The 57671-nt window shown below is 29.6% G+C and carries 46 protein-coding genes, 1 tRNA gene and 1 riboswitch (1 of these 48 running past the window's edge); of the genes, 29 read left to right on the forward strand and 18 right to left on the reverse strand.

The features are described 5' to 3' along the window. Nucleotides 1-2782 (reverse strand): hypothetical protein (locus tag I6E17_RS01140; RefSeq protein ID WP_235235022.1); only part of this gene is annotated, 2782 nt, incomplete at its 3' end. Nucleotides 2783-3335: 553 nt separating this feature from the next. Here I6E17_RS01140 and I6E17_RS01145 point away from each other — a divergent pair. Continuing rightward, nucleotides 3336-3803, forward strand: a complete 468-nt coding sequence (locus I6E17_RS01145) for a hypothetical protein (RefSeq protein WP_235235023.1) — start codon at nucleotides 3336-3338, stop codon at nucleotides 3801-3803. Nucleotides 3804-3955: 152 nt separating this feature from the next. Here I6E17_RS01145 and I6E17_RS01150 read toward each other — a convergent pair whose 3' ends face one another. Further along, nucleotides 3956-4834, reverse strand: a complete 879-nt coding sequence (locus I6E17_RS01150; protein ID WP_235235024.1) for a radical SAM protein — start codon at nucleotides 4832-4834, stop codon at nucleotides 3956-3958. Nucleotides 4835-5078: 244 nt separating this feature from the next. Here I6E17_RS01150 and I6E17_RS01155 point away from each other — a divergent pair, with 244 nt between their 5' ends. Further along, complete coding sequence (locus I6E17_RS01155) at nucleotides 5079-6584, forward strand: DUF1846 domain-containing protein (RefSeq protein WP_235235170.1); 1506 nt, start codon at nucleotides 5079-5081, stop codon at nucleotides 6582-6584. Nucleotides 6585-6630: 46 nt separating this feature from the next. On the opposite strand, the gene I6E17_RS01160 is transcribed toward I6E17_RS01155, so the two are convergent. Beyond that, a complete protein-coding gene (locus I6E17_RS01160) occupies nucleotides 6631-9006 on the reverse strand; it encodes a heavy metal translocating P-type ATPase (protein WP_235235025.1) in 2376 nt (791 codons plus the stop codon). Between the two features lie 169 nt (nucleotides 9007-9175). On the opposite strand from I6E17_RS01160, the gene hydE reads away from it, so the two are divergent. Next, the gene (hydE, locus tag I6E17_RS01165) at nucleotides 9176-10264 is read left to right on the forward strand and encodes a [FeFe] hydrogenase H-cluster radical SAM maturase HydE (RefSeq protein WP_176829116.1); all 1089 of its coding nucleotides are present in this window, start codon (nucleotides 9176-9178) and stop codon (nucleotides 10262-10264) included. Between the two features lie 233 nt (nucleotides 10265-10497). After that, a complete protein-coding gene (locus I6E17_RS01170) occupies nucleotides 10498-11997 on the forward strand; it encodes an alanine/glycine:cation symporter family protein (protein ID WP_176829117.1) in 1500 nt (499 codons plus the stop codon). Between the two features lie 142 nt (nucleotides 11998-12139). On the opposite strand, the gene I6E17_RS01175 is transcribed toward I6E17_RS01170, so the two are convergent. Together I6E17_RS01175 and ruvC are read right to left on the reverse strand one after the other, a co-directional pair. Next, nucleotides 12140-12439: an HU family DNA-binding protein gene (locus I6E17_RS01175; protein ID WP_176829118.1), complete on the reverse strand. Its 300-nt coding sequence runs from the start codon at nucleotides 12437-12439 to the stop codon at nucleotides 12140-12142. 444 nt (nucleotides 12440-12883) lie between these two features. Then, nucleotides 12884-13456, reverse strand: coding sequence for a crossover junction endodeoxyribonuclease RuvC (gene ruvC, locus I6E17_RS01180; protein WP_235235026.1), 573 nt, complete (start codon nucleotides 13454-13456; stop codon nucleotides 12884-12886). Between the two features lie 171 nt (nucleotides 13457-13627). On the opposite strand from ruvC, the gene uvrA reads away from it, so the two are divergent. The 3 genes from uvrA to I6E17_RS01195 all read left to right on the forward strand — a co-directional run bounded on the left by uvrA (nucleotide 13628) and on the right by I6E17_RS01195 (nucleotide 18465). Further along, a complete protein-coding gene (gene uvrA, locus I6E17_RS01185) occupies nucleotides 13628-16450 on the forward strand; it encodes an excinuclease ABC subunit UvrA (protein WP_235235027.1) in 2823 nt (940 codons plus the stop codon). A gap of 18 nt (nucleotides 16451-16468) precedes the next feature. Next, a complete protein-coding gene (ruvA, locus tag I6E17_RS01190; RefSeq protein ID WP_176829121.1) occupies nucleotides 16469-17068 on the forward strand; it encodes a Holliday junction branch migration protein RuvA in 600 nt (199 codons plus the stop codon). A gap of 92 nt (nucleotides 17069-17160) precedes the next feature. Further along, entirely contained in the window at nucleotides 17161-18465 is a 1305-nt protein-coding gene (locus tag I6E17_RS01195) for a PhoH family protein (RefSeq protein WP_176829122.1), read from the forward strand. A gap of 62 nt (nucleotides 18466-18527) precedes the next feature. On the opposite strand, the gene I6E17_RS01200 is transcribed toward I6E17_RS01195, so the two are convergent. Genes I6E17_RS01200 through ptsP form a run of 4 tightly spaced genes read right to left on the reverse strand, consistent with a single transcriptional unit; the run spans nucleotide 18528 to nucleotide 23007 of the window. Beyond that, nucleotides 18528-20126, reverse strand: coding sequence for a S1 RNA-binding domain-containing protein (locus I6E17_RS01200; protein ID WP_235235029.1), 1599 nt, complete (start codon nucleotides 20124-20126; stop codon nucleotides 18528-18530). Further along, nucleotides 20107-20991, reverse strand: a complete 885-nt coding sequence (ispH, locus tag I6E17_RS01205) for a 4-hydroxy-3-methylbut-2-enyl diphosphate reductase (RefSeq protein WP_176829124.1) — start codon at nucleotides 20989-20991, stop codon at nucleotides 20107-20109. The genes I6E17_RS01200 and ispH overlap by 20 nt, the downstream gene beginning before the upstream one ends. After that, entirely contained in the window at nucleotides 20992-21261 is a 270-nt protein-coding gene (locus tag I6E17_RS01210; RefSeq protein ID WP_176829125.1) for an HPr family phosphocarrier protein, read from the reverse strand. Nucleotides 21262-21276: 15 nt separating this feature from the next. Then, a complete protein-coding gene (gene ptsP, locus I6E17_RS01215; protein ID WP_235235031.1) occupies nucleotides 21277-23007 on the reverse strand; it encodes a phosphoenolpyruvate--protein phosphotransferase in 1731 nt (576 codons plus the stop codon). Between the two features lie 261 nt (nucleotides 23008-23268). On the opposite strand from ptsP, the gene I6E17_RS01220 reads away from it, so the two are divergent. Continuing rightward, entirely contained in the window at nucleotides 23269-25386 is a 2118-nt protein-coding gene (locus tag I6E17_RS01220; RefSeq protein WP_235235033.1) for a glutamine synthetase III, read from the forward strand. Between the two features lie 462 nt (nucleotides 25387-25848). Here the strand turns inward: I6E17_RS01220 and der are convergent, their stop codons facing one another. From der to I6E17_RS01235, 3 genes are all read right to left on the reverse strand, one after another. Further along, nucleotides 25849-27171 carry a ribosome biogenesis GTPase Der gene (gene der / locus I6E17_RS01225; RefSeq protein WP_176829128.1) on the reverse strand — a complete coding sequence of 441 codons (1323 nt, stop codon included), beginning with the start codon at nucleotides 27169-27171 and terminating at the stop codon, nucleotides 25849-25851. 45 nt (nucleotides 27172-27216) lie between these two features. After that, complete coding sequence (locus I6E17_RS01230) at nucleotides 27217-29016, reverse strand: YgiQ family radical SAM protein (protein ID WP_235235171.1); 1800 nt, start codon at nucleotides 29014-29016, stop codon at nucleotides 27217-27219. Between the two features lie 164 nt (nucleotides 29017-29180). Further along, nucleotides 29181-30794: a putative manganese-dependent inorganic diphosphatase gene (locus tag I6E17_RS01235; RefSeq protein WP_235235035.1), complete on the reverse strand. Its 1614-nt coding sequence runs from the start codon at nucleotides 30792-30794 to the stop codon at nucleotides 29181-29183. Between the two features lie 202 nt (nucleotides 30795-30996). Here I6E17_RS01235 and I6E17_RS01240 point away from each other — a divergent pair, with 202 nt between their 5' ends. The 9 genes from I6E17_RS01240 to I6E17_RS01275 all read left to right on the forward strand — a co-directional run bounded on the left by I6E17_RS01240 (nucleotide 30997) and on the right by I6E17_RS01275 (nucleotide 40181). After that, the gene (locus I6E17_RS01240; protein WP_176829130.1) at nucleotides 30997-31671 is read left to right on the forward strand and encodes a toxin-antitoxin system YwqK family antitoxin; all 675 of its coding nucleotides are present in this window, start codon (nucleotides 30997-30999) and stop codon (nucleotides 31669-31671) included. A gap of 93 nt (nucleotides 31672-31764) precedes the next feature. Beyond that, complete coding sequence (locus tag I6E17_RS09845) at nucleotides 31765-31887, forward strand: hypothetical protein (protein WP_268825898.1); 123 nt, start codon at nucleotides 31765-31767, stop codon at nucleotides 31885-31887. Between the two features lie 215 nt (nucleotides 31888-32102). Next, nucleotides 32103-32972: an RNase adapter RapZ gene (gene rapZ, locus I6E17_RS01245; RefSeq protein ID WP_235235037.1), complete on the forward strand. Its 870-nt coding sequence runs from the start codon at nucleotides 32103-32105 to the stop codon at nucleotides 32970-32972. Next, nucleotides 32963-34741 (forward strand): excinuclease ABC subunit UvrC, encoded by a 1779-nt coding sequence (uvrC, locus tag I6E17_RS01250; protein WP_235235172.1) that lies wholly within the window; start codon nucleotides 32963-32965, stop codon nucleotides 34739-34741. The genes rapZ and uvrC overlap by 10 nt, the downstream gene beginning before the upstream one ends. Next, on the forward strand, nucleotides 34741-35685 hold the full coding sequence (locus tag I6E17_RS01255) for a hypothetical protein (RefSeq protein ID WP_235235038.1): 945 nt from the start codon (nucleotides 34741-34743) through the stop codon (nucleotides 35683-35685). The genes uvrC and I6E17_RS01255 overlap by 1 nt, the downstream gene beginning before the upstream one ends. Nucleotides 35686-35708: 23 nt before the next feature. Then, a complete protein-coding gene (locus I6E17_RS01260; RefSeq protein ID WP_176829133.1) occupies nucleotides 35709-37220 on the forward strand; it encodes a PP2C family protein-serine/threonine phosphatase in 1512 nt (503 codons plus the stop codon). A gap of 16 nt (nucleotides 37221-37236) precedes the next feature. Continuing rightward, complete coding sequence (locus tag I6E17_RS01265) at nucleotides 37237-38151, forward strand: DUF1385 domain-containing protein (RefSeq protein ID WP_235235039.1); 915 nt, start codon at nucleotides 37237-37239, stop codon at nucleotides 38149-38151. Nucleotides 38152-38358: 207 nt separating this feature from the next. Beyond that, a complete protein-coding gene (gene sfsA, locus I6E17_RS01270; protein WP_235235040.1) occupies nucleotides 38359-39087 on the forward strand; it encodes a DNA/RNA nuclease SfsA in 729 nt (242 codons plus the stop codon). Nucleotides 39088-39146: 59 nt separating this feature from the next. Continuing rightward, on the forward strand, nucleotides 39147-40181 hold the full coding sequence (locus I6E17_RS01275; RefSeq protein WP_235235041.1) for a restriction endonuclease: 1035 nt from the start codon (nucleotides 39147-39149) through the stop codon (nucleotides 40179-40181). 58 nt (nucleotides 40182-40239) lie between these two features. Here the strand turns inward: I6E17_RS01275 and I6E17_RS01280 are convergent, their stop codons facing one another. Together I6E17_RS01280 and I6E17_RS01285 are read right to left on the reverse strand one after the other, a co-directional pair. After that, nucleotides 40240-41064 (reverse strand): Mrp/NBP35 family ATP-binding protein, encoded by an 825-nt coding sequence (locus tag I6E17_RS01280; RefSeq protein ID WP_235235042.1) that lies wholly within the window; start codon nucleotides 41062-41064, stop codon nucleotides 40240-40242. A 343-nt stretch (nucleotides 41065-41407) separates the two neighbouring features. Next, a complete protein-coding gene (locus tag I6E17_RS01285; protein ID WP_235235043.1) occupies nucleotides 41408-41821 on the reverse strand; it encodes a hypothetical protein in 414 nt (137 codons plus the stop codon). A gap of 203 nt (nucleotides 41822-42024) precedes the next feature. Between I6E17_RS01285 and trmFO the strand changes: the two genes are divergently transcribed. The 9 genes from trmFO (at nucleotide 42025) to I6E17_RS01330 (ending at nucleotide 50537) form a co-directional block, all read left to right on the forward strand. After that, on the forward strand, nucleotides 42025-43326 hold the full coding sequence (trmFO, locus tag I6E17_RS01290) for a methylenetetrahydrofolate--tRNA-(uracil(54)-C(5))-methyltransferase (FADH(2)-oxidizing) TrmFO (protein WP_235235045.1): 1302 nt from the start codon (nucleotides 42025-42027) through the stop codon (nucleotides 43324-43326). A 12-nt stretch (nucleotides 43327-43338) separates the two neighbouring features. Further along, on the forward strand, nucleotides 43339-44238 hold the full coding sequence (locus tag I6E17_RS01295; RefSeq protein WP_235235046.1) for a tyrosine-type recombinase/integrase: 900 nt from the start codon (nucleotides 43339-43341) through the stop codon (nucleotides 44236-44238). A 14-nt stretch (nucleotides 44239-44252) separates the two neighbouring features. After that, a complete protein-coding gene (hslV, locus tag I6E17_RS01300) occupies nucleotides 44253-44786 on the forward strand; it encodes an ATP-dependent protease subunit HslV (RefSeq protein WP_176829139.1) in 534 nt (177 codons plus the stop codon). Between the two features lie 12 nt (nucleotides 44787-44798). Next, nucleotides 44799-45914, forward strand: coding sequence for a ribosome biogenesis GTPase YqeH (gene yqeH / locus I6E17_RS01305; RefSeq protein WP_176829140.1), 1116 nt, complete (start codon nucleotides 44799-44801; stop codon nucleotides 45912-45914). Nucleotides 45915-45925: 11 nt separating this feature from the next. Next, complete coding sequence (locus I6E17_RS01310; RefSeq protein WP_176829141.1) at nucleotides 45926-46417, forward strand: type II secretion system protein; 492 nt, start codon at nucleotides 45926-45928, stop codon at nucleotides 46415-46417. A 111-nt stretch (nucleotides 46418-46528) separates the two neighbouring features. Beyond that, complete coding sequence (locus I6E17_RS01315) at nucleotides 46529-47923, forward strand: NAD(P)/FAD-dependent oxidoreductase (RefSeq protein ID WP_176829142.1); 1395 nt, start codon at nucleotides 46529-46531, stop codon at nucleotides 47921-47923. A gap of 109 nt (nucleotides 47924-48032) precedes the next feature. Continuing rightward, nucleotides 48033-48118, forward strand: a tRNA-Leu gene (locus I6E17_RS01320). A gap of 197 nt (nucleotides 48119-48315) precedes the next feature. Next, nucleotides 48316-48876, forward strand: coding sequence for an alkyl hydroperoxide reductase subunit C (ahpC, locus tag I6E17_RS01325; RefSeq protein WP_176829143.1), 561 nt, complete (start codon nucleotides 48316-48318; stop codon nucleotides 48874-48876). Between the two features lie 26 nt (nucleotides 48877-48902). Then, on the forward strand, nucleotides 48903-50537 hold the full coding sequence (locus I6E17_RS01330; protein WP_235235047.1) for an FAD-dependent oxidoreductase: 1635 nt from the start codon (nucleotides 48903-48905) through the stop codon (nucleotides 50535-50537). A gap of 64 nt (nucleotides 50538-50601) precedes the next feature. Here I6E17_RS01330 and I6E17_RS01335 read toward each other — a convergent pair whose 3' ends face one another. From I6E17_RS01335 to thiD, 4 genes are all read right to left on the reverse strand, one after another. Beyond that, nucleotides 50602-51795 carry a YadA-like family protein gene (locus I6E17_RS01335; RefSeq protein ID WP_235235048.1) on the reverse strand — a complete coding sequence of 398 codons (1194 nt, stop codon included), beginning with the start codon at nucleotides 51793-51795 and terminating at the stop codon, nucleotides 50602-50604. Nucleotides 51796-52181: 386 nt separating this feature from the next. Next, nucleotides 52182-53000, reverse strand: a complete 819-nt coding sequence (thiM, locus tag I6E17_RS01340) for a hydroxyethylthiazole kinase (protein WP_176829146.1) — start codon at nucleotides 52998-53000, stop codon at nucleotides 52182-52184. 14 nt (nucleotides 53001-53014) lie between these two features. Further along, complete coding sequence (gene thiE / locus I6E17_RS01345; protein ID WP_176829147.1) at nucleotides 53015-53638, reverse strand: thiamine phosphate synthase; 624 nt, start codon at nucleotides 53636-53638, stop codon at nucleotides 53015-53017. Next, nucleotides 53631-54437 (reverse strand): bifunctional hydroxymethylpyrimidine kinase/phosphomethylpyrimidine kinase, encoded by an 807-nt coding sequence (gene thiD, locus I6E17_RS01350; protein ID WP_176829148.1) that lies wholly within the window; start codon nucleotides 54435-54437, stop codon nucleotides 53631-53633. Before thiD ends, thiE begins: the two co-directional genes overlap by 8 nt. Before the next feature lie 170 nt (nucleotides 54438-54607). Here thiD and I6E17_RS01355 point away from each other — a divergent pair, with 170 nt between their 5' ends. The 3 genes from I6E17_RS01355 to cbiB form a co-directional block, all read left to right on the forward strand. Further along, nucleotides 54608-55570, forward strand: a complete 963-nt coding sequence (locus I6E17_RS01355) for a Gfo/Idh/MocA family protein (RefSeq protein ID WP_235235049.1) — start codon at nucleotides 54608-54610, stop codon at nucleotides 55568-55570. A gap of 36 nt (nucleotides 55571-55606) precedes the next feature. Next, nucleotides 55607-55789, forward strand: a riboswitch (cobalamin riboswitch). Nucleotides 55790-55902: 113 nt separating this feature from the next. Then, nucleotides 55903-57384 (forward strand): cobyric acid synthase, encoded by a 1482-nt coding sequence (locus tag I6E17_RS01360; RefSeq protein ID WP_235235050.1) that lies wholly within the window; start codon nucleotides 55903-55905, stop codon nucleotides 57382-57384. 38 nt (nucleotides 57385-57422) lie between these two features. After that, nucleotides 57423-57671, forward strand: the beginning of a protein-coding gene (cbiB, locus tag I6E17_RS01365; protein ID WP_235235053.1) for an adenosylcobinamide-phosphate synthase CbiB. The gene runs 699 nt beyond the window's last position; only the first 249 of its 948 coding nucleotides appear in the window; its start codon is at nucleotides 57423-57425; the stop codon falls past the right edge of the window.

Raw genomic sequence — 57671 nt, forward strand, 5'->3', positions numbered from 1 at the left:
AATCATCAACAACAGACATATAAGTATCAGTTACATCTTTTGTTACAGCATAACCTGTTGTATAGAATGCTTCAGCAGTATTATTTGTTTTTTCAATCATTCCTACAAAAGTTTTTTCATCAGAATAGTTTACTGCATTTTTTAACTCTTCATTTCCTGATAATCCAGCAAGCATTGCATCATAAAGAGCATTATACCTGTCAAGTTTTCCATTGTAATCACTTACATCTTTTACAGTAAGAGTTACTTTACCATCTTTTTCTTCAACTGCTCCATTTTCTCCAGTTCCTTTAAATATTACAGCTGCTGTAATATTAGCATCATCTTTAAAACTATAATTTTCTGCAACATTAAATTGTTTTTGAGAAACATTAAATTTATCTCCTACAATAAATTTAACAAGTCCTGTATCTTTTCCTGTTTTATCATCTTTTGAAGTAGAAATAGTTAATTTATTAGCTCCATTTTCTCCTGCAAGTTTATCAAGAGAAGTTGTAATATTTCCTTTTCCAAAATCATTGTTTAATTCAACATAAAGTCTTGTATTTTCTATTGAAAGTTGAGCATCACTATCCACATCAGAAAGAGATGCATTTTCTCCTATATACCAACCGTTTCCATTTACTCCATTTCCTTTAAGAGTAAGTTTTTCAGTTCCAATAAGCTTGTAATTAAATGTTCCAAGTTCTTTATCTTCATCTGCTTTTGTTGTACTTTGAGCAAATCCATTTACAGTGAAACTATCTGTTCCTTCTCCCATATCAATGACTTTATCATATTTTTCATATTTATTTATTATAATACTGTCATCAGAAGCACCAAGTTTTATATCTCCACCTATGTTGCTGATATTTGATATTTCAAGCTGTAAATCATTTTTTTCTGTTGTTTTTGAGCCATCAATACCATTTTTAATAGTAACATTTTCTCCAAGAACTATTTTATTTATTTCATTTTCAGCTGTCATTCCAAAATTAATTATAAAATCATCAGCATTTGTATTTGTAAATTTAACATCTGTATAGTTGTCTTCTTTGGCAATTATTTTATTATCAATAAGATTTTGATTTGCATTGGAAATTATAATAGTTTTAACATCTCTATTATCTTCTGTTTTAGTGATTCTGTCTCCACTGTCATTTTTTCCACCATTACTTGCAGTCATTCCTATTCCTGCTTCAGCTCCCTCAATTTTTCCAATAATCTCAGCTTTTCCTACTGTATTTAAAATAGCTCCATTTGAAAGTTTTACAGCTGTTACATCTTTTCCTGTAAGCCCACTATCTTTTATAGCTGTTATTTTAGTGTCTCCTGCTATTGTAAATATTTCTCCTGCTTTAACATCTAAAAGAGTTCCTGCACTTTGGAAATATCCTGTAACAGTTGTATTAATAAGAGAAAAATCTTGATTATCTTTATTTTCGTAAGTAAATACAGCTTTATCTTTTGTAAATCCACTATCTTTTGTAATAACAGCATTTAGATTTTTATTTTCTAAACTTTCTGCTATTGTAACACTTCCATTTTTAATATATCCACTTTTTTTTCCTGTTGCTGTATTTTCTACTGTGCTGTTTGTTATTGTTTGTCCATCTGCAAATTCAATAACATCTTTATTTATTCCTTGTTTATCAATAACATCAAAAGAACTATTTAAAACTACTCCATTATTAGTAAAGTTGTCTGTGTTAGAGTCTCCATTAATAACAAGCATACCATTATTTATAACATTTGCTTTATTATTTACATCATTTGAGAAAATTCCTGTTCCATTTGTATTAAAGATAATTCCTTCATTATATGCTTTTGCTCCCTCTTTAACTTCTATTAAGGAACTATTTTCCCCTTTTATAATTCCATAGTTATATGCAGTATTTGTTGCTCCTGTAACTGACTGAGCAAATTTATTTGCTTCAATAAGTCCATAGTTTATTATTTCAGAGTTTGTAACTTCTCCTCTTTCAAAATTTATTTCTTGGGCATTTCCATTTGTAGAATTAATTATTCCATAGTTAAATGCTGTATTTTTATCCCCATTTGCTAATACTTGACCAGAACCTTTACTTTGAATATAGCCATAATTATAAATATTACTTTCTTTTGCTCCAGCGTTAATATATTGAGCTATTCCATTTTTATTTGTAGCTATTATTATTCCTGTATTTTCTATAAGATTATTTTTTTCTGATGAAATTTTTTGGGCACCATTATCTCCATGAGCACCAGAAATGATAATTCCATAATTATATAATTTACCTCCCCAATAATATTGCCCAAAATTATCTGTTATGATAATCCCTTCATTAATAAAAGTTCCTTTTACTCCTGATGAACTTTGTCCATTTTTACCTGTTAATATTTTTGTATTAGTTTTAGATGATTTATCTGTAACAACTAATTCTCCTGATAAAGCTCCATTTTCTAAAAGCTCTTTTGTAACTTTTGAAATCATTTTATTTTCAATTTCAGGTATAGTGTCTTCTTTTCCGTCTCCTGTTATATCAAATCCTTTAAAAGAAATATTTCCATTTTCAGTAACTGTTACTGTATATTTTCCTGTATTGTCTTTATATTCTCCTTGTTTTATTTTGCTTTTTCCAAGCAATTGTAAATAATGTTCAGCTTTTTCAAAATTATTCATCTCTTCTACAGGTTTTTCTGCTGTTTCTTCAGCAAAAGCAACTGCCCCTGTAATCATAAAAGTAACTACTAACCCTAATGTAATTTTTACTTTTCTTTTAAGAAATCTTTTAAGCGAACTCTCAATATAACTTTTTCCCATATTAAATTTCCTCCTGTAAAATAAATACCATTTTTAAAAAATAATATTAAGTAAATACAAAGTTTTCCTCCTCTAAACTCTGTATAATTACTTTTAATTTATTAAACGAGGAAAAATCACATAATTCGTGATAATATTTTATTAATAATTAAAAAAAAGTAATAAAAAAAACAGCTTATTTTATCTTTTTTAAGCTGTTTAAATAGTTAAAATTTATTATACACTTATCCCCATACCTTTTCTTAAGTATAGTCCTGATATTTTTAATTGTCAATACTCTTTTCTTAAAAAAGTTTTTTTAAAAATTTTTTAAAATTTTATGCACTTTTTTTGCTCATTTTACATATCTTTGCTTTTAACAATTTTTTCGTTATTTACAAGAATATTTTTTTAAAATTAACTGGCATTTTAGCTGCTTTTTTTCACTTTTGGTTGACTTTTAAAACTTTTTTCCTTTGACTTTTAAAAAATTATTTTATATAATTCATTCGCATATGCTTCTTACGAGAGAAATTTCTCTTTCTTAATTTTTTTTGATAAGGAGATACAAAATATGAAAAATCCAAAAAAACAGCCAAAGAATGACGAAGAAGAAATTGAAGAAGACGACTGCGAACTCTTAAAACTAGATGGCAAAGGTTATCTTGAAAAACTAAATTATATTAAGCAGACAAACTACAAAAGCTTTTATAAAAGTGGAAAATCTGCTGAGCAGCTTGAAAAAGATATTGATAATTATTTTAACAGGTGCTCATTATACTTAAAAGATCCCTCATCACTCATTCCCAAACATACGAAGGATATATTTGAATACAGATATATCTCTAAAATTTTAAAAACTCTTGGCCCTCTTTCAGAACCATGTATTTTAGCTGATTTTTTAAATATTGATGTTGATATTATTTTAAACGGAATTGAAAATGGAAAAGTACCATGTTTTTTCTGTGAAGGTATATGTTCTGTTAAAATAAACAGTATTATATCTTTTCTGAAAGAAGTTAAGATAATTAAGGGTTTATAATTTTTACCCCATGAAAAATTTTCAAGGTGACGATGAAAAAACTTCATGCCCCCCTATGAAAAATTTTCATACCAAAGATCATTCTAATAATAATCATACTAATAAAATCATAAATAAATATATAAAGGGCTCAAGTGAAAAAAGAAAAAATTTTATAAAGCTCTTAGTGAATCTTTTTTCATTCTGTTATTTTTAACAGCATAGTTAATAGCCTCAATGATATTTTCTTTGTCATCAGGAAGAACACCTCTTAAAGGAACATAATTTGAAGCATGATTGCTTCTGAAAATACATTTTTCTATGACATTTGTATTTTCTATTATAAGCTTTATTTCCTCTAAGATTTCAACATTTGAAAGAGGTTTAAATTTTCCTTGATGATATTCATTATAAAGTTCTGTGCCCTCTTCAATCATAAGGCTCAGAATACCAAAATAATCAGGATTTATATGTGAAACAAAGTCAGCTGTAAGAAGGGCATGTTCATTAGAATTTTCCTTCCCGCCAAGTCCGGCAATAGCAGTAACAGATAAAGATATTCCAGCCTTTTTAATCTTCTTTCCAGCTTCAATAATCTCTCTTCTGTCAGCTCCCTTTTTTACATATGAAAGCACTTTATCACTTCCACTTTCCACTCCAAGATAAACTAATTTAAGTCCTAAATTATGAAGTTCTTTTAATTCTTCATCGCTTTTAAGAAGAATAGATTTTGGAGAGCCATATATTGAAATTCTTTCAGCTTCAGGAAATCTTTCATTAATATAAAGGAAGATTTCTTTTAATATTTTCATAGGAATTATAAGGGCATCTCCGTCAGCAATGAAGATTCTTTGAACTTTTCTTATATGTTTTCTGAAAAAATCAATTTCTTCTTTTATTTGTTCAAGAGGTTTTATTGTAAACTTTTTACCTTTATACATACTGCAGAAAGTGCACTTATTTTGAGAGCAGCCAAGAGTGGCTTGGATTATAAGGCTATAGGCTTCAGAAGGTGGTCTGTATAAAGGATAGTTGTATTCATATTCTGTCATAAAATCTGCCCTCCATATTTTTCTAAAGATTTTTATAAGGTATTTTAATTCTTTTTTATTTTCAGGTCAAGTATAGATTAATCTGCTTTATTTTTGACAATGAATTTAAAAATGGGATAAAAAAATATGTATATGGAAAAAAATATAAATTTCTAGGAAAAATATATTATATGTGATAGAATATTCAGATGTAATGGATTAATTTTTATGTTGACCGCAGTTTTTAATATAAGGAGAAGAGATGATGAAGATAGGATTTGACCACAGCAAATATCTTGAAGAACAATCAAAATATATTCTGGAAAGAGTAAATAACTTTGATAAACTTTACCTTGAATTTGGAGGAAAATTATTATATGACCTTCATGCAAAAAGAGTATTGCCTGGTTTTGATGAAAATGCGAAAATTAAACTTCTTCAAAAATTAAAAGAAAATGTAGAAGTTGTTATCTGTGTTTATGCAGGAGACATTGAAAGAAACAAAATCAGAGGAGATTTTGGTATAACTTATGACATGGATGTATTCAGACTTATTGATGATCTAAGAAGTTATGAACTTGAAGTAAACAGCGTTGTAATAACAAGATTTGATGATCAGCCAGCTACTACTGTTTTTATAAATAAACTTGAAAGAAGAGGAATCAAAGTATACAAGCACAGAGCTACTAAAGGTTACCCTACAGATGTTGAAACAATAGTAAGCGAAGAAGGATACGGAAGAAATCCATATATAGAAACAAAAAAACCTATCGTTGTTGTCACTGCTCCAGGGCCTGGAAGTGGAAAACTTGCTACTTGTCTTAGCCAATTATACCATGAAGACAAGAGAGGAAAAGTTGCGGGATATTCAAAATTTGAAACTTTCCCTGTATGGAATGTACCTTTAAAACACCCTTTAAATATTGCTTATGAAGCTGCGACTGTAGACTTAAAAGATGTGAACATGATAGATCCTTTCCATCTTGAAGCATACGGAGAAACAGCAGTAAACTACAACAGAGATATTGAAGCATTCCCTGTATTAAAAAGAATAATTGAAAAAATTACAGGAAAAGAATCTATTTATAAATCTCCAACAGATATGGGAGTAAACAGAGTAGGTTTTGGAATTGTTGATGATGAAGTTGTAAGAGAAGCATCAAGACAAGAGATAATAAGAAGAGCATTAAACTCTGCAAGTGATTATAAAAAAGGATATGTTGATAAAGATACTTATCAAAGAGCAAGACTTATAATGGAAGAACTTCAGCTTAAAGAAACAGACAGAAAAGTTCTTGTTGCTGCAAGAGAGCGTCTTGAAAAATTAAAGGCTGAAGATCCTAATGAATTTTATTCAGCTGTAGCTATAGAACTTGAAGACGGAACTATGATTACAGGAAAAGGTTCTGAAACTATGTGTGCTGCTGCTTCAGCAATACTTAATGCAATTAAACATCATGCAGGAATAGCTGATGAAGTTCATCTTATAGCTCCAGAAATTGCTGAACCTATAATGAACCTTAAATCAAAGAACTTTGGAAGCAAAAATGTAACTCTTAACTGTGAAGAAGTGCTTATAGCTTTAAGCATATGTGCTGTTACAGATGAAAGAGCAAAAAAAGCAATAGACTGTCTTTCAAAATTAAGAGGGACTCAGGCTCACTCAACATCTATTTTAGGAAAAACAGATGACCAGCTAGTGAGAAAACTTGGAATGGAAATGACTTGTGATTCTATATTCCCTACTGAAAATCTTTATTATAATGATTAATATAAAAAGCTGATGCAGTAAATGCATCAGCTTTTTTCTTACTTATTTAAAGTTTTTTAATTCTTAAAATTTTTGAAGCATTTAAAACAGCTATTGCAGACACACCTACATCAGCAAAGATTGCAAGCCACATATTTGCAATTCCCATAACTCCAAGAATCATAACAAGAATTTTAACTCCAAGAGAGAAATAAATATTTTGCATAACAACTTTTTTATTTTCAGCTGCTATTTTTAAAGTTTCAACAACTTTGTAAGGCTCATCATTTATAAAGACAATGTCAGCAGATTCAACAGCAATATCACTTCCTGCTCCTCCCATTGCAATTCCAATATCAGCAAGAGAAAGTACAGGAGCATCGTTAATTCCGTCTCCTACAAATATAACAGCTTTACTTTTCTTTTTAATGTCATTAAGGATTTTAACTTTATCTTGAGGAAGAAGCTGAGTGAAAACATTTTCTTTTTTAAATCCAAGTTTTTCTCCAACAAGTTCACCAGTTTTTTTATTATCACCAGTAAGCATATATGAAACTATGTTCATTTTTTTTAGTTCTTCTATTGTTTTTGAAGAATCTGATTTAATTTCATCAGCAAGATAAAGAGCTCCTGCATATTTTCCATCTTGTGCAGCGTATACTGCAGTGCTGCTTTCTTCCTTAGAAAAATCTATCTGAATATTAAAATCTTTCATAAGCTTTTTATTTCCAACAAGAATATTTTTTCCTTTATATACAGCAGAAACACCTTTTCCAGAAATTTCTTTATAATCTTTAATATCTTGTTCAGATATTTTTATATCTTTATAATTAAGAGCGGCTTTTCCAATAGGGTGATTTGAATAAAATTCTCCTGCTTTACTTATTTCAATAAGTTCTTCCTTAGAAAATCCTTCAGCAGTTTCTATATTTTCTATTTGAAACTTTCCTTTTGTAAGAGTTCCTGTTTTATCAAAAACAACTGCATTTACTTCTTTTAATTTTTCAAGGTAGTTTCCTCCTTTAATAAGAATACCTCTTTTTGAAGAAAGTCCTATACTGCTGAAAAATGTAAGAGGTACTGAAAGAACAAGAGCACAAGGGCATGAAATAACAAGGAAAATTAAAGCTCTTCCAAACCAAAGTTTAAAGTCTCCAAAAATAACAGGAATACCAAGTCCTACTATAACAGCAGCAAGAACAACAACAGGAGTATAGTATCTTGCAAATTTAGTGATAAATTTCTCTGCATCAGCTTTTTTATCACTTGCATTTTCAACCATTTCAATAATTTTACTTATAGCAGAATCTTTATATTCTTTTGTAACTCTTACTTCAATCATACCATCTATATTAAGGCTTCCACTTAAAATTTCTGTTCCTTTTTCTACGAAAACAGGAAGAGATTCTCCAGTAAGAGCAGCTGTATTAAGAGAAGAAGTTCCTTTTTCAACTACACCATCAACAGCAACTTTTTCTCCTGGCTTTATAATAATTATATCATTAACAGAAAGAGTTTCAGGATCAACTTGTTTTATAGTTCCGTCATGAAGTTTTAAGTTTGCATAATTTGCTTTTACTTCTAAAAGACTTTGTATAGATTTTCTTGAATTGTTAACTGCTCTTTCTTGAAAATATTCTCCAACTTTATAGAAAATCATAACTCCTACAGCCTCTCTGTATTCTCTTAAGAAAAGAGCTCCTATAGTTGCAATGGACATAAGGAAGTTTTCATCAAGAAAGTTTCCATTTTTAATATTAAGAAGAGATCTGTATAAAATATCTCCTCCAGCAACGATGTATGCAATAAGAAGGAAGGCTGTTTTTATTTCAACATTTGGAATGAAGATTGAAATAATAAACAGGGCGATTCCTCCAAAAAGAGAAATTTTTTCATAATTTATTTTTTGATGTTCTTCATTTGAAGATTCTTTGCTTAATTTTAAGTCGTGAGTGTGTGAATGTCCGTGATGATGTGAATGTCCATGTTCATGGTTATGTACTTTTCCCTCTTCTTCGTGGGAGTGTCCACAACCACAACCTTCTTCATCATCATGTGAATGTCCACAGTCACAACTTTCTTCTTCGTGATGATGATGACCTCTGCAGCCACATTCTCCATGATTATGAGCATGTTCATGCCCATGATTATGTTCATGGTGATGATGTCCACATTCACAGCCTTTGTGTTCTTCAGAAACATTATTTTTTTCTGAACCAGACATTTCAAAAATTTTAGAACCTTTTTCAGTTTTATCAGCTATTTTATTAATGGTATTTAAAAATTCTTTTTCATCAACAGAATCTTTAATTTCCACAGTTATTTTTTTTGTATAGAAGTTAAGAATACAGCTTTCAACATCATGAAGCTTTTCTATCTGATCTTGTATTTTTGAGGCACAATGTCCACATTTTAGTCCCTCAACAGAATATACTTTTTTCATAAAAATTTTCTCCTTTGTATTTGTTAAGTATAATAGGGTATACCCCTATACCCTATATTTTTATCTTAGCACGAGATTATAAAAAAGTAAAGAATTATTTATTAAATTACTATGGAAATTATTTTTGTATGGTATAATGGAATGTAAATATTTTACGGAGGATAACTATATGAATGTAAAAGATATTTTAAATAAAGAGGAGCTTACAAAAGAAGATCTTTTAACTCTTATGAAGATAGATAATAAAGAGGAGTTGCAGCTTCTTTTTGATAAGGCTTATGAAACAAAACTTAAATATATAGGAAATAATGTATATTACAGAGGACTTGTGGAATTTAGTAATATATGTATAAAAAATTGTAAATATTGTGGAATAAGAAGAGAGAATAAAAATGTTGAAAGATTTTTTATGACAAAGGAAGATATTTTAAAAAGTGCAGAATGGATATATGAAAATGGATATGGTTCTATGGCTCTTCAGTCTGGAGAAAGAACAGATAAGGAATTCATAGATTTTGTAGAAGAAATTTTAAAAGATATTCAGAAAATGACAGATAATGGATTGGGAATAACTCTTTCGGTTGGGGAACAAACTTATGAAACTTATAAAAAGTGGAGAGAAGCTGGGGCTTCAAGATATCTTTTAAGAATAGAAACTACAAATAAAAATCTTTTTGAGACAATTCACCCAAAAGATGAGCTTCATAGTTTTGAAAAGCGTCTTCAAGGTCTTAAAGATTTAAGAAAAGCAGGATATCAAGTAGGAACAGGGGTAATGATAGGACTTCCTGGACAAACAGAAGAAGATCTTGTAAATGATGTGATATTTTTTAAAGAAAATGATATAGATATGATAGGAATGGGGCCTTATATTCTTCACAATGATACACCAATGGGACAGGAATTTAAAGGTAAGATTCTTTCAGAAGAAAAAAGAGTTGAACTTGGTCTGAAAATGATAGCCATATGCAGAATTTATATGAAGGATATAAATATTGCTGCAACAACAGCTCTTCAGGGGCTTGATCCTATGGGAAGGGAAAAAGGAGTTCTTGCAGGAGCAAATATTATAATGCCAAGTGCTACTAAAACTTCTGAAAGAGTAAAGTATCAGCTTTATAATGGAAAACCTGGAATAAATGATGATGCAGAAAAGGGTAAAACTTCTCTTGAAAAAAGTCTTAAAGAGATAGGAGAAAATGTAATATATGGAAAAAGAGGAGATTCACCTCATTTCTTTTCAAGAAACAAAAAATAAACTATGAAAAAGTTAAATATATAGTATATTTATTTTAAATAATAAAGATTTAGAATTAAATTGACAAGAAAAAATAAATAAGATATACTCATAAGATATAGAGAAAAAATATCGTATAAAAGCAGTACTAAACAGATGTATAACGAACATAAAAAGATGATATTTTTTATTAAAGTATTAAAACAAGCTGTATCATATAGTATGCAGAATTAATAATGGGAGGAGTATGGGCGATGGTTAATAGTTTGTTAAACACGCTGAAAGTGTTAGTAGGTGCAATAAATGGATTGCTATGGGGAGATTTAATTATTTTAAATATTGGAGAAGTGCAGATAGGACTTAGTATTCTTGTTGTTCTTCTTATTCCAGCTGGATTATATTTTACAATAAGAACTAGGTTTATGCCTTTTAGATTATTTCCAGAGATGATAAGAATAGCTTTAGAACCTAAAAAGTCAGAAGACAGAGATTCAATATCAGGTTTACAGGCTCTTTTAATAGCAACAGCATCAAGAGTTGGAATGGGTAACCTTGCAGGAGTTGTTGCAGCAATATCTTTTGGAGGTGCAGGAGCAATATTTTGGATGTGGATTGTAGCTCTTGTAGGTTCAGCTTCAGCATTTATAGAAGCTACTCTTGCTCAGTTATATAAAGAACATGATCCTTTATATGGAGGATATAGAGGAGGACCTGCATATTTCATGGAAAGAATGAGATTAATCACAGTTGCTGATGATAAAGATTTCTATCCTGGAATGTATGGAGATGTAAAATATGTCTCTGTAGATAATAAAAAGAAATATGTAAGAGGGGCAAAATTTAGATTATTAGGTATTTTATTTGCATTATCAGGACTTCTTTGCTGGGGAGGAATAAGTCAGGTTGTTGCTAACTCAGTTACACAGTCTTTTTCAAATGCTTTTGGTATACCAGCACTTTATACAACAGTGGCACTTGTAATTTTATCAGCTGTAATTCTTTTCAAAAAAGGAGGAACAGTTAAAGCTCTTGATAAAATAGTTCCTGTTATGGGAATTTTATATATAGGTATAACTTTATTTATACTTGTAAAAAATATAGGATATATACCTGAAATGTTTGCTGAAATATTTGGACAGGCTCTTGGATTCAGACAAGCAGTTGCAGGAGGATTTGGGGCAGTTTTAATGAATGGAGTTAAAAGAGGACTTTTCTCTAACGAAGCTGGTTCAGGATCAGCTCCATGTGCAGCAGCTGCAGCAGATGTTGATCACCCTGCAAAACAAGGATTGATTCAAGCTTTAGGAGTATTTATTGATACTCTTGTAATATGTAGTTGTTCAGCATTTATAATGCTTCTTGCTCCTAAAGATGTTATAAGTGGACTTCAGGGAATGGATTTATTACAAGCTGCAATGAACTATCACATAGGAAGTGCAGGAGTTATATTTATAGCAGTAATATTATTCCTTTTCAGTTTCTCTACTTTCTTAGGAATTATGTTCTATGCAAGATCTAATGTATCTTATGTATTTGGAGATACAATGAAAGCTCAGAAAATTTATCAGATATTTGCTCTATGCATGCTTTTTGCAGGAGGACTTGCTCAATATACATTTGTATGGGAGCTTGGAGATCTTGGTGTAGGTCTTATGACAGTATTTAATATGATGGCAATAATTCCTCTGTCAAGTCAGGCAGTTTATGCTTTAAAAGATTATGAATTAAACTGGATGAATAAAGAAAGAAAATAAGAATATAAAAAAGATAAAGGGACTTTGAAAGTCCCTTTTTTATTGTAAATAAAAAAGAGATGAATAGAAAAATGTCAAATTTTTTCCCATTCATCCCTTGAATGTTTTTTCACAAAAATAAAAATTCACCTTAAGTGATTTATTATTTTCTTCCTCTTTTTACAGGTTTGTTGATTCTGTCTTCTAAGTCTTTACCAACTTTGAATTTGATGTATTTTTTAGGAGTAATTTTTATAGCTTCTCCAGTTCTAGGGTTTCTTCCTTCTTTTCTCTTAGTTTCTCTTCTTTCAAAAGTTCCAAGTCCTCTGAAGATTAAAACTTCTTCCTGTGTAAGAGCTTCTTTCATAGTTTCAATGAAAAGCTCAACTTGTCTTTTAGCTTCTTCTTTACTTCTTAGGTTAGCTTTAACCATAAATAATTCTGCGAATTCTCTTTTTTTCATAAAATCCTCATTCTCCTTTTTTGTGATATATAACTAACACTTTACAGCGTTGCTATTTAAGTAGATATTTTTCCCTTACCTTATTTCTGTAAAACCTAAAATTTGTTGTTTGTAAAAATATAACTTTTTTATCCCTAACCCATATAGAAGATTTACCAACCATCAAAACTATACTATTACTTATACCATATTTTCCCATAATATTGCTAGTATTAGAATAAATTTTTTTGTTATTTTTTTTGAAAATTAATATTATATCTTTTTTTCTCTTTTAAAAATAAAGAATTAAGTTGAAATTAAAAAAATAAAAAATTTTTAAAAATTACGAAAAACTTTTTATGTTTTTTAAATTTTTTGTACTTTATACCTATATGACTGTTATTCAAGGGTTTTAGTTTAAAAAAATAATAAAAATAAAAAAATATTTATAGAGTTAGAATGAGTTTATTTTTTCATTAAAAGTTCTCTGAACTCAGCAGCAGTAAGTTTTGTTTTTGTAAGATTCTTTGTTGATATTCCTAAAGAGTTTCCCATATTATATTGAAGATTTGTAAGAGAATTTATGTGTGTTATAGCTATTGCAATAGCATCAGCAGCATCGTCAGGTTTTGGAATTTCTTCCATTTTAAGAAGAGTTTTTACCATAAGCTGAACTTGTTTTTTATCTGCTTTTCCATATCCTGTTATACCTATTTTTACTTGAAGAGGGGTATAACCTTGGATAGAAAGCCCATTTTTCTTTCCTGCAAGAAGGATAACTCCCCTTGCTTCTCCTACAGATATAACTGTTTTATTATTTTTAAAATAAAAAAGTTCTTCAATAGCCATATGCTCAGGAGAATACTTTTTTATAATATCTTCAATACCATTAAAAATTTGAAGAAGCCTCTCTTCCATAGGAAGATCTTTTGATGTATAAACACAACCATAGTCAAGAAGATTCATTTTTTTATTTTCATATTCTATTATAGAAAAACCAACGATGGCTGTTCCTGGATCAATACCTAAGATTCTCATTAATTATCTCCTGTCTTAAATTTTTGCTTACATTTTCATTATAACCCTTCAAAAAATAAAAATCAATAATCTGTAATAAAAGGTATCTATTTTTATAGATAAAAAAATTGTAATATGATACAATTTTAGTGGAAAATAAAGTTTTGTCAGAAAAGCAAGAGGTGATATGAAATGCTTGATAAAATAGTAATAAAAGGTGCTAGAGAGCACAATCTTAAAAATATAGACATAGAAATTCCTAAAAATAAATTTGTAGTTATAACAGGAGTAAGTGGAAGTGGAAAATCTTCTCTTGCTTTTGATACGATCTATTCAGAAGGGCAGAGAAGATATGTAGAAAGTCTTTCTGCTTATGCAAGACAATTTATAGGGCAGATGAAAAAACCAGAGGTAGATTCTATTGAAGGACTTTCTCCTGCAATTTCTATTGAACAGAAAACAACAAATAAAAATCCCCGTTCAACAGTAGGAACTGTAACAGAGATTTATGACTATATGAGGCTTCTTTTTGCACATATAGGAACAGCACATTGTCCTGTCTGTGGAACAGTTGTTGATAAAAAAAGTGTTGAAGAGATAGTAGAAAATATAATAGAAAAATTTGAAGAGAGAGAAAAAATGACAGTTCTTGCTCCTGTTGTAAGGGAGAAAAAAGGAACTCATAAAAATCTTTTTTTGAATCTTGTAAAAAAAGGATTTGTAAGAGCCAGAGTAAATGGAGAAATTCTGTATCTTGAAGATGAAATAGAGCTTGATAAAAATAAAAAGCATAATATTGAAGTTGTAATAGATAGACTTGTTTTAAAGAAAAATGATGATGAATTTGTTTCAAGACTTACTCAGTCAATAGAAGCTGGAATGGAAGTTTCAAACGGAAAAATAATTATAAACATAGAAGGAACTGATTATAATTATAGTGAAAATTATGCTTGTCCAAACCATGAGGATATAAGTATACCTGAACTTACTCCAAGACTTTTTTCTTTTAATGCACCTTATGGAGCATGTCCTGAATGTAAAGGGATAGGTCAGAAACTTGAAGTTGATGAAAATAAACTTATAATTGATAAGACTCTTTCTATTGAAGACGGGGGGCTTTATGTTCCTGGAGCATCTTCAAGAAAAGGCTGGACATGGGAAATGTTTCTTTCTATGTGCAGGGAACTTGATATAGATTATACAATTCCTGTGGAAGATATTCCAAAAGAACAGATGGATATAATTCTTCATGGAACAGATAAAAAATATAGATTTGATTTTGAATCAAAAGATTTTTCTTTTCATGGGATGAGAGAATTTAAAGGTATTGTAAAAAATATGGAAAGAAGATATTATGAAACTTTTTCAGAGTCTGCTAAAGAAGAAATTGAAAATAGATTTATGATAGAAAAAGAATGTAAGGTATGTCATGGAAAAAGACTGAAAGATGAAGTCCTTGCAGTAACAATAAATGGGAAAAATATAATTGACATCTGTCTTATGAGTGTAAAAGATTCTCTTGAGTTTTTTAATAATCTTACTCTTACACCTAAGCAGGAAAAAATTGCTAAGGAAATTTTAAAAGAGATAAGAGAAAGACTTACTTTTATGATAAATGTTGGACTTGATTATCTTTCACTTTTCCGTCCAACAAAAACTCTTTCAGGGGGAGAATCTCAGAGAATAAGACTTGCTACACAAATAGGATCAGGGCTTACAGGAGTATTATATGTTCTTGATGAACCAAGTATAGGACTTCATCAAAGGGATAATGATAAGCTTCTTTCAACTCTTAACAGATTAAGAGATTTAGGAAACACTCTTATTGTAGTTGAACATGATGAAGATACTATGAATCAAGCAGACTATATATTTGATCTTGGGCCTGGAGCAGGAGAGTTTGGAGGAAATCTTGTAGCTTATGGAACACCTGCTCAGATTAAGAAAAATAAAAATTCTCTTACAGGAAAATATCTAAGAGGAGAAATAAAAATAGATGTTCCAGAAGTAAGAAGAACAAGTGATAAATTTATAGAGCTTACAGGAGCAAAAGGGAATAATCTAAAAAATATAACTGTAAAAATTCCAGTTGGAGTTCTTACAGTTGTAACAGGAGTAAGTGGAAGTGGAAAATCAACTCTTATAAATCAGACATTGTTTCCAGTTCTTTTTAATGAACTTAATAAGGGAAAACTTTATCCTTTGGAATATAAATCTATAAGTGGGCTTGAGCATATAGAAAAGGTTATTGATATAGATCAGACTCCTATTGGAAGAACTCCTCGTTCAAATCCAGCAACATATACAAAAATATTTGATGAGATAAGAGATATTTTTGCTCAGACAAAAGATGCAAAGCTTAAAGGTTTTTCAAAAGGAAGATTCTCCTTTAATGTAAAAGGTGGAAGATGTGAAGCATGTCAGGGAGCTGGAATTGTTAAGATTGAAATGAATTTCCTTCCAGATGTTTATGTTGAATGTGATGTGTGCAGAGGGAAAAGATATAATAAAGAGACTTTGGAAGTATATTATAAAGGAAAAACAATTTCAGATGTTTTAAATATGAGTATTGATGAAGCATATGAATTTTTCTCTGCTGTTCCTTCTCTTGAGAAAAAAATAAAAGTTTTAAAAGATGTGGGGCTTGGATATATAAAACTTGGACAACCTGCTACAACTCTTTCAGGGGGAGAGGCTCAGAGAATAAAACTTGCTTCAGAACTTTCAAAATCATCAAGAGGAAAAACAATATATATTCTTGATGAGCCTACAACAGGACTTCATTTTGAAGATGTAAAAAAATTAATGGAAGTTCTTCAAAGACTTGTAGACAAAGGAAATACAGTTGTAATAATAGAACATAATCTTGATGTTATAAAAACAGCTGATTATATAATTGATATAGGCCCTGAAGGAGGAGACAAAGGGGGAACTATTGTTGCCTGTGGAACTCCTGAAGAGATAGCAAAAGTTAAGAAAAGTTATACAGGAAAATATTTAAAAAAATATTTATAAAAGATGTAAGGAGAATATATGTTTGAATATTTAAAAGGTGAAGTAGCATACAAAAAACCAGAGTATCTTGCTCTTGATGTAAATGGAGTGGGATATAAAGTATATATTTCACTTAAAACTTATGATATTGTATCAGAAGGAGAAATAAAAAAATTTTTTATATATAACTATATAAAAGAAGATGATTATAAGCTTGTAGGATTTCTTGAAGCAAAAGAGAGAAATCTTTTTGAAATGCTTTTAAGTGTAAAGGGAATTGGTGTTTCCCTTGCTCTTGCAATAATGTCAACTTTTGATGTAGAGATGATAAGAGGTCTTGTTCTTCAGGAAGATTTTATAACTTTGAAAAAAGTTCCAAAATTAGGAGAGAAAAAGGCTCAGCAGATTATCCTTGATCTTAAGGATAAACTTAAGAAGCTTGATATTATTTCAATGGAAAAAACAGATGACATTGTTTATACAAGTGTTGAAGATGAGCTTATCATGGCTCTTGAAGGACTTGGATACAATAAGAAAGATATTGATAAACTTATTGATAAAGAGGAAATTAAAAATTATAAAAATATTCAGGAAGCTATTAAAGGAACTCTTAAAAAAATTCAAAGTTCTAAAAATTAAAAAATTCTTTGTTATTCAGATAAAAAGGAAAACCTGTTTTTATTTAGAATAATATAGTATCAGGAAAGCCGAATTAAAAAGAGGTGGAAAATATGAGAAAGATATTTATACTTGATACTAATGTGCTTATTCACGATCCTTATTCTATTTATAATTTCAGAGGAAATGATATCTATCTTCCTATTGAGGTTATAGAGGAAATAGATAAGTTAAAACAGAAGCCAAACACAGCTATTCATGCAAGAATGGCATCCAGAGTTCTTGAAGAAATCAGAAAAAAAGGAAATCTTTCTGAGGGAATAGAACTTCCTGACGACATATTTTTTAAAGTTGAAAAAACAGCTGACCTTTCTCTTCTTCCTGAAGGGCTGAAAAAAGAAGTTATTGATAATCATATAATAGCAGTTGTAATGGGAGTAAAGAAAAGAGAGCCTGAAAGAAAAGTTATATTTGTAACAAAAGATATAAATTTAAGAATAAAAGCTGATGCTGTAGGTGTTGAAGTTGAAGATTATTCAACAGACAGAGTGGTTTATGATGATCTTGATAAAGGATATATGGAAATAGAAGTTTCAAAAGATATTTTTGATAAATTTAATAAGAGTGGAAAAGTTGATTTATCAGAATTGAATTTAGAGTTTTCTCCTACTCCTAATTTCTTCTTTATTTTTAAATGTGGACAGGAAGAAACAGCTGGAAGAGTTATAGGAGAAAAAGTAAAAAAATTCCTTAATGGAGATATAAGTGCTTGGGGAGCAAGAGCAAGAAATCAGGAACAAAGATTTGCTATGGAACTTTTAATGGACGACAATGTAAAAGCTGTATCTCTTGTTGGAAAAGCAGGAACAGGAAAGACTCTTCTTGCTATAGCAGCAGGACTTGAACAAGTTGTTGAAAGAAAAAAATATTCAAAACTTTACATAGCAAGACCTATTATACCTATGGGGAAAGATTTAGGTTTCCTTCCTGGAAATGAAAAAGACAAGTTAAGACCTTGGATGCAGCCTATATTTGATAACATAGAATTTTTAAGTGATGTAAAAGGTGATAAGGCTGGTGAAAAAGTTATTACAGGACTTGAAAGTATGGGACTTTTAAAAGTTGAAGCCCTAACATATATAAGAGGAAGAAGTATGCCTAATGCTTTTATTGTAATTGATGAAGCTCAGAACCTTACTCCTCTTGAAATAAAAACTATAATAACAAGAGTTGGAGAAAATACAAAGATTGTATTTACAGGAGATCCTTACCAAATAGACAGTGCTTATCTTGATGCCAATACAAATGGACTTACTTATATGGCAGATAAATTAAAAGATGAAAAAATAGCAGGACATATTACTCTTGTTAAAGGTGAGCGTTCACCTCTTGCTGAAATAGCAGCTAAACTTTTATAGTTTTAATAAGATAAAAAAATACCGATACTTTTTAGCATCGGTATTTATATTTTAGAAATTAATTATTCTTCAGTAGAAGATACTCCATACTTTTCAATTAATTCTTTTGTTTCTCTTTTTTCTTCGTCTAATTCAAGACCTTTAACAGAAATTTTTATTCTTTGTTTGTCTTTATCTATTTCAACAATTTTACCTCTTACAAGATCTCCAACTTGGAATTTATCTTTTAAGTTTTTGATGAAATCTTTAGAAGCAAGTTGTGTAGGAATAAATCCGTCAATTCCATCTTCAAGTTTAACGAACATTCCAAATTCTAATATGCTCTTAACAGGTTTTTCAACTATGTCTCCTACTTTGTATTCTTCCATAGCTTTTTCCCAAGGACTTTTCTCAAGAGCTTTTATGCTTCCTTTGATTTTCTTTTCGTCAAGGTCAAGTTCAATTACTTCAAATTCAACTGTATCTCCTTTTTCAAATTTTTTGCTTCCAACCCATGCAAAGTCAGATTGATGAATGAATACATCTATTCCTTCTTCAATTTCAGCAAATACTCCGTAAGGTTTTATTTCTGCAACTTTACCAGAAAGCTTAGTTCCAACTTTGTAGTTTTCTTCAGCTTTTTCCCAAGGATCAACAGAAAGTTGTTTCATTCCAAGTTTTAATTTTCTGCTTTCAGGTTTGAATTCAAGAACTTTAACTTTTACAATATCTCCTACTTTAGCAAAGTCGTTTACATTGATTTTCTTTCTGTTCCATGTGAAGTCAGAAATATGGATAAGTCCTTCAACTCCGTCCATGATTTCTACAAGGATTCCATATTGTAAAATTTTAGTAACTTTACCTTCTGTAACAGAATCAACTGCTATAGTTTCAGCAGCTATATCCCAAGGATTTCTTACAAGAGCTTTTAAAGAAAGTTTTACATTTTTCTTTTCAGGTTCAAGTCCAATAACTTTAACTTGAAGTTTGTCTCCAAGATTGAATCCTTCAATTTTTTCAGCTTTTTTCCAAGAAATTTCAGAAATATGGATGAATCCTCTAAGATTTCCGATTTCTACAACTATACCAAATGGAAGTATTTCAGTTACAACACCTTCTAAAACTTCTCCTTCTTTTAATTCAGAGAATTCTTTGTCAGCTTGCATCATTGTAATATCTTTTCTTGATACAGTAACTTTTTTACCTTTTTTATCTTCTTTTATTTCTTTAACTAAAACATTTACAGTTTTTCCAACTATATCTTCACCTTTTTTAGTTTCAGAAAGAGATTTTGGAAGGAATACTTGATGAGAGAATACCTCAACAATATATCCTCCTTTTACTTCTTTAACAACTTTTCCAGTTATTTCAGCTTTGTTTTCAAAAGCTTCTTTAATTTTTTCCCAACCTTGTTCCATTTCAATTTTTCTTCTTGAACCGATAATGAACTCACCGTCTTGAGTTTCACCTACAAGCATAACTTCTATTTCATCGCCTATGTTGTAATCAGCAACTTCTTCGGCTCTTACTCTTACAGAAGTAATTTGTCCTGGAACATCAAGGTATGCGAAGTTTCTTTCCTTGCTTGCTACTGTTCCTACTACTTTGCTTCCTGTGTTTCCTTCTTCTGGAAGATAGTCGTTAAGTAGTGCTTCAAATTCGTTATAATCCATGTTTGTCATCAAAAGTCCCCCTTATTTCTTTTTCTATCTCTAAAATTATTTCTTCCGGTGTTGATGCTCCTGCAGTTATTCCTACCTTCTTTATGCCGTTAAACCAAGAGCTGTTTAATTCGGTTTTGTCTTGTATAAGGTAGCTTTTTTCATTTACGCTTTTTGAAATTTCATAAAGTTTTTTAGTGTTTGAACTTTTATTATCCCCTACTATTAAAACCATCTCAACTTCTCCAGCAAGTTTTTCCACTGCTTTTTGTCTTTCGTATGTAGCTCCACATATTTTGCTGAATATATCTATATTTTTATAGTTTTTTTCTGTATATTCTTTTATTTTGAAAAATAATTCTTTATTTAAAGTTGTCTGAGTTAAAAGACAATATTCTTTTTCTTTATCAACAGAAAATTTTGTAAATTCTTCAAAAGAATTCACTATTGTTACATCATTTCCAAAAGAAACTATACCTTTTACTTCAGGGTGATATCTGTCTCCGATAAAAATTATTTTTTTTCCATTTTTTTCAGCTTCAATTAGTGCTTTTCTAATTCTTTCCACAAACACACAAGTGGCATCATAGATTTTTACTTTTTCTTTCTCTAGTATATCATAAATTTCTTTAGTTGTCCCGTGTGCTCTGATAATTACTGTATCTTTTTTATTAAGTTTTATTTTTTCTTCTTTCAAATCTTCTTCTGAAAGAGTCTTAAATCCTTTTTTTTCCATATCTGAGGTAACATTTTTATTGTGGACAAGCATTCCAAGAATAAATAAATTTCCTTGAAAATTTTTTTCTTCTGCTATTTTGTTGCACAGATTTATAGCCCCTGCTACTCCAAAACAGAATCCCATTTTTTCAGCTCTTTTAATTTCCATTTATTCTTCACCAAATTTATCTTCTTCTACAAGAATTCTAAGTGCGTTAAGCATTTCATCTTCGTCAGGCCCATCTGCTTCAAGTTCAAGAGTTCTTCCTTGTTCAGCAGCAAGAAGCATAAGTCCCATTATGCTTTTACCATTTATTTCTTCTCCCTCAAATCTGACTTTTATATCAGAATCATAAGTAGAAGCCAATTGTACAAAAAGAGATGAAGGTCTTGCATGAAGTCCCGCTTTATTTTTTATCTGCACAGTTATTTTTTTCATAGATACATCTCCCTTTTATAATTTTTTTATATATTCTCTTGCTATATGTCTTACTTCATCTGAATTTTTGCAGTTTAAAACAGCTTTTTTAATTTCTGCAAGGTCAGACATCTTTATTTTTCTTACAAGATTTCTAGCTCTTGGTATAAAGACAGCAGACATACTAAGATTTTTTATTCCAAAACTTAAAAGTATAACTATTCCTACAAGTTCTCCTGCCATTTCACCGCAGACAGAGATACCCTTGCCATTTTTTTTAGCTGCTTCAGCTACCATATTAACAGCTTTTAATACAGCAGGATCATAATAGTCATAAAGATTGTTTTCTTTCAGAGAAAATCTGTCAGTTGCCAGAATGTACTGAGCAAGGTCATTACTTCCTATAGAGAAAAAGTCAATATACTCACACATTTTATCAGCCATAAGAACTGCTGAAGGAACTTCAACCATAACTCCTGTTTCTATTTTGTCATTATATTCTATTCCTTCTGCTTTAAGTTCTTCTTTAACTTCTTTTGTAAGTTCAAGAACTTTTTCAATTTCAGCTATGTTTGTAACCATAGGATGCATTATTTTAATGCTCTTATCTTTGCTGGCTCTTAAGATTGCTCTCAGCTGTGTTTTTAAAATATTTTTTTTATGAAGCGTAAATCTTAATCCTCTTTCTCCAAGAGAAGGATTTTGTTCATGAGCCATTTTAAAATATGGAAGACTTTTATCAGCTCCTATATCAAGAGTACGGATAATAAGAGGTTTCTCATCTCCTATTCTTTTGCTGACTTCTTCATAAAATTCAAGCTGTTCAAGTTCTTCAGGAAGTTTTGTCCCTTCCATGTATATAAATTCTGTTCTTAGAAGTCCTATACCGTCAGCATTTACATTTTTAAGCATATTTTTATCAAGTTCCTGTCCAGCATTCACTTCAAGACTTATTTTTGTTCCATCAAGAGTTACAGAAGGAAGATTAAGAGTTTCTTTTATTTCCTCTTTTTCTTTTTCAAATTCCTCCTGAAGAATTTTGTATTCTCTTAAAGTTTCAACAGAAGGATTAGTGACAACAACTGGATTGTCACTGTAGGTATCAAGAATTATATATTCTCCCCATTCTTCTTTAAGAATGTCAATTCCTCCCATGAAAGTAGGAATTTCAAGAGATTTTGCAAGGATAGCTGTATGTGATGTTTCACCTACATACTCCATTACAATTCCTTTTATATCAATTTTTTTGTTAAAAATATTTAAAAGTTCTGAAGGAAGAATATCATGTGCAATTAAAATTTTTCCATTTAATGCATCATAAACACTTTCATTATCTGCAAGAGCTTCTAAAAGTCTTTCTCCTATATCCTGAATATCAAGAGCTCTCTGTCTGTAAAGAGGATTTTTCATTTTCTTAAAAGCTTCTGAATATTTGCTTACAGTTCTTTTGATAACCTCTTCAACATTTATCTTGTCTTTTTTCAAAGAAACTTTAATTTCATCTTTGAACATAGGATCATCAAGCATCATAAAGTGAACTGAAAGAATCTGAAGATCTTTTTCAGCAACTTTCCCTTTTAAATCGTGCATAAGATGTGCTAGTTTATCTTTTGCTCTCTGAACTGCATGTTCATATCTTTCAATCTCTTTATCCAAATTTTCTTCAGAAACAGAAAAAGACTCTATTTCAAGGTTATTTTTACCTTTTAAATAGGGTTCTGCAATTACTATACCTTCATATATACTTTTTCCGTATATTCTCTCCATTTTTAACCAAATCCTTTTTTTACCTTAGGCTCTTTAAATTATATATTATTTGAGCGTTTTTTTCAATTTTTAGTTGAAATAATTTAAAATATTTTATTTTGACCTTTTGTTATGTCATATTTTTATTTTTCATTGTAATAGATAAGTTTTTATGGTAAAATTTTTCATAAATAAACTTATAATGTTAATTTATATTGTTGCAGTTACAATTTAATCTTGATTACAATTTTATTTTTTATATATATCAGGAGGTTTTTAATAATGAATAACATGCTGGAAATCTTTGGAAAATTTCATTTCTCTGAACTTGAATTGAAAAGCAGAGTTCCAAACTCAATATTTAAGGAATTTAAAGCTGTTCAAAGAGGAGAAAAAGAACTTTCTATCTCTGTAGCTGAAGTAATTGCCAATGCTGCTAAAAACTGGGCAACAGAAAATGGAGCAACACACTTCACTCACTGGTTTCAGCCTCTTACAGATTTAACGGCTGAAAAACATGAATCTTTTATATCTATTTCTTCAGACGGAAATATTCTTTCTCAGTTTTCAGGAAAAGAATTAATAAAAGGTGAGTCAGATACTTCTTCTTTCCCTAATGGAGGACTTCGTTCAACATTTGAGGCAAGAGGTTATACAGCATGGGATTTATCATCTCCAATGTTTTTAAGAGGACCTGAAAAGGCTAAATCTCTTTATATACCTACAGCTTTTATAGGTTATAACGGGGAAGCTCTTGATAAAAAAGTTCCTCTTTTAAGATCTATAAATGCAGTAACTGCACAGGCTCTTAGAGTAAAAAGAGCTCTTGGAGATACTCAAACTTCTAAAATTGAAGTAACTCTTGGAGTAGAACAGGAATATTTCTTAATAGAGAAAGAATTTTGGGAAAAAAGACAGGATTTAATGCTTTGTGGAAGAACTCTTTTTGGATCACTTCCTCCTAAAGGTCAGGAAATGAATGACCATTATTATGGAACTTTAAAAGAAAAAGTTGAAAGATTCATGGCAGAACTTGATTCTGAATTATGGCAGCTTGGAGTTATGGCAAAAACAAAGCATAATGAAGTTGCACCAAATCAGTTTGAACTTGCAATAATGTTTGCAACTGCAAATGTAGCAGTTGATCAGAATCAGCTTTCAATGGATGTTATTAAAAAAGTAGCAGACAGACATGGACTGGCAGCCCTTCTTCATGAAAAACCTTTCTCAAAAGTAAATGGTTCAGGAAAACATTGTAACTGGTCTTTATCAACAAATCTTGGTGAAAATCTTTTTGATCCAGGGGATATGTCTAAAGATAATCTTCAGTTTTTAGTATTCCTTACAGCAGTTATAGAAGCTGTTGACAGATATTCTCATATTTTAAGAGTTTCAACTGCAACACCTGGAAATGATCACAGACTTGGAGGACATGAAGCACCTCCTGCAATAATATCTATTTTCTTAGGAGAACAGCTTCAGGATATACTTGAAAATATAGGAAAAATTAATACTGCAACTCATGAGCAGACTATGATAGAACTAGGGGCATATAACTTCCCTAAAATACCTAAAGATGTTTCTGACAGAAACAGAACTTCTCCTTTTGCATTTACAGGAAATAAATTTGAATACAGAATGCCTGGATCAAGTGCTTCTCCTTCAACACCAACATTTATTATAAATACTATTGTTGCAGATGTTCTTGGAGAATATGCTGATATTCTTGAAAATACAGAAGACAAAAATAAGATGAAACAAGAAATAATAAAGCTTGTAAAAGAAAGATACAACAAACATAAAAAAATAATATTCAATGGAAATGGATATGATGAATCATGGGTTGAAGCTGCTAAAGAAAGAGGACTTAAAAATCTTAGAAATACTGTAGAAGCTCTTCCTACTTACATTGAAGAAGAAACAATCGCTCTTTTTGAAAGAAACAGAGTTTTAAGCAGGGCAGAACTTAATTCAATCTTTGTTGTTTATACAGAAAGATATAATAAACAACTTAATATTGAAACATCTACTGCAATAAGAATGGCAAGAAATGAAATTTATCCTGCTGTTATGAGATATATGAATAATATTGCGACTTCTATAAATAGTATAAGAGAAGCTATAGGAGTGGAAAACGAGGATATGATTGAAGGAGATAAGAGACATTTAAATAAAGTCCTTAATGCAAAAATTCATTTAAGAACATCACTTGCAGAACTTGAAAATGATTATGCAAAAGCAGTAAGTATCCATGATGAATATGAAAGAGCAAAATTCTATCATTTCCATGTTGTACCTAGATTAGAACATTTAAAAGAATGGGCAGATGTTCTTGAACTTTTATGTGAAAAAACTATATGGCCATTCCCTGTATATGAAGATTTATTATTTAAATTATAATTTTTTATATAGAAAATTTTTTCAGCTGTATGGCTATGTTAAAACATAGATTATATAGAAAAATAAAAAATACAAAAAATAAATTTAAGAAATTTTTAAACTTTTAAGGAAAGGATATCGTCAGAAGGGTATAATATCTTTAATACAGATATTTATCTCATAAACTTTCCCTTAATGTTTTATAGAGAGGAGGGGTGAAATTTTCATCCCTCTTCTCTATATTTTTTGTCTAAAAAAATAAAAATAAAAAAGAGGCTATTGCAAATTTATAAAATAAAATTTTATCTTGTAAAAATATTTTTTATTTATATTGTTCGTTTCACTAAAAATGACAAACTCACTTCGTTCAGACAGTGTCATTTTTTAGCGTTCAACTCACTTCATAAATTACAAAAATATTTTTAATATTCTAAAATTTTATTTTTATAAATTAGAAAATGCAATAACCTCTTTTATATATTATTAATTTCTTTCTTGATTTTTCTTTTCAAAGATAATTTCAATAGGCGAACCTTCAAATCCAAAAGCTTCTCTAAGTTTATTTTCAATATATCTTGAATAAGAGAAGTGCATTAATTCTGGATAGTTACAGAATAATACAAATCTTGGAGGAGCTGTTGCAATCTGAGTAGCATAGTTAATTTTTGTAACTCTTCCTTTTCTTGTAGGAGGTGGATTCATAATAACAGCTTCATTGATTACAGTGTTAAGAAGTCCAGTAGAAATTCTTCTTGTATATTCCTCATAAATTTTATCAGCTATACCAAAAAGTCTTGTAGTTCTCTGACCAGTAAGAGCAGATATAAATTCAATAGGAGCATATGAAAGGAATGGAAGTTCTGCTAAAAGATATTCTTTCATTTCCTTCATTGTATTTTTTTCTTTTTCTATTAAGTCCCATTTATTAACTACAATAACAATAGGTTTCTTTTCTTCGTGAGCGATTCCTGCAATTCTTTTATCTTGTTCAGAAAGTCCTTCTTTACCATCAAATAATAAGAAACATACATCAGCTCTTTTTATAGCTTTTAGAGCTTTTAAAACAGAATAATATTCAAGAGCTTCTTCAACTTTTGATTTTCTTCTGATTCCAGCAGTATCTATAAGAACATATTTTTCTCCTTCAAATTCAATAGGAGTGTCTATAGCATCTCTTGTAGTTCCTGCAATATTACTTACAATAGCTCTTTCTTTTCCTGAAAGTTTATTAACAAGAGAAGATTTTCCTGCATTAGGTTTTCCTATTATCGCAATTTTTAATCCTTCTTCCTCTTCAGGCATTTCAACAGTATCAATAAGGTCAACAACAAGATCAAGCATATCTCCTAAGTTTGTTTTATGCTCTGCTGATATTCCTATAAGATTATCAAATCCTAAAGCCCAGAAGTCATATAAATCTTCTTGTTGGTTTTGATAGTTATCAATTTTATTTACACAAAGAATAATAGGTTTATTTTTCTTTCTAAGATAGTATGCAATTTCTTCATCAAGAGGATTAAGTCCTGCTTTTCCATCAACAACAAACAGAATAACATCAGCTTCATTCATAGCAACTTCTGCCTGTTCTTTTATTTTAGACATCATAAAGTCATTATTTCTTGGTTCAAGTCCTCCAGTATCAACAAGGACAAATTCTTTTCCACTCCATTCAGTGTCTCTGTAAAGTCTGTCTCTTGTAACACCTGGTTGGTCATCAACAATGGCAACCCTGTCTCCTACAAGTTTATTAAAAAGTGTAGATTTTCCTACATTAGGTCTACCTACTATGGCAACTATTGGTTTCATTTTACCTCCTTTATTAAATAAAAATACCTAAGGTAGTATGTATCTCTATTTAAAACTTTTTTTAAATTTTTTATTAGAACTTTTATTTTTTGTGCTGCCTGAATAAGATTTCTCCTGAGAGTTTCCTTTTCTTGAATTTTTGGAAGGAGCATAATCTTTTGGGATAATAATATTTTTTTGCTTTTCTTTTTTCCCATTATCCTTTTCCACAAAAAGTTTTTTTCCTGTGAAAGGATTTATTTCTGTATAGTACATAAGTGTTGAATAAGTAGATGGAGTAGGTGTGAAAATTTGAACTTGCTCAGGACTTATTCTAAGTTCTTCTGAGGCAAAAATTTTTAAATCCATCATATCTTTTTCATTACATCCAGGATGTGCAGCTATTAAATAATAAGTTAAAAACTGTTTTTTATCAAGTTTTTTGTTTAATTTGTAGAAACGATTTTTAAATTCCTTTAAATAATCTTTTCCTTGTTTCCCCATAAGAGAAAGAACTTTATCTTCAGTATGCTCAGGAGCTATTTTCATTTGACCTGAGACATGGTGTGCAACAATTTCTTCAAGATATTTGTCTCCATAAAGAGGATCATCAAGAATAAGATCATATCTTATACCTGAAGCAATAAAAATCTTTTTTATTCCCTGAACACTTCTTAATTTTTTAAGAAGGTCTATCTGTCTTTTATGATTTGGTTTAAGTGCAGGACATGTTTCAGGGTAAAGGCATCTTTTATCAGAGCAAGCACCATATTTTAACTTTTTAGTACATTCCATCTGATACATATTTGCTGTAGGGCCTCCTACATCTGAAATATTTCCTTTAAATTTTTTATCTTTTGTTATATTTGTAATTTCTTCTATAATAGAATCTTCACTTCTTGAAGTAACTGTTCTTCCTTGATGAATTGCTATAGCACAGAAATTACATTCACCATAGCATCCTCTGTGTGTAGTAAGAGAATATTTTATTGTATCAAGAGCTCTTACAACACCATCTTTTTTATAATAAGGATGAACATCTCTTTCAAAATCCATTCCATATATTTCATCTAAAAGTTCTGATGAAAAGTTTTCTGAAGGAGGATTTTGTATAAGCCATCTGTCTCCATGTTTCTGATTAAGTCCTTTTGCAGTAACAGAATCACAGTTTTTATAGAAAATATTAAACATATCTATAAATTTAAATTTATCTTCACGGCATTCTTCAAAGGAAGGAATTGTTATATATTCCTTATTAGGCTCTTTGGCAATATATGCAAACCCTCTTATATTTTTCCAGTCTTTTCCATCACGGATATGTTCTGCAAGGGAAAGCATAGATTTTTCTCCCATTCCATATGAAAGAATATCAGCTTTTGCATCAAAAATAAGAGAACGCCTAAGCTGGTTAGACCAGTAGTCATAATGAACAATTCTTCTCAAACTTGCTTCTATTCCCCCAAGAACAATAGGAGTTTTACTGTTTTTAAAGAATCTTTTTATAAGGCCTGTATAGACAATAGAAGCTCTGTCAGGTCTTTTTGTATTTTCTCCTCCTGGAGTAAAATCATCTTTATGTCTTTTCTTTTTAGTGGCAGTATAATTTGCAACCATTGAATCAACACAACCTGCTGATACAGCCCAGAAAAGTTTTGGTTCTCCAAGCCTTGTAATATCATCAGGGGAATTTATATCTGGCTGTGCAATTATTCCCACTTTAAATCCATTTTTTAAAAGCCATTTTCCTATAAGGGCTGAACCATTATAAGATGAATCTATATATGTATCTCCTGATATAAGAATTACATCAAGAGAATCCCAACCTAATTTTTTTACTTCTTCTGAAGTTGTAGGCAAAAACATTATTAAACCTCACCTGATTTTTTCAATTTATTATTATTTTATCACAAAATCCTGAAAATAGATAGTTTGTTTTGAAAATAGAATAGCAAAAAAATACTGCTGCAAAACTATAAATTTTTCTTTAGTTTGAGAAAATTTTATAATTTTTTTATGCAGCAGTTTTATAATTATAAGCTTTGTGTTGCAGCCATAAGGAAAGGAAGTATTTGTTTCTTTCTTGAAACAACTCCTTTAAGAAGCATTTCATTTCCTGTAAGAGATTTATTAAATGCAAGCTCTACAAGATTTGTTTTTTCACCAAAAGCAAGAAGAGTAGAGTTTGAATTTATAATATCTGTTATAACAAAAAGGAATAAATCATATCCATTTGCTTTTATTTCAGCATTCATAGCTGCTTCAAAGTCAGATTTCATTTTTAGAAGTCCTTCTACATCAACTGTATTTACTTGTGCAACAGCCATGCTTGTTCCTCCCATATTAAATTCCTTTTTATCAAGATTTAATATTTCAGGAGGTGTATTATTATCAAAAGATGTTCCTGCAATAAGCATTTCCATACCATATTTATAAATATCTTCTATTCCAGCAAGTTTTCCAAGTTCCTCTGCAGTCTTTTCATCTTTTTCAGTACAAGTAGGAGATCTGAAAAGAAGAGTATCAGAGATTATTGCACTTAGCATTATTCCTGCAATTTCTTTAGGGGGAACAACTCCTGCTTCTTTAAAAAGAGAATAAACTATTGTTGAAGAACATCCTACAGCTTCAGCTGTTATTTTTACAGGATCATTTGTTTGGAAATTCGCAAATTTATGATGATCTATAACTTGTAAAATTTGAGCATCTCCAAGTCCTGCAACAGACTGTGAAAATTCATTATGATCAACAAGAATAACTTTTTTTCTTGTAAAATTAATAAGGTTTTTAGTTCTTATAGTTCCATAAACTTTTCCGTCATTATCTATAACAGGGAAGTTTGTTTGATTTGAATCTTTCATTATATCTTTTATCTCATGAAGGAAATCATCTTTTTTAAAGCTGTAGAAATTTCTATTTTGAAGAATTGCTCCTACTGAAATTGACTGACTGATAAGAGATATAGTTTTAAAAAGAGAGTGGTTTACAACCATAACAGCACATTCAGAAGTCATACGAGGACTTATAAAGTCATCTTCTTTGCAGCATACGATTATAACCTTTGCTCCTGCTTTTATAAGTCTGTCTATACCATCAGCCATTGATGTAGTTATTACAACATCACCTTTTTCTATTGTATCAAGTTCCGAAATAGCTTTAAGATTTGTATTTATTTCTCCAGAAGGATAAACTCCACTTATTATTTTTCCATTAAGGACTTCTATAAGATTTTCATATGTTGTGCTGTATTTAGAAAAAAGATCAGAATAATCTATTTTTAAATATGTATTGGCTATATCAGAGATATGAATCATATTTTTTAAATGTCCCATTTCATCAACAACAGGAAAACTTGAAAAATTTTCTTTTGTCATAAGATCAAGAGCTTCCTGAATAGAATCATTTACATTTATAACTTCTTTTTTTACATGGGTAAGGTCAGAAATTTGAGCACTTACTGTTTTAAGAAGTTCAGGTTCTTTTATTCCAAATTTTTGAAGAACAAAAGCTGTTTCTTTATTTATTTTTCCAAGTCTATATGGGACCGCTTCTGTCCCACAAGCGTTTTTTAAGTATGCAGTTGCGATAGTTGAACATATAGAATCTGTATCTGGATTTTTATGACCAAAAACTAGAACTGGTTCCATAAGTAACCTCCTTAAAATAATCTTTTTCTATATTCTAACACTTTCTTTAAAGAAATTCCATAAAAGGTTTTTTTAAGGAAAGATGAAATTTAAAATCTTATTTATAAAAAAATCCAAGAGAACTTTATTTTATTGATTTGAATATTTAAGTAAGACCATGATATAATAAGATACTGTTCAAGAAAAATTATTAGGAGACAAAATGATGAAAAATTTAAAAAAATTATTTGTAATGCTGTGCATAATTATAGGAGCAGGATGTACAAATCAACAGATTAAACCTGAAGAAGCTTTTAAATATGAAGAAGAAAAATTTATTCAGATAGAAGAAAAAGAGATAAAACCAGGGACAAGAGAAGTAAATATTGAAGAAAAAAGAATAAATAAAAATAAAAAAGCATATGTAAAAGGAGAAGAAGCTCTTTTTACAGGTATATTTTCAATAAGATATGCAGGACATCTTCTGTATTTTGAAGAGTATAAAAATGGAGTTCTTGATGGAGATAAAGTTTGGTTTGGAAACGATGGAACTGTAGGAATGAGAGAAAAATATTCTGAAGGGAAAAAAGATGGAGATCAGATAACTTATCATTTAAACGGAAAAGTAAGATCAATCACACCATATAAAAACGGAAGAATAGAAGGAATAGTTGAATGGTATGATAAAGATGGACTTCTTGTAGATCAGAATGAAATAAAAAATGGAACAGGAAGATTTGTAACATACTGGGAAAATGGAAATATTCAGGAAGAAGGAAATTATAAAAATTATAAAAAAGTAGGAGATTGGACAGAATACAGCAGTGATAAAAAAGTTGAAAAAGTAATTACTTATTCAAATAAAGGAACTGTTTCAAAGATAAGATGGTATAATTAATTCTATATTTTTTAATTTTAAAAATTCTTGACGATAAACTTTTTTTAGTGATATACTATATCTATAAAAATAGTTAGGTGTCAGGGGGACAAAATGAATATCAGCAGAAGAACTTCTATAGGTAGTTTTTCTTATTTAGAGATGAAAAATAGAAAAAGAATAAAACATATATTAAAAAATTTTTTAAAAGTGGTTTTTAGTATTTTTCAAAAATAACAACTTACAAAAAATTAATAAAATTAAGGCTATTGCAAATTTATAAAGATAAAATTTTATTTTTATAAATTAGAAAATGCAATAGCCTCTTTTTTACGCTTAAATATATGAAAATATTAAGTAATCATAGTTTTTTTATGAAAAATTTAGTATAATTTAGATAACTTGTTAGGGGAAAAAACTTTTAATTTGTTTTTATCAAAGAGGGGATACATATGAAATTAGTTATCGTAACAGGGTTAAGTGGGGCTGGAAAAACAACAGCTCTGAAGGCACTGGAAGACTCAGGTTATTTTACAATGGACAATGTTCTTTGTCAAATAGCCGTTTTTCTGTTGCAGAACTTAGAAAAGGGAGAAAGTGAACTTAATATTGAAAAACTTGCTTTAGGAATAGATAACCGTGCTATTTCTTCTCAAAAAGAATTCACTCTTCTTCTTAATTGTATTGAAAGTTTAAAGGTTGACTATGAAATGGTATTTCTTGAATCTTCAGATGATGTTATCTTAAATAGATATAATCTTACAAGAAGAAGACATCCTTTTGCAGCTCCTACTCTTTTAGAAAGTATAAAAAGAGAAAGAGAAGCTATGAATATGGTTCTTGAAAGATCTACTGTTGTAATAGATACAAGTGAGTATACAAGTAAAATGCTTTCTAATAAGATAAAAGAGCTTGCTGTTTCTGAAAGAAAGGATGGAATAAATATTCATGTTCAGTCTTTTGGATTTAAGTATGGAGTTCCTTTGGATCTTGATCTTATGTTTGATGTAAGAATTCTTCCTAATCCTTATTATATTGAAGAATTAAAACTTAAAACAGGAAATGATAAGGAAGTTTATGACTATGTTATGAGTTTTCCTGAGTCGGAAGAACTTTATAGAAAATTTATTGACCTTATAAAATATATGGTTCCTCTATATAAAAAAGATGGAAAACAGCACCTTTCAATTGGAGTAGGCTGCAGCGGAGGACAACACAGATCAGTTGCTTTTGTAAATAGAATAGCAAAAGAACTTTCATATCTTGAAAGTGCAGATGTATATATAAGTCACAGAGAAGGAGAGCGACACCACTGGACATAAAAAAATTTAATATTCCTGAACTGCCAGGAGTATATTTAATGAAAAAAAAGGACAAAGTTATTTATGTTGGAAAAGCTAAAAATCTAAAAAAGAGAGTATCATCATATTTTAACAGGGAACATGAAGATGAAAAAACAATAAACCTTGTGAAAAATATAGAGGATATTGAAACTATTGTATGCAATAGCGAAATAGATGCTTTTGTTCTTGAAAATAATTTAATAAAAAAATATTCGCCAAAGTATAATATTGCTTTGAAAGACGAAAAAACATATCCCTATATAAAATTTTCAAAAGAAAAATTTCCTAAAATAAGTATAATTAGAACAACAAGAGCTTTGGATCCTAAAAAGGGTGATTATTTTGGCCCTTATCCTCAGGGAGCATGGTTTCTTTTAAAGACTCTTATAAAGATTTTTAAAATAAGAGACTGCAATAAAGATATGGAAAAAATAGCCTTAAGACCATGCCTTAAATATCATATGGGACTTTGTCCTGCTCCATGTACCTTTAAAAACATAGAAGCTGAATATAAAGAAAATGTAGAAAATGCAATGAAAGTTTTAAAAGGACAGGGAAGTTCAATTATAAAAGAACTTAACAGAAAAATGATAGAAGCTTCTGAAAATATGGAGTTTGAAAAGGCTATAACATATAGGGAACAAAAAAATGAAATAGAAAAAGCTGTAAATAATCAGGTTACAGAATATGGAAGAGATATTGATGAAGATGTATTTGCTTTTGCTTTAGAAGGAAATATGATTTTCATCTGTGTATTAAATATGAGAGAAGGAAAACTTTTAGGAAAAACTTCTTTTAATATTTCAACAGAAGAAAAAATATATTCTGATATTTTTGAAAATATTGTAAGTGAATTTTATTCAAAGCATCCGATTCCAAGCAATATTATTTTTCAGCCTGAATATACTGAAAGCAAGGAAATAGTAGAAGAATGGCTTAAGATAAAAAAAGGAAAAGCAGTCTCTCTTCACTTTCCAAAGATTGCAAGCAGAAGAGAAGAACTTCTTAATATGGCACTTTTAAATCTTAATAAGGATATAATTATCTATTATGATAAAAAATCTGTAATAGAATCAGGAATGGCCAAACTTTACAAAGTTTTGGAACTGAAAAATTTTCCAAGAATTATAGAATGCTTTGATATTTCAAATATTCAGGGAAAAGATGCAGTTGCTTCAATGAGTGTTTCAATTGAAGGAAAGGCTTCTCCTAAAAATTATAGAAAATTTAAAATAAGATGTAAGGATACTCCTGATGATTTTCAGATGATGAGAGAAGTTATAACAAGAAGATATAGTAAACTTGAACCAAAAGATTTTCCTGATGTTATTCTTATTGACGGAGGAATTGGGCAGATAAATGCTGCAGGAGAAGTTTTAAGAGGTTTGGGAAAAGACAATATTTCTGATCTTTTAAGTCTTGCAGAAAAAGAAGAGCTTATTTATAAATATGGAAATAACGAGCCATTTGCTTTTTCTCATTCTGAAGAGGGGCTTAAGATACTTATAAGAGTAAGAGATGAGGCTCATAGATTTGGTGTAACTTATCATAGAAAACTTAGAAGTAAAAGGGTTATAAGCAGTGAACTTGATAAAATTCAAGGAATAGGTCCTGCAAGAAGAGAAAAATTATTAAAGCAGTTTGGTTCTGTAAAAAACATAAAAGAAGCATCACTTGATGATTTAAAACTTATAATTCCAGAAAAAACAGCAATTCTTCTTCTGGAAACATTAAATAAGGGGGAATAATGAAAAAAATATTTTATATTTTGTTTTGTCTTATTCTTTTTGCAGGGTGTGACAATGTTGTTTTAAGAAAAGATAAAAGTGAAAGAGTAACTTTTGAAAAAAATCTTCCTCAAGGTGAATATACATTATATATGTATGAAATAAAATATCCAGAAAAGCAGGAAGAAAAAATTATGTTTATGTCTAAATTTGAAAATTTTCTAAGAAATGGTGCAGAAGGACTTAGTCATGATGTTAATTTTATTCTTCCAAAATCTCTTTATGATGATGTTGAAAGCATTCTTAATGATGAAGGAATAGGAATAGAGAGAGCTTTTTTTAAGTCAGCATCTTTTATAGATGAAAATGATAAAAAAATAATAGATAAAGAAACTTATTTTGTAAAAACTCCTTTAAATGGGGGAGAAATTCAAAAATATTTAAACAAACAATATTACTATATTCTTTCTCTTATTGGAAAAGAAAAAGAATATAAAGAAAATTTCTTCTATACAGAATATGATAAAAGAACTTTAACTGCTGAATATATAAAGGAAAGAGAAAGTTTAAAAGAAATTCTTTCAGAAAAGAAAAAAGATTTTCTTGTGGCAGTTGAAAATACAAATGATTTAGAAAACTATAAAGATGATATGGTATATTTAAAAAAATATAGTGAAAAAATGGAAGAAAATGCAGTAAAACATGAAGGAGAAATTTTGCCTCCTGTTATTGTTTTAAAAAGTAATAAATATATAGGGTATACTGTAGATAAGGGTTCAGTTGTATTTTTTGACGGAGAAGGAAAAGAAGAGCTAAGTTATTTCAGAAGATATAAATTTAATGTAAAAATAAAAGAAATTGATAATTTTAACTATTCAAACTTTGTCATAGATGATGAGCAGACAGAAATATCTGTTCTTCTTGGCAGAAAAAAATATGTTCCAAAGAGACCTTTAGGTGCATAACAATTCTTAGCTGGAGGATATAAATGACAATATATATAACTGTACTGATTTTAATAGGAATATTTTTTGTACTTCTTAGAAATCAGGAAAAAGAAAGCATACATACAATGGAGAAAATTTTAAAAAGTCTTAAGGAAAAAAAGCTTTACGATAAAATACCTCCTGAGCTGAAAGAACAATATATTGAAACTCTTCATAAAATAATAAAGCAGGATTTGGAACTTGATAACTCAATAGATGGGCTTAGAGAGTACAGAAAAGAACTTGAAGTTACTTATAATGCTCTTGTTGATAAATCAAAAAAATTGGAATATAGTAATCAAGTTCTTGAAACAAGGGTAACAAATCTTTCAAATATTAACTCTCTTTCAAGAACAGTGCTTTCTATAGTAGAACTTGACCATATTATAAATATTATCTTAGATGCTTATTTTGTTCTTACAGGAGCAAAAAAAGTTTCTCTTTATCTATGGGAAGAGGGTAAACTTATTAATAAGCAGACAAGAGGAAATGTAAATTTCAAAGGAGAGGTCTCATATCCTATTGAAATTCTTCAGAAATTTACATACCAAGATTACAAAAGAGTATATGAAGAACTGAAAAAAGGTTTTCAGATTTCAGAAGATGAAGTTATAGTTGTTTCTCCTCTTCTTGTAAAAGGAAAAGAACTTGGAGTTATTTTTATAATAGAAGACAAAGCTAAATTTATAGGAAATGATGAGGAAACAATATCAGCTCTTACTATTCAGGTTGCAATAGCAATAAATAATGCTAAAATATATGCTGACCTTAGAGTAAAAGAAAGAATTTCACAAGAACTTGAAGTTGCCTCAAGAATTCAAAAAACAATTCTTCCTAAAAATATTACAAATATTTATGGACTTCAAATTGCAAATTATTTTGAGCCTGCAAAAGAAGTTGGGGGAGATTATTATGACTATACAGTAAAAGATGATGAAAATGTATCAATTACTATAGCAGATGTAAGTGGAAAAGGAGTTCCAGCAGCGTTTCTTATGGCATTAGGTCGTTCTATTTTAAAAACTCTTGAAAGACAAGGACAGAGTCCTGCTGATAATCTTAGAAATCTTAATCAAATTATTTATCCTGATATTACAGAGGATATGTTTATTACAATGCTTCATAGTAATTTTAATAATAAAACAAAAATTTTAACTTATTCAAATGCAGGTCATAATCCTCTTATTGTTTACAGAGCAAAAGAAGATAAAGTTGAACTTCATTCTGTAAAAGGTGTTGCAATAGGATTTATGCAGGGATATAATTATAAACAGGGAGAACTTAAACTTGAAAAAGGAGATATAGTTCTTTACTATACAGATGGAATTACTGAAGCTGAAAATCCAAATAAAGAGCTATTTGGATTTGAAAGACTTGAAAAGGTTATTTATGATAACAGATATAATGATGTAGATACTATAAAAGAAAATATTTTAAATGAAATTAATATTTTCAGAAGAGATTATCCTCAGGTAGATGATTTGACATTTGTGATAATAAAAAATATAGAGTGAAAAAGTTAGGAGATATATGGAAAGAAAAAAATGTGCTAATGTAGGAGGACAGGCTGTTATTGAAGGTGTTATGATGAGAAATGGCTCTCTTCTTGCAACGGCAGTGAGAAAACCAAATGGAGATATAGTTTATAAGAAAACTGTATTTTCTGATAAAAGGACAAAATTTACAAAGATACCTTTTATAAGAGGAGCTGTAGTTCTTTTTGATTCTCTTGTAATGGGAATAAAAGAACTTACTTTTTCTGCAAATCAAAGTGAAGAAAATGAAGAGGAACAGCTTTCAAATAAGGAGGCTGTAATGACAACAGTTGTTTCTCTTGCTCTAGGAATAGGACTTTTTATAGTTCTTCCATCTCTTATTGGAGGATTTATTTTTAAAGGAAACAGAATACATGCAAATCTTATGGAAGCAGTTTTAAGATTAGTATTCTTTTTGATTTATATATGGGGAATTTCATTTTCAAAAGATGTAAAAAGAGTTTTTGAGTATCATGGAGCAGAGCATAAAACAATTTATGCCTATGAAAATGGAGAGGATTTAACAGCAGACAATGCTGCAAAATATACCACTCTTCACCCAAGATGTGGGACAAGTTTTCTTTTGATAGTAATGCTTACAGCAATTATTGTTTTCAGTATTCTTGATTTCATTATTCCTGTTCCTGTAACACATCTTGGAAGAGTAGGGCTTAAAATAGCTCTTCGTGTGGGAATGATGCCTCTTATAGCTGGAATTTCTTATGAACTTCAGAGATATTCAAGCAACCATTTAGATAAATGGTGGGTAAAAATACTTGCAGCTCCAGGGCTTGCTCTTCAGAAGATTACAACAAAAGAGCCTGATAAAAGTCAGCTTGAAGTTGCTGTTGTTGCTATGAAAGCTGCTCTAGGAAGAGAGATAGATAATGCAACTGAGGTATATAAATAAAATATTAAAAAAAATAAAATATTAAAATAAAATTTCTTATAAAAAATATCTGCTATTTATATTGTTTGCTTCACTAAAAATGACAAACTCGCTTTGCTCAAACATGTCATTTTTTAGCGTTCAGCTCACAGTATAAATTACGCAGATATTTTTAATATCATAAATTTTATTTAATATTTAATTATCTAAATTAAGGAGAAAAAAGGAATGGAAAAAGAAATTTATAAAATAGAGATAAATGAAACAGGAAAATTTTTAGAAAGACCAAATAGATTTATTTGTGAAGCAGAACTTTCTGATGGGAGAAAAGTTACAGCTCATGTTCATGATTCAGGAAGGATAAAAGAACTTTTATATAAAGGAAATACTATCTCTTTAAGGAAAGCAAAAGATATTTCAAAGAGAAAAACAGAATGGGATTTAATTTCTGCAAAGGCAGAAGATGGAGAGGATATTCTTTTAAACTCATCATTTCATAGATATATATCAGAAAACATTTTAAGAGACGGAGAAATTTCTCCTCTTGGAAAGGCAGATAGTGTAAGAGCAGAAGTGAAATATGGACACAGTAGGCTTGATTATTTAGTTGAAAAAAATGGTGAAAAAATATGGATAGAAGTAAAAGGTGTTTCACTTTCAGAGAATAAGCATGCAATTTTTCCTGATGCACCGAGCACAAGAGCTTGTAAGCATTTGGAAACACTTATGGAACTTAAGGAAAAAGGTGACAGAGCAGGAGTTCTCCTTCTTGTTTTCAGAGATTCAGATGATTTTTCTCCAAATAAAGAAACAGATCCAAAATTCTCAGAACTTTTTTATATGGCAATGGAAAAAGGAGTTGAAATTTATCCTGTTCAGCTTAAACTTAAAGAGGGAAAAATATATTATACAGATAAAGAAATAAAATTACTTCCTAAAAAAACTGAAATTTTATAATTTGTGCGTTAAAGGAAATACTCAAGAATATAAAATTATAAAATTAGGAGGAGTTTTAAATGGAAAAAAATTATTATATGTTAAGAATGTTAAATTATGAAAGAGAATTTTCAAACAAATTGTTTTATGATTATAATTATATTACAATAGGTTGGAGTTTTTTTAATGAGGCATATGATGGAGACTATTTAAATATTTATAAAAATAGTGAAGATAAAGAAAAATTATTAAGAAAAACTTTAGAGAAAACAGGTTGTAGTCTTGATGGAAGAAAAATTGCATCGCATAGAACGCTTCATAAATTTTTAGAAATGAAAATAGGAGATATAGTTATTATTCCAGATTATAAAACTTTTCATATTGCAGAGATTAAAAGCGAACCTGTTTTATTTAGTAGTATAAAAAGTGGTTGTGGCTTTAATCAAGAGGATAATCCTGACATAGGTTTTGTTCGTAAAATTGAAAAAATAAAAAACTCATCTGGAAAAAGTGCAATATCTCGTGAAAAATTTGCTGATGGAACATTGACTTCAAGATTAAAAGCAAGAAGTGGTTTTTTAATAATAAATGACTTAAAAGACTCAGTAGAGGAAAGCAAAAAGAATTTTTTAAATAATGAAGTTTTAATATTAAGTGAAATTATAAAAGAAGGAAGTAGAAAGAACATAATAGAAGCTTTGAAAAAATGTTTATCCCCAGATAAATTTGAAAAATTTTTAACAAACCTTATGATAAAATTAGGTGCAGATAAAGTTGATATTCCAAGTAAAAATAATAAAGAAAATGCTTTAGAAAACTATGCAGATGTGGATGTAATTGCAATATTTGAAAAACTAAAACATATTATCTATATTCAAGCAAAATTTCATGATGGAGAGACAAGTGATTGGGCAGTAAAACAACTTGATACTTATGATGGTGAAAAAGATACAGAAAATGATTACACAACTGCTTACTGGGCAATAACAACAGGAGAATTTTCGGAACAAGCAAAGGAATATACTAAGAATTCAAATAAAAATATTCGCCTTATAGATCAATCAGAATTGGCAGATTTAATTTTAAGCATTGGAACAGAAAATTTAGACTTATAAAAGTAATAAATAAAAAAGCTGATTATCTGAAAATATTCAGACAGTCAGCTTTAAATTTTTATGCTTCGTATTTAGAAGTTTTTTCAATAAGTCTTGTGATGATTTTTTCCATTGCTTCATGAGCAGCATTTTTCTCTCCTGAAGCTATGTAAGGATGTCCACTGTCTCCTGCTTCAACAATGTTTGGAGTCATAGGAACTTTTCCTAAAAATTCAATATTTAAATCTTTAGCAGCTTTTTCTCCGCCACCAGTTTTAAATATATCAATTCTTTCTCCACAGTGAGGGCATACAAATCCACTCATATTTTCAATAATTCCAAGAACAGGCATTCCTATCATTTGAGAGAATTTAACAGATTTTCTTGAGTCAAGTATTGCAACATCTTGAGGAGTTGTAACAATAACACTTCCGTCAAGATCTCCTAATGATTGTGCCATTGTAAGAGGTTCATCTCCTGTTCCAGGTGGAAGGTCTACAACAAGATAATCAAGTTCTCCCCATTTAATATCTCCTAAAAACTGATGAATAGCTCCCATTTTTGCAGGTCCTCTCCAAATAACAGGATCATCTGATGTAGGAAGGAAGAAACTTAGAGAAACAACTTTAAGTTTTCCATCAAGAAGAGAAAGAGGTTCAAATGAAGGCATTTTATATCCTTCTTTTCCAAGCATTAAAGCTATGTTAGGTCCGTGGATATCAGCATCCACAATTCCTACTGTATATCCTTTCATTGCAAGTCCATAAGCGATATTTGTAGACATTGTAGATTTTCCTACTCCACCTTTACCACTCATGACTACTATTTTATGTTTAATTTTTTCCATGTTGCTTTTAACCCTTAAGTCAAGATCGCTCATAGGTTTAGTTCCATGATTAGTCATAATTTTTCATCTCCTCATTTAAATATATTATTTACAAAAATAATCAAATATCATGCTTTATAATTATACTCCTGAAAAGATTTTATGTCAATGTGATGAAGTCACTTTGTTTTGGAGAAAAATAAAAGGGCTGTTACATTTTCTGCTTTATAAAAATAAAATTTTAGAATATTGAAAATATTTTTGTAATTTATGCAGTGAGTTGAACGCTGAAAAATGACACTGTCTGAGTGAAACGAGTTTGTCATTTTTAGTGAAACGAACAATATAAATAAAAAATATTTTCACAAGATAAAATTTTATTTTTATAAATTTGCAACAACCCTTTTTATTTTAATAAAAATTAACCAATAAATTCTTCAAGAGCAAATAAAAGTTCTTCTTTTTTTTCTTCAAAATTTCCAAGTTTTCTTAAATAAACTTCTTCACCAAAAAGTTTTATTTTGAAATCAAGTATTTCCTGAGCAAGATTCTTTTTATTTACTTTTCTTTTATCAAAAAGAAGAGCTCTTTTTTCAAGTTCTCCATCTATATCAATAATAAGCATGTTTTTTTTAAATTCAACTATTTCAACTTCAGATACTCTGTCCATAAATTCTCTGTATTCAAGATTTGCTTTTCTATTTTCTGCATTTATTCTTTTATTTTCAGTTCTTTGTTTTATAGCTTTTTCTTGTAAAATTCTTGTTTGTTTTCTTTTTGCTTTAATTTTTGAGTATGCTTTTCCTTTAGGTTTGTTTTTACTAATAACTTCCATAATACCTCCTCTGAGAATCCTGAAATCATATTTTATCATAAGAAATGTTTTTTAACAAGAAGATAAAGAAATAAAAGTATAAAAACTTCCTATAAAAATTAAAATATAGTATAATAAAATGAATGAATATTGAAAATTTTTAGATAAAGAGGAGGAAAAAGAAGCTGAAGTTTTATAACTATTTTCAGCTGTCTTTAATTTTAATGAATAAAGAAGTAATAATAATCGGAGCTGGACTAGCTGGAAGTGAGGCAGCATATCAGCTGGCAGAGAGAGGAATAAAAGTAAAACTTTATGAGATGAGACCTCTTAAAAGCACAGAAGCACATAAAACAGAAAATTTTGCAGAACTTGTATGCAGTAATTCTCTTGGTGGAGATCATCTTGGAAATGCTTCAGGACTTATGAAAGAAGAGCTTAGAAGAATGGGTTCTCTTCTTGTAAAGGTTGCTGATGAATGCAGAGTTCCTGCAGGACAGGCTCTTGCAGTGGACAGAGAAGGATTTTCAGGAAAGATAACAGAGATTTTAAAAAATCATTCTAATATAGAAGTTATAAATGAAGAGATAACAGAAATCCCAGAAGATAAGATGATTCTTATTGCAAGTGGGCCTCTTACATCAGAAACTCTTTCAAAAAAAATTCAGGAGCTTACTCATGCAGATTATCTATATTTTTATGATGCAGCTGCTCCTATTGTAACTCTTGAATCAATAGATATGGAAAAAGTATATTTTCAGTCTCGTTATGACAAAGGAGATGGAGAATATATAAACTGCCCTATGAATGAAGAGGAATATAAAAAATTTTATGAAAATCTTATAACAGCCGAAAGAGCTCCTCTTAAAAAATTTGAAGAGGAAAAACTCTTTGAAGGATGTATGCCTGTTGAAAGAATAGCAGGAAGAGGAGAAAAAACTCTTCTTTTTGGACCTTTAAAACCTAAAGGGCTTACTAATCCAAGAACAGGAAAAAGAGATTATGCAGTAGTTCAGTTAAGACAAGATGATAAAGAGGGAAGATTATATAATATAGTAGGATTTCAGACAAATCTTAAATTTGGAGAACAGAAAAGAGTTTTTTCTATGATACCAGGTCTTGAAAATGCAGAGTTTATAAGATATGGAGTTATGCATAGAAATACTTTTATAAATTCTACAAAACTTCTTACTCCTATGCTTAATATGAAAGAAAATGAAAATATTTTCTTTGCAGGACAAATAACAGGAGGAGAAGGTTATGTTGCTGCTATGGCAACAGGAATGATTGCAGGAATTAATATGTATAATAAAATAATGGAACTTCCTCCTTTTATTTTAGATGACAGAAGTGCAGTAGGTTCTATGATTAAATATATAACTGAGGAAAAAGATGATTTTCAGCCTATGGGGCCAAACTTTGGAATGATAAGAGCTTTAGAAGGTCCTAAAATAAGAGATAAAAAAGAAAGATACAATAAAATTTCAAATATTGCTTTAGAATATCTTGAAGAAAAATTAAAATAAAAAGGAGAAATTATGGACTTCACTTTATTTGAAAAATATATAAAAGAGTTTCTGTTCTACTCGGAATTTAGTGAAGAAAAGAGCAGAAATACCATAATATCCATAAAAAAAGATTTAGAACAGCTCCTTGAATATCTTGCAGAAGAAAAAGACTTAGAAGATATAACAAAGATTTCTCCTATAATGATAAGAGGATTTCTTGTAAAAATGCAGAAAGATAATATAGGGAAAAGATCTTTGAGCAGGAAGCTTTCATCTGTAAAAACTTTTTTCAGATATCTTAAAAAAAATGGAATAATAAAGATAGATCCTACACAGACAGTATCAGCTCCAAGCTTTCAGGTAGAAACACCTGATATTCTTTCTCTTGATGAAATTCAAAAATTAAGAGATATTATTGATACAAGAAAGTGCAGTGGATTAAGAGACAGACTTATAATAGAGCTTCTTTTTTCTTCAGGAATAACTTCTCAGGAACTTCTTTCTCTTGGGGAAAATGTTTTTAATCTTGAAGAAAGAGAGATGGTCGTAAGCAGTGGAAAAAACAGCAGAGTTGTTTTTTTCAGTGAAACAGCCAGAGAATATTTTAAAAGATATGTAGAAGCTAAAAAAGAAAAATTTAAAGAAAGATATAATCCCGATATTCTTTTTGTAAATAACTCAGCAGGGAGAATAAGTGACCGTTCTTTAAGAAGGCTTATAGACAGATATGCAGCGGCAGCAGGTATAACAAGAGAGATAAGCCCTTATAGTTTCCGTCATACATTTGGAGCATATATGCTTTCACATGGAATGGATATATTCTTTTTAAAAGAACTTTTAGGACATCTTAATATAGAAACAACGAAGATGTATCAAGAAATTATAAAAAAACCAACGATATTAAAGAGTCTTAGAATGCTTGAAGACTAAAAATAGGAGAAAAAATGGATAAGATAAAGGCGACAACTATTGTAGCTGTAAAAAGAGGAAATGATGTAGCAATAGCTGGTGATGGTCAGGTTACTTTTGGAGATACAGTATTTAAATCAAAAGCAAAAAAAATAAGAAAGATAAAAGATTATAATGTTCTTACAGGATTTGCAGGAGGAGCAGCTGATGCTTTTGCTCTTTTTGAAAAATTTGAAGATCATTTGGAAGCTTACAAAGGAAATTTAAAAAAAGCAGCAGTTGAACTTGCAAAAGAATGGAGAAATGATAAGGCATTAAGAGTTCTTGATGCAATGCTTATTGTTGCAGATAAGGAAAATATTCTTGTACTTTCAGGAAATGGAGATATAATTGAACCTGATGAAGATGTAACTGCAATAGGAAGTGGAGGAAGTTATGCTTATGCAGCTGCTAAAGCACTTCTTCTTCATACAGAAATGAATGCTGAAAAAATAGCAGAAGAAGCAATGAAGATAGCATCATCAATATGTATATATACAAATTCTAATATATCTGTTGAAAAAATATAAATGGAGGAATAAATGGCAAAAAAATGTATAGGATGTGGTATTGAACTGCAGGGAGAAGATAAAAATAAAAAAGGTTACCTTCCTCAGTCAGTCCTTGATGGAGACAGTAATGAACTTTATTGTCAAAGATGTTTTAAAATAAAAAATTATGGAGAATATATTCCTGTTGAAATGACAAGAGATGACTACAGACAGGAAGTAAAAAAATCACTTCCTGAAGCTGATGTAGCAATAGCTGTTTTTGATATTATAGATTTTGAAGGTTCTTTTGATGATGAAATTTTAGATGTTTTAAGAGAAATGGATTCAATAGTTGTTGTAAACAAAATAGATCTTATTCCAGATGAAAAACATCCTTCAGAAGTAGCAGACTGGGTAAAGGAAAGACTTGGAGAAGAAGGAATAGCTCCTCTTGATGTGGCTATAGTAAGCAGTAAAAAAGGATATGGTATAAGTGGAATTTTTAAAAAGATAAATTATTTCTATCCTAATGGAGCAAAAGCTATAGTTCTTGGTGTAACAAATGTTGGAAAATCAAGTATAATAAATAGACTTATGGGAAAAAGTGTTGCAACAGAATCAAAATACCCTGGAACAACTTTAAAAAGTTCAAAAAAATCTTTGACTAATGCAAATATTACTCTTATAGATACTCCAGGTCTTATTCCTCAAGGAAGATTTTCAGATTTGGTATGTGAAAAATGTAACCTTGATATTGTTCCTTCAGGAGAAATTTCAAGAAAAACATATAAAGAAGGAAAAGACAGAGTAATTTTTATTGGTGGAATGGTTAAAATGAAAGTTGTAAGCAATGGAGAACTTAAACCAATATTTTCTGTTTATGCTTCAAAAAATGTAACATATCATGATACAAATCCTGAGAAAGCTGCTGAAATGGAAAAAGAAGGAAGAACAGATTTATTTTCTCCTCCTTGTGAAAAATGTGCAGATAAGTATAAAAAAGAAAAAATAGTAACAGAAAAATTTACTGTTGAGTCAGGAGAAGAACTTGTATTTAAAGGTTTAGGATGGGTTTCTGTAAAAAGAGGACCTCTTGAACTTGAAATAACTTATCCTGAAAAAGGAGAAATAATAATAAGAGAAGCTTTTATAAAACCTAAAAGATAGGTGAAAACCAAATGGAAAACAGAGAAAAAAATAAGGGAATAGCAATTATAACAGAACTTGTAATAATTATGGTGATTATTGCCCTTCTTGTTTTTTATGCAGTAATTCCAAATATAAGTGATTTAAAGTATCTTAAAAAAGCTGAGACAGTTCAGAAAGATTTAAAAGAACTGAGAATGGCCTTAGAGGAATATTATCAGCTAACAGGAAAATATCCTGAACTTAGCAGACCAGGAGCATGTGATAATTTAAGAATACTTGATTATGTTGATGAAAAAGGAAGAAAAATTTCTTTTGCAGATATATATAAAAAAAATAAAATAGCTCCTACACAGTCAGCAGAGGGAGTTTATTACAATAACAGAGTTTTTGACAATAATGATTTTAAAAAAATAAATGGACTTGCAGGCTGGAATTATGATTATACAGGACAAACAGGAGAGATTCATGCAAATCTTAAACCTAATACATATTTTCAGGGAGTTGACTGGAGTGAACAGTAAACAAGTTTTTTGCAGAAGGTTGAAATAATAAAGTTTGTCAAAATGTATAATGTATGATAAAATACTTTTTGGTGTTTAAAAAGACAATCTAATTTAATTCGGAGGAAACTAATGAAATATGACATAATTTTTCTTGGGGGAGGTCAGGCTGGAATATTTGGTGCTTATGAAGCAGCAGAAAAAAACAGTCAGCTTAAAATTCTTGTAATTGATAAGGGAAAAATGCTGAAAAATAGAGTATGCCCTAAAGAAACACTTGGAAAATGTGTAAATTGTCCTACATGTGCTATTATTTATGGAGTGAGTGGAGCAGGAGCATTTTCAGATTCAAAATTTAATATGGATTATAAAGTTGGTGGAGATGTTCATACTGTAACAGGAAAAGAGATTGTAAATCAGACAATAAAAGATGTTGTTGATGTATACAGAAAATTTGGATTTAATGAAGAACCAAGTGGATTGAAATACAATTCAACAATGGAAGAAATAAAAAGAAGATGTATTGAACATGGAATACAGCTTGTAGATACTCCTACAATGCACCTTGGAACAGATGGATCAAGAAAACTTTATACAATGCTTGTAGATCATCTATTAGCTAAAGGTGTAGAATTTGCAGTTGAGAGAGAAGCTGAAGAACTTATTATAGAAGATGGAAAAATAAAAGGAGTAAAAGTTTCTTATAAAGGTCAGATGGAAGAATATTATTCAGATAATGTTGTTCTTGGAATGGGAAGAAGCGGAGCTCATAAGGTTATGGATTTATGCCATAAATATGGAGTAAATTATCAGGACGGAGCTATTGATATTGGTGTAAGAGTAGAAATTCCTGATATCATAATGAAGGATATCAATAAAAACTTCTATGAAGCAAAAATGATTTATTATACAAAAACATATAAAGACAAGATGAGAACTTTCTGCAGCAATCCAAGTGGATTCATAGCAGCAGAAAAACATGCAGATGATGTTATCCTTGCAAATGGTCATGCATATAAAGATAAAAAATCTACAAATACAAATCTTGCTCTTCTATGTACAAAAACATTTACAAAACCTTTTGATAAGCCTTTTGAATATGCAACAGCCATTGCAAATCTTTCATCAATGCTTACAGGAGGAAAACTTCTTCTTCAATCTTATGGAGATTTAAAAGAAGGAAAGCGTTCAACAGATGAAAAACTAGAAAGATTAAATATAGTCCCAACAACAACAGATTATGTTGCAGGAGATATTTCTCTTGCTTGTCCTAAGAGAATTCTTGATAATATAATGGAATTTATTGAGGCACATGATAAGATTACTCCTGGATTTGCTTCAGCAGATCTTCTTCTTTACTTTCCTGAAATAAAATTCAGAAGTACAAGAATGGAAATAGATAAAAATATGATGACAAATATAGAAGGACTTTATGCTGCAGGAGACAGTTCAGGTTATGGAAGCGGACTTAATATTGCTGCTGTAATGGGAATACTTGCAGTGAGACATATTCTTACTAAATATTAAAAAACTAAGGGTGCATTTATCTTAAATGCACTCTGTTTTTTTAGAAATAATAAATAAAAAAAAGGTAGAAATAAAAATAAAAAAGGTATATAATCATTTTGTAAATCGTGCAGAAGTGGCGAAATGGTAGACGCGCTGTCTTCAGGCGGCAGTAGGAATTATCCTGTGAGAGTTCAAGTCTCTTCTTCTGCACCATGATAAAAAAATAACTATTTAGGAAATTCAGATGTCAAAAGAGTATATCTGAATTTTTTTATATTAATAAAATACAAAAAAAGTATTTAAAAATTCTTGACAATTTTTATAATAAATTATATAATCAAAATATAAGAAAACCAAAATAAAAATGAATTCAAAATATATAAATTTGAATAAAATAAGGAGGAAATAATATGTCATTAATTGGAAAAAAAGTAAATGAATTTAAAACTATGTCTTACCATAACGGTGAGTTTAAACAAATAACAAGTGAAGATTTAAAAGGAAAATGGAATGTATTTGTATTCTATCCAGCAGATTTTACATTTGTATGCCCTACAGAACTTGAAGATTTAGCAGAGCATTATGATAAATTTAAAGCAGAGGGATGTGAAGTGTATTCTGTTTCTACAGATACTCATTTTGTACACAAAGCATGGCATGATACTTCAGAAAGAATAAATAAAATTAAGTTCCCTATGCTTGCAGATCCTACAGGAAAACTTTCAAGAGATTTTGAAGTTATGATTGAAGAAGAAGGATTAGCTTTAAGAGGAAGTTTTGTAATTAATCCAGAAGGTGTTATTGTTGCTTATGAAGTACATGATACTGGAATAGGAAGAGAAGCATCAGAACTTCTTAGAAAATTACAGGCTGCAAAATTTGTTGCAGAACACGGAGAAGTTTGTCCTGCTAAATGGAGACCAGGAAGCGAGACAATAAAACCTTCTATTGATTTAGTAGGTAAATTATAATTCTCTGTATATAAGGAGAGATTGCTATGAATAAGAAAATATATGATTTAATAGTTATAGGTGGAGGACCTGCAGGACTTACTGCAGGTATCTACGCTGGAAGAGCTATGCTTGATGTTCTTGTTATAGAAAAGGACAGAGCAGGAGGACAGATAAATCTTACAAGTGAAGTTGTAAACTATCCAGGAATAATAGAAACAAGTGGAGAAAAATTTGGAGAAGAATTAAAAAAACAAGCTTTAGGCTTTGGTGTTAATTTTCTTAATGATGAAGTTATTGATATGGATTTAACCAAAGAAATAAAAACTATAAAAACAAAGTCAAAAGAATATAGAGCTTTTTCAGTAGCAATAGCAACAGGAGCTTCTCCAAGAAAATTAGGATTTCCAGGAGAAGAAGAATTTACAGGAAGAGGTGTAGCTTATTGTGCAACTTGTGATGGAGAATTTTTTACAGGACTTGATGTTTTTGTAATAGGAGCAGGTTTTGCTGCAGCAGAAGAAGCAATATTTTTAACAAAATATGCAAAAAAAGTAATTGTAATAGCAAGAGAGCCTGAATTTACATGTGCAAAATCTATTGCAGAAAAAGTTCTAAAAAACCCTAAGATTGAAGTGAAATTTAATACTGAAATTTTAGAAGCATCAGGAGATGTACAGCTTAGAAAAGCACTATTTAAAAATAATATTACTGGTGAAATTTCTGAATACAAAGCAGAAGAGGGACAATCTTTTGGAATATTTGTTTTTATAGGATATGAACCTCAAAGTAAATTATTTAAAAATCATGTAGAACTTGATAGTTATGGATATATTCCTACAGATGAAAACCTTATGACCAATGTCCCAGGAGTATATGCAGTGGGGGACATAAGACCTAAGAAATTAAAGCAGGTTGTAACTGCTGTTGCTGATGGTGCAGATGCTGCAATGAATATTGAAAAATATGTAATTGATTTAAGAGAAAAACTTAATATTAAAAAGGAAGAAAAAGAAATGTCTGAAAAAACTTCAAAAGCTCCTGAGAAGTCAGCTGAGTTTTTAAACAGCACTTTAAAGGAACAGCTGGCAGAGATAGCTTCAAAATTTGAAAATAATATTGAACTTGTTCTTTTAAAAGATTCTTCATTTGAAAAATCTTTTGAAATGGAAATTGCTATAAAAGATATAGCATCAGTATCTGAAAAAATAAAATTTTCATTATATGAAAAAGGAGAAAATCCTGAACTTGAAAAGGCTGTTAATGTAGAAAGATTCCCTACAATAGCAATTCTTGATAAAAATGGAGACTTTTCAGGAATAAAATATTCAACAGTTCCTGGAGGACATGAACTGAACTCTTTTATTCTTGCAATGTACAATGTTGCAGGGCCTGGTCAGAAACTTTCTTCAGAGACTCTTGAAAAAATTTCAGCAATAAAAAGACCTATAAATGTAAAAATTGGTGTTTCTTTAAGCTGTAGTAATTGTCCTGAGACTGTTCAGTCAGTGCAGAGAATAGCAGCAGAAAATAAAAATATACAAGTTGAAATAATAGATGTTTTAACATTCAGAGATTTTAAAGAAAAACATGAAATCATGAGTGTTCCAGCAATGGTTGTAAACGATAGAGGAATATTTTTCGGTCGTAAGAATATAGATGAAGCATTGCATTTCCTATAAATAAAAAATAATTATAAAGGGACTGTTATAAATTTTAAAAATCAACAGTCCCTTTTTATAATGCTTATCTAATTTTAAATCTTACAGATCCCCCAACACCTATAGATGAAGTTTTAACATCATCTGTAGAGACAGAATATTTAGCATTTAATTTAATATTTTCAGCAGGAGAAAAAGCTATTCCTAAGGCAACTCCCTGACTGTTTTCAAAATGTCCCACTCCAGCTCCTATACCTATTTCACCAGGTCTGACATCTTGAAAATCAATAGCTGTCATAGCAGCCATTAATGACATTCCTCTGTTTACTTTATTATCAAGGTTAGAAACTCTTTCATCAAGGTCTTCTAGTTTTGCTCTGTTATTCATTATTTCAGCTTCTTGAGCAGAAATTCTTTCTTCATGATCTGTAAGTGTTTGTGTGTGTACAGATGTTTGACTTTGAAGACTAGCTATATTTTTTATATTTTTTTCATTTTCTGTAATTTTCTTGCTGTTACTTGCAATAGCATCAGAATTATCAGAGATTTTTTTATTATTAGAAATATTTTTTTCACGAATTTCATTAATAGCAGTAGAATTTTTAGTAATTTTATTACTATTTTCTTCAATGCTTTTAGTATTATTAGAAATACTTACAGTATTTGAAGATATTTTATTATTGATAACACTTTCAGATTTTTGCCTGTCATCAATTTCTTTTTTTATATTTTCAGAATTTGTAGAAATAAATTTAGAGTTTTTTTCAATATTATTTTCATTTTCTTTTATGGCTTTAATGTCGTTAGAAATAAGATTAATTTTTTTTGTATTTTCTTGAATAGTGTTATTATTCTTTTGGATATTTTGAGAATTTGTAGAAATATTTGAAGTATTTGAAATAATATTTTTTTGATTGCTTTCAATTTTTATATTAATATTTTCTAATTTAGAATTAATATTATTTATATTTTCAGTAGCAGTTTTTACATTTTTTTCATGTTCTGTTACTTTATTTTCAAGCTCTTGAGCTTTTGAATTTATATCAGTAAGAAATTCAGTATGTTTATCAATAAGATCAGAATGACTGTTTACAACATTTTGAGTATTTGTAAGATCATTGGATAATAGTTTAGATGATGGAAAAAATATCCATTTACTTGGTTTATGTTGAGTAACTTTTGAAGATGGTCCAAGATTTTCTAATTCAGTACCTATTGATAATGTAGTTTCAGTAATAAAAATAAAGCTTAGTAATAAAAGTGAAAATTTCTTTTTCATATATTCCTCCTAAAAAAATTGTAAGTAAAAAAATCAGATAAGTTATCTGATAAAATAAACTATGTAAGATTATGTAAGTAGAAAATATCAAAATATTTGGTAAATTGTATAGAGTGTTTAAAAATGTTTTTTGACAGGTTTATTTTATTAAAAATTTTTAATAAAATAAACACACCAAAAAATATATTTTTCAAACAAGCTAAGTATATCAATGTTTTTTGAAAGAGTCAAATAAAAATTTAACTTAGTTAAAAAATATTAAAATCGTGGTTTTTTATGATCATTTTTTACTTTTTTCAAACAAAAAAATAGAAAGTCAAAAAATAAAACTTCAAATCTGAAAATTATTTTTTGACTTTGCTGTATTTTTTATTTTTATAAAATTTTTATGAAAGTTCTATATTTTCACTTTCCATAAATCTATCTGCTGTCATATTACAAATTGTATCAAGAATTTCAGTTCTTATAGTTCCGTTTCCACTTCCTACAGAATAATGTTCTTCAGCTTTTTCTCCTGCTATTCCCATCATAGCAACAGCAGCTGCAGCTGCTGTAAAATAATCTCTTACAGCTCCACAGGCACTTCCAACAAGAGAAGCAGTCATACATCCAGTTCCTGTAACTTTTGCAAGAATAGGAGTACCATTATTAATTTTTGCAACTCTGTGTCCATCACTTACAATGTCTTGCTTTCCAGTAACAGCAATGACAGTATCATATCTTTTAGCAAGAGCTTTTGCTATTTCAGCTCCATTTTCTAAATCTTCAGCTGAATCTACACCTCTGTTTTCAGAGTTTTGAATTCCATATATAGATTTAATTTCAGCCATATTTCCTTTTATAACTGCAAAATGTACACCTGCAAGAAGTTTTTCAACAAGTTCTTTTCTTGCTTTTGTTGCTCCTGCTCCAACAGGATCAAGAATAACAGGTTTTCCAAGTTTATTTGCAATTTGTCCTGCTTTAACAACACTTTCTCTCATTTGTTTATCCATTGTTCCTATATTAATAACAAGTGATGAAGCAAAAGAAAGAATATCTTCAAATTCCTCTTCACAAAAAGACATAAGAGGAGAAGCTCCTACTGCAAGGGTAATATTTGCACAATCGTTTATTGTAACTGTATTTGTAATATGAAAAACAATAGGTTGTTTTTCTCTTATGCTTGTAATAACATTTCCAAGCTGTTCTCTTTCAAATTCCATTTTTGCCTCCTGTATTATTTTATAAAAGAAAGTAAAGTTTTTGAAGCCTTTTCAATATCCTCTTTTCCAAGTATTTCAGATATTACAGCAACACCACAGACTCCAGTTTTCATAACTTCTTTTATATTATCAAGATGTATTCCTCCTATGGCAACACTTGGAATTTTCACACTATGAGCTATAATTTCTAAATTTTTAAGTCCAAGAGGCTCATTTATATCTTTTTTACTTCCTGTATAAAAAACAGTTCCTATTCCAAGATAATCAGCTCCTCCTGCTTCAGCTTTAAGAGCTTCCTCAACACTTCCTACAGAAACTCCTATTATTTTATCTTTTCCAAGTATTTTTCTTGCTTCTTCCAAAGATTCATCGCTTTGACCTATATGAACTCCCTCAGCATCAATTTCTTTTGCAATTTTAACATTATCATTTATGATTAAGGGAATATTATATTTTTTAGTAACTTTTTGAAGTTCTTTTGCAATCTCAAGAAACTTTTCATCATTTATAAATTTTTCTCTCAGCTGAATAACAGTTGCTCCTCCTTTTATACTGTCTTCAACAGCTTTATAAAGATTTCTGTTTCCAAGAATATCTCTGTCAGTAACAAGATAAAGAGAGTAATCTATCTTATTCATATTTGACTCCAGCTTTCTTATATAAGTCTACAAAATGTCCTACAGGACCTACTCCATGTCCTATAGGGAAAGAATTTCTGATAGCTTCAGTGATATATTCTTTTCCTAATCTTACAGCTTCCTCAACAGAGTGTCCTTTTCCTATAAGAGAAGCAATAGTTGATGAAAGTGTGCATCCTGTTCCATGTGTATTTTTAGTGTCAATTCTTACACCAGGGAATTTAACAACTTTTCCGTCAGCAAGAAGAAGAACATCAGTACAGTTATCAAGTCTGTGTCCACCTTTCATAAGAACATTTTTAGCTCCAAGTTTTTGAATTCTTTTTGAAGCTTCTATCATATCATCTTCATTTTTGATTTCCATTCCTGCAAGAATTTCTCCTTCAGGTATATTTGGAGTTACAAGTTCTCCAAGAGAGATAAATTTTTTTAGTTCTTCAATAGCCTCATCTTTTAATAATTTATATTCACTTTTTGAAACCATTACAGGATCAATAACAATATTTTTAGCATTATATTTTTTAAGAGCCTCTCCAATAGTTCTTATTATTTCACTGCTTGAAAGCATCCCAATTTTAACACTGTCAACTTCTATATCTTCAAATATTACTTTTATTTGTTGTTCTATTATATCTTTTGAGATTTCCTGAACTCCGAAAACTCCCATAGTATTTTGAGCAGTTACAGCTGTAATAACACTCATACCGTATACTCCCATTGCACTCATTGCTTTTAAGTCTGCTTGTATTCCTGCTCCTCCACAAGAATCAGAACCAGCTATAGTCAAAACTTTTTTCATCTTATCCTCCTTGCAACAATAAATAGATTTTTCATATCTTTAAAGATATTTTATCATGTTTTTGAAAAAAATATTAAATATTTGTAAAATAAAAGAATAAATCTTTAATAAATTTTTTTACTGTGATAATATATTTTAAAAGATATATTTTTAAAGAAGGGTGATGTTATATGGTAAGATTTGGGATTATAGGTACAAATTGGATAAGTGGAGATTTTATAGAAGCAATAAAAATAACAGAAGGTGCTGAAGTAAAAGCAGTTTATTCAAGAAAAAGGGAGACAGCTGAAGAATTTGTAAAAAAGTATAATATAGAAAACTGTAGAATATTTACAGATCTGGAGAAAATGGCAGAATCAGAAGAGATAGATGCTGTTTATGTAGGATCACCTAATTCACTTCATAGCAGTCAGTCAATTTTATGTTTAAAAAATAAAAAACATGTTATTTGTGAAAAACCTATAGCAACAAAAGTTGAAGATTTTGATAAGATGACAGCTATTGCAGAAGAAAATAATGTAACATTAATGGAGGCAATGAAAACAACTTTTCTTCCAAACATTCAAGCAGTGAGAGAAAATATAGGAAGAATTGGAGATATAAGAAATATAACTGCAAATTTCTGTCAATATTCTTCAAGATATGACCTTTTGAAAAAAGGAGAAGTGACAAATGTTTTTAATCCTGAGTTTGATGGGGGATCAGCTTTTGATATAGGAGTGTATCCACTTTATTTTGTTCTGTCACTTTTTGGAATTCCAAAATCATATACAGGAAGTAATATTTTTTTAAGTTCTGGGGTTGATGGAGCAGGTAATATAATTTTAAATTATGGAGATAAAATAGCTTCAGTTATTTATTCAAAAATAACTGAAACTAATATTCCAAGTGAAATTTTAGGAGAAAAAGGAAGTATTGTTATAAATCACATTTCAACTGCTGATAAAGTTGAAATTATTCCGAGAAACGGAGAGAAAGAAGATATCTCATGTGTTCAGGAAAAAAATCAGATGATTTATGAGCTTAAAGAATTTATTTCTCTAATAAAAAAAGGAGAAATAGAATCTAAAATAAATAGTTTTGAGCTTTCAAGAAAGTCAGTTGAAATTTTGTCTTATGTAAGAAAAATATAATTTGACTAGAGTATGAAAGTTTATGTATACTAAAAATAGAATAGAAGTTTTTACGGTTCATGAAAATGATTAATAGGGAAGATGAGTGTAATTCTCACACGGTCCCGCCACTGTAAGAATGATGAAAGCAGCATATTACCACTAAAGATTTTTCTTTGGGAAGGGCTGTAAGTAAGATGAATTTAAGTCAGGAGACCTGCCGTATAAAACCTTTTACAACCTGCGAGGACGGGGAGTATTTATTATTCAGATTATAAAAGTCCTTCTTTTTGTATTGGAAGGATTTTTTTTATTATTGTTCATAATATATTAGCAGAAATGAGGAAATTTTTATGAAAAAAAATAAAAATATAATGATACTTGGAACATCTTCAGGAGCTGGAAAAAGTATTACAGCAGCAGGACTTTGCAGAGTTTTTTATAAAAATGGCTGGAAGGTAACTCCTTTTAAAGCACAGAATATGGCTCTTAATTCATATGTTACAAAAGATGGATTGGAAATAGGGCGTTCTCAGGGAGTTCAGGCAGCTGCATGTAAAATTGAGCCTGAAGGATATATGAATCCTCTTCTGCTTAAACCTTGTGGAAATAATCAGATTCAGATAATTTTAAATGGAAAGCCTGTGGGAAATATGAGTGGATATGATTTTTCAAAAGAAAAACCAAAGTATAAAGAGCATATTTTAAAAGCTTATAAAAAAACAGAAAAATTTGATATCTGTGTTCTTGAAGGAGCAGGAAGTCCTGTTGAAATAAATATTAAAGAAAATGATTTAGTGAATATGGGAATGGCTGAAATGGCAGATGCTCCTGTTATTCTTGTAGCCGATATAGACAGAGGGGGAGTTTTTGCTTCTGTTGTAGGAACGATGGTTCTTCTTGAGCCTCATGAAAGAGAGAGAGTAAAAGGAATTATTATAAATAAATTCAGAGGAAGAAAAGACATGCTTCTGTCAGGAATAAAAAAACTTGAGGAGATAATAAAAGTTCCTGTTCTTGGCATAATTCCTTATTTTGATGTTGATATTGAAGATGAAGACAGGGTTACAGAAAGATTAAGAAAAGAAAAAGGAAAAGCAATAAATGTTGCTGTTATAAACTTAAATCATCTTTCAAATTTTACAGATATAGATCCTTTAAAAAAACAAGAAGATGTGGGAGTATCATATACAGACAATCCTTATGAACTTGATGATGCAGATATAATAATTATTCCTGGTTCTAAAAATACTATAAGTGATATGGAATTTATAAGAGAAAAGGGAATAGATAAAAAAATTAAAGAGCTTCATCAAAAAGGAAAAATAATAATAGGGATTTGTGGAGGATTTCAAATTCTTGGAAAAGAACTGTGTGATAAAGATGGAGTTGAAGGAAATCCAAGAACAGTAAAGGGAGTAGGTCTTTTTAATATGACTACAGTTTTTTCAGAAGGAAAAACAACAACTCAATATAGAGGAAAACTGAAAAATACAGAAGGAATTTTACAAGGAATGGATGGTTGTGAAATTTTTGGATATGAAATTCATCAGGGAATAAGTTTTTCTGAAACAGAAAACTCTCTTACAGATGATAAATTTATAAAAGCTATTGTAAAAGAAAATATATTTGGGACATATATACATGGAATTTTTGAAAATAATTGCATTACAGAAAGAATTCTTAATATAGTGAGAGAGAAAAAAGGAATGTCTTATAAATTTTTAAAAGAAAGTTATGAAGAATACAGAGAAAAACAATTTGATAAACTTGAAAAAATAATGAGAGAAAATATTGATATTGAAAAAATTTATGAGATTATATTTAAAAAATAAAGTAAGTAATATTAAATTTAGTGAAAGAATGTGATTTTATGGATTTTGTAATAAAGTATTTAATAGCTTATATTTTTGATTTAATTTTTGGGGATCCTGAATGGTTTCCTCATCCAGTTAGATTTATAGGGAAATTTATAAATTTTCTTGAAAAACATCTTTATAATTTAAAAAATAAAACTTTCTGGGGGGGAGTGACAGCTTTTTTAGTAATATCAGTTTCTGTATTAATTTCATATTTTTTAGCTGGGATATCTAAGTATATTGAAATATTTTTCCTTTATACA

The organism is Fusobacterium perfoetens, from assembly GCF_021531595.1.
GTDB lineage: Bacteria > Fusobacteriota > Fusobacteriia > Fusobacteriales > Fusobacteriaceae > Fusobacterium_B.

What these genes read in the sequence shown, in the direction of transcription:
- I6E17_RS01200 (WP_235235029.1), bottom strand. Translation starts at nt 20,126, where the DNA reads ATGACAAACATGGATTATAACGAATTTGAAGCACTACTTAACGACTAT.
- thiE (WP_176829147.1), bottom strand. Translation starts at nt 53,638, where the DNA reads ATGAATAAGATAGATTACTCTCTTTATCTTGTTACTGACAGAGATATT.
- I6E17_RS01295 (WP_235235046.1), top strand. Translation starts at nt 43,339, where the DNA reads ATGGACTTCACTTTATTTGAAAAATATATAAAAGAGTTTCTGTTCTAC.
- rapZ (WP_235235037.1), top strand. Translation starts at nt 32,103, where the DNA reads ATGAAATTAGTTATCGTAACAGGGTTAAGTGGGGCTGGAAAAACAACA.
- I6E17_RS09845 (WP_268825898.1), top strand. Translation starts at nt 31,765, where the DNA reads ATGAATATCAGCAGAAGAACTTCTATAGGTAGTTTTTCTTATTTAGAG.
- I6E17_RS01275 (WP_235235041.1), top strand. Translation starts at nt 39,147, where the DNA reads ATGGAAAAAAATTATTATATGTTAAGAATGTTAAATTATGAAAGAGAA.
- yqeH (WP_176829140.1), top strand. Translation starts at nt 44,799, where the DNA reads ATGGCAAAAAAATGTATAGGATGTGGTATTGAACTGCAGGGAGAAGAT.
- sfsA (WP_235235040.1), top strand. Translation starts at nt 38,359, where the DNA reads ATGGAAAAAGAAATTTATAAAATAGAGATAAATGAAACAGGAAAATTT.
- I6E17_RS01210 (WP_176829125.1), bottom strand. Translation starts at nt 21,261, where the DNA reads ATGAAAAAAATAACTGTGCAGATAAAAAATAAAGCGGGACTTCATGCA.
- I6E17_RS01170 (WP_176829117.1), top strand. Translation starts at nt 10,498, where the DNA reads ATGGTTAATAGTTTGTTAAACACGCTGAAAGTGTTAGTAGGTGCAATA.
- I6E17_RS01220 (WP_235235033.1), top strand. Translation starts at nt 23,269, where the DNA reads ATGAATAACATGCTGGAAATCTTTGGAAAATTTCATTTCTCTGAACTT.
- I6E17_RS01360 (WP_235235050.1), top strand. Translation starts at nt 55,903, where the DNA reads ATGAAAAAAAATAAAAATATAATGATACTTGGAACATCTTCAGGAGCT.
- I6E17_RS01255 (WP_235235038.1), top strand. Translation starts at nt 34,741, where the DNA reads ATGAAAAAAATATTTTATATTTTGTTTTGTCTTATTCTTTTTGCAGGG.
- I6E17_RS01240 (WP_176829130.1), top strand. Translation starts at nt 30,997, where the DNA reads ATGATGAAAAATTTAAAAAAATTATTTGTAATGCTGTGCATAATTATA.
- I6E17_RS01280 (WP_235235042.1), bottom strand. Translation starts at nt 41,064, where the DNA reads ATGACTAATCATGGAACTAAACCTATGAGCGATCTTGACTTAAGGGTT.
- thiD (WP_176829148.1), bottom strand. Translation starts at nt 54,437, where the DNA reads ATGAAAAAAGTTTTGACTATAGCTGGTTCTGATTCTTGTGGAGGAGCA.
- I6E17_RS01265 (WP_235235039.1), top strand. Translation starts at nt 37,237, where the DNA reads ATGGAAAGAAAAAAATGTGCTAATGTAGGAGGACAGGCTGTTATTGAA.
- I6E17_RS01260 (WP_176829133.1), top strand. Translation starts at nt 35,709, where the DNA reads ATGACAATATATATAACTGTACTGATTTTAATAGGAATATTTTTTGTA.
- I6E17_RS01310 (WP_176829141.1), top strand. Translation starts at nt 45,926, where the DNA reads ATGGAAAACAGAGAAAAAAATAAGGGAATAGCAATTATAACAGAACTT.
- I6E17_RS01330 (WP_235235047.1), top strand. Translation starts at nt 48,903, where the DNA reads ATGAATAAGAAAATATATGATTTAATAGTTATAGGTGGAGGACCTGCA.
- I6E17_RS01195 (WP_176829122.1), top strand. Translation starts at nt 17,161, where the DNA reads ATGAGAAAGATATTTATACTTGATACTAATGTGCTTATTCACGATCCT.
- I6E17_RS01160 (WP_235235025.1), bottom strand. Translation starts at nt 9,006, where the DNA reads ATGAAAAAAGTATATTCTGTTGAGGGACTAAAATGTGGACATTGTGCC.
- ptsP (WP_235235031.1), bottom strand. Translation starts at nt 23,007, where the DNA reads ATGGAGAGAATATACGGAAAAAGTATATATGAAGGTATAGTAATTGCA.
- I6E17_RS01335 (WP_235235048.1), bottom strand. Translation starts at nt 51,795, where the DNA reads ATGAAAAAGAAATTTTCACTTTTATTACTAAGCTTTATTTTTATTACT.
- I6E17_RS01235 (WP_235235035.1), bottom strand. Translation starts at nt 30,794, where the DNA reads ATGGAACCAGTTCTAGTTTTTGGTCATAAAAATCCAGATACAGATTCT.
- I6E17_RS01150 (WP_235235024.1), bottom strand. Translation starts at nt 4,834, where the DNA reads ATGACAGAATATGAATACAACTATCCTTTATACAGACCACCTTCTGAA.
- I6E17_RS01355 (WP_235235049.1), top strand. Translation starts at nt 54,608, where the DNA reads ATGGTAAGATTTGGGATTATAGGTACAAATTGGATAAGTGGAGATTTT.
- ruvC (WP_235235026.1), bottom strand. Translation starts at nt 13,456, where the DNA reads ATGAGAATCTTAGGTATTGATCCAGGAACAGCCATCGTTGGTTTTTCT.
- thiM (WP_176829146.1), bottom strand. Translation starts at nt 53,000, where the DNA reads ATGGAATTTGAAAGAGAACAGCTTGGAAATGTTATTACAAGCATAAGA.
- hydE (WP_176829116.1), top strand. Translation starts at nt 9,176, where the DNA reads ATGAATGTAAAAGATATTTTAAATAAAGAGGAGCTTACAAAAGAAGAT.
- I6E17_RS01175 (WP_176829118.1), bottom strand. Translation starts at nt 12,439, where the DNA reads ATGAAAAAAAGAGAATTCGCAGAATTATTTATGGTTAAAGCTAACCTA.
- I6E17_RS01315 (WP_176829142.1), top strand. Translation starts at nt 46,529, where the DNA reads ATGAAATATGACATAATTTTTCTTGGGGGAGGTCAGGCTGGAATATTT.
- ispH (WP_176829124.1), bottom strand. Translation starts at nt 20,991, where the DNA reads ATGGAAATTAAAAGAGCTGAAAAAATGGGATTCTGTTTTGGAGTAGCA.
- I6E17_RS01155 (WP_235235170.1), top strand. Translation starts at nt 5,079, where the DNA reads ATGAAGATAGGATTTGACCACAGCAAATATCTTGAAGAACAATCAAAA.
- I6E17_RS01285 (WP_235235043.1), bottom strand. Translation starts at nt 41,821, where the DNA reads ATGGAAGTTATTAGTAAAAACAAACCTAAAGGAAAAGCATACTCAAAA.
- hslV (WP_176829139.1), top strand. Translation starts at nt 44,253, where the DNA reads ATGGATAAGATAAAGGCGACAACTATTGTAGCTGTAAAAAGAGGAAAT.
- der (WP_176829128.1), bottom strand. Translation starts at nt 27,171, where the DNA reads ATGAAACCAATAGTTGCCATAGTAGGTAGACCTAATGTAGGAAAATCT.
- ruvA (WP_176829121.1), top strand. Translation starts at nt 16,469, where the DNA reads ATGTTTGAATATTTAAAAGGTGAAGTAGCATACAAAAAACCAGAGTAT.
- uvrA (WP_235235027.1), top strand. Translation starts at nt 13,628, where the DNA reads ATGCTTGATAAAATAGTAATAAAAGGTGCTAGAGAGCACAATCTTAAA.
- I6E17_RS01145 (WP_235235023.1), top strand. Translation starts at nt 3,336, where the DNA reads ATGAAAAATCCAAAAAAACAGCCAAAGAATGACGAAGAAGAAATTGAA.
- trmFO (WP_235235045.1), top strand. Translation starts at nt 42,025, where the DNA reads ATGAATAAAGAAGTAATAATAATCGGAGCTGGACTAGCTGGAAGTGAG.
- ahpC (WP_176829143.1), top strand. Translation starts at nt 48,316, where the DNA reads ATGTCATTAATTGGAAAAAAAGTAAATGAATTTAAAACTATGTCTTAC.